The organism is Heterorhizobium halophytocola (assembly GCF_017873095.1).
Taxonomy (GTDB): Bacteria; Pseudomonadota; Alphaproteobacteria; order Rhizobiales; family Rhizobiaceae; genus Allorhizobium; species Allorhizobium halophytocola.
Window position 1 is genome coordinate 280,525 of the sequence record NZ_JAGGJU010000005.1, and the last position, 54,123, is coordinate 334,647.

The 54,123-nt window shown below is 63.4% G+C and carries 58 protein-coding genes and 1 tRNA gene (1 of these 59 only partly in view); 37 read left to right on the plus strand and 22 right to left on the minus strand.

All coding sequences use genetic code 11. The features are described from left to right. Positions 1 to 242 carry the 3' end of an ABCB family ABC transporter ATP-binding protein/permease gene (locus tag J2Z17_RS11130; RefSeq protein WP_209944888.1) on the plus strand. 1,645 nt of this gene lie to the left of the window's left edge, so the window shows 242 of its 1,887 coding nt (coding positions 1,646–1,887); its start codon lies off the left edge, out of view; it ends in the stop codon at positions 240 to 242. A 9-nt stretch (positions 243 to 251) separates the two neighbouring features. Here J2Z17_RS11130 and J2Z17_RS11135 read toward each other — a convergent pair whose 3' ends face one another. Further along, the gene (locus J2Z17_RS11135) at positions 252 to 1,541 is read right to left on the minus strand and encodes a sensor domain-containing diguanylate cyclase (protein ID WP_209944890.1); all 1,290 of its coding nucleotides are present in this window, start codon (positions 1,539 to 1,541) and stop codon (positions 252 to 254) included. Positions 1,542 to 1,800: 259 nt separating this feature from the next. On the opposite strand from J2Z17_RS11135, the gene J2Z17_RS11140 reads away from it, so the two are divergent. The 3 genes from J2Z17_RS11140 to J2Z17_RS11150 all read left to right on the plus strand — a co-directional run bounded on the left by J2Z17_RS11140 (position 1,801) and on the right by J2Z17_RS11150 (position 3,698). Then, positions 1,801 to 2,499, plus strand: coding sequence for a phosphatidylserine decarboxylase (locus tag J2Z17_RS11140; protein ID WP_209944892.1), 699 nt, complete (start codon positions 1,801 to 1,803; stop codon positions 2,497 to 2,499). Between the two features lie 24 nt (positions 2,500 to 2,523). Further along, positions 2,524 to 3,390, plus strand: a complete 867-nt coding sequence (gene pssA, locus J2Z17_RS11145; RefSeq protein WP_209944894.1) for a CDP-diacylglycerol--serine O-phosphatidyltransferase — start codon at positions 2,524 to 2,526, stop codon at positions 3,388 to 3,390. Positions 3,391 to 3,548: 158 nt separating this feature from the next. Continuing rightward, positions 3,549 to 3,698 (plus strand): hypothetical protein, encoded by a 150-nt coding sequence (locus J2Z17_RS11150; protein WP_209944896.1) that lies wholly within the window; start codon positions 3,549 to 3,551, stop codon positions 3,696 to 3,698. A 59-nt stretch (positions 3,699 to 3,757) separates the two neighbouring features. Here J2Z17_RS11150 and J2Z17_RS11155 read toward each other — a convergent pair whose 3' ends face one another. Beyond that, positions 3,758 to 4,567: an SOS response-associated peptidase gene (locus J2Z17_RS11155; protein WP_209944898.1), complete on the minus strand. Its 810-nt coding sequence runs from the start codon at positions 4,565 to 4,567 to the stop codon at positions 3,758 to 3,760. A gap of 140 nt (positions 4,568 to 4,707) precedes the next feature. Between J2Z17_RS11155 and J2Z17_RS11160 the strand changes: the two genes are divergently transcribed. The 8 genes from J2Z17_RS11160 (at position 4,708) to J2Z17_RS11195 (ending at position 10,058) form a co-directional block, all read left to right on the plus strand. Continuing rightward, entirely contained in the window at positions 4,708 to 5,148 is a 441-nt protein-coding gene (locus J2Z17_RS11160) for an NUDIX hydrolase (protein ID WP_209944901.1), read from the plus strand. Beyond that, positions 5,145 to 5,600, plus strand: a complete 456-nt coding sequence (locus J2Z17_RS11165; protein WP_209944904.1) for a TIGR02301 family protein — start codon at positions 5,145 to 5,147, stop codon at positions 5,598 to 5,600. Before J2Z17_RS11160 ends, J2Z17_RS11165 begins: the two co-directional genes overlap by 4 nt. A gap of 103 nt (positions 5,601 to 5,703) precedes the next feature. Continuing rightward, positions 5,704 to 5,961: a hypothetical protein gene (locus J2Z17_RS11170; protein WP_209944906.1), complete on the plus strand. Its 258-nt coding sequence runs from the start codon at positions 5,704 to 5,706 to the stop codon at positions 5,959 to 5,961. Between the two features lie 12 nt (positions 5,962 to 5,973). Continuing rightward, positions 5,974 to 6,717, plus strand: a complete 744-nt coding sequence (locus tag J2Z17_RS11175) for a hypothetical protein (protein WP_209944908.1) — start codon at positions 5,974 to 5,976, stop codon at positions 6,715 to 6,717. Positions 6,718 to 6,859: 142 nt separating this feature from the next. Further along, positions 6,860 to 7,696 carry a CAF17-like 4Fe-4S cluster assembly/insertion protein YgfZ gene (ygfZ, locus tag J2Z17_RS11180; RefSeq protein ID WP_209944910.1) on the plus strand — a complete coding sequence of 279 codons (837 nt, stop codon included), beginning with the start codon at positions 6,860 to 6,862 and terminating at the stop codon, positions 7,694 to 7,696. A 3-nt stretch (positions 7,697 to 7,699) separates the two neighbouring features. After that, positions 7,700 to 8,359 (plus strand): HD domain-containing protein, encoded by a 660-nt coding sequence (locus tag J2Z17_RS11185; RefSeq protein ID WP_209944912.1) that lies wholly within the window; start codon positions 7,700 to 7,702, stop codon positions 8,357 to 8,359. Continuing rightward, positions 8,356 to 8,898, plus strand: coding sequence for a tyrosine phosphatase family protein (locus J2Z17_RS11190; protein WP_209944914.1), 543 nt, complete (start codon positions 8,356 to 8,358; stop codon positions 8,896 to 8,898). The genes J2Z17_RS11185 and J2Z17_RS11190 overlap by 4 nt, the downstream gene beginning before the upstream one ends. A gap of 254 nt (positions 8,899 to 9,152) precedes the next feature. Next, on the plus strand, positions 9,153 to 10,058 hold the full coding sequence (locus J2Z17_RS11195) for a mechanosensitive ion channel family protein (protein WP_209944916.1): 906 nt from the start codon (positions 9,153 to 9,155) through the stop codon (positions 10,056 to 10,058). A gap of 368 nt (positions 10,059 to 10,426) precedes the next feature. Here the strand turns inward: J2Z17_RS11195 and J2Z17_RS11200 are convergent, their stop codons facing one another. Beyond that, positions 10,427 to 10,816, minus strand: a complete 390-nt coding sequence (locus J2Z17_RS11200; protein ID WP_209944919.1) for a hypothetical protein — start codon at positions 10,814 to 10,816, stop codon at positions 10,427 to 10,429. Between the two features lie 201 nt (positions 10,817 to 11,017). Here J2Z17_RS11200 and J2Z17_RS11205 point away from each other — a divergent pair, with 201 nt between their 5' ends. The 4 genes from J2Z17_RS11205 (at position 11,018) to J2Z17_RS11220 (ending at position 13,990) form a co-directional block, all read left to right on the plus strand. Then, positions 11,018 to 11,695: an HD domain-containing protein gene (locus tag J2Z17_RS11205; RefSeq protein ID WP_209944921.1), complete on the plus strand. Its 678-nt coding sequence runs from the start codon at positions 11,018 to 11,020 to the stop codon at positions 11,693 to 11,695. 8 nt (positions 11,696 to 11,703) lie between these two features. Continuing rightward, on the plus strand, positions 11,704 to 12,558 hold the full coding sequence (locus tag J2Z17_RS11210) for an MOSC domain-containing protein (RefSeq protein WP_209944923.1): 855 nt from the start codon (positions 11,704 to 11,706) through the stop codon (positions 12,556 to 12,558). Positions 12,559 to 12,924: 366 nt separating this feature from the next. Beyond that, positions 12,925 to 13,251: a hypothetical protein gene (locus J2Z17_RS11215; RefSeq protein WP_209944925.1), complete on the plus strand. Its 327-nt coding sequence runs from the start codon at positions 12,925 to 12,927 to the stop codon at positions 13,249 to 13,251. A 490-nt stretch (positions 13,252 to 13,741) separates the two neighbouring features. Then, positions 13,742 to 13,990, plus strand: a complete 249-nt coding sequence (locus J2Z17_RS11220) for a hypothetical protein (RefSeq protein WP_209945137.1) — start codon at positions 13,742 to 13,744, stop codon at positions 13,988 to 13,990. Here the strand turns inward: J2Z17_RS11220 and recO are convergent. Together recO and J2Z17_RS11230 are read right to left on the minus strand one after the other, a co-directional pair. Then, complete coding sequence (recO, locus tag J2Z17_RS11225; RefSeq protein WP_209944928.1) at positions 13,924 to 14,691, minus strand: DNA repair protein RecO; 768 nt, start codon at positions 14,689 to 14,691, stop codon at positions 13,924 to 13,926. The genes J2Z17_RS11220 and recO overlap by 67 nt on opposite strands. A gap of 46 nt (positions 14,692 to 14,737) precedes the next feature. Next, on the minus strand, positions 14,738 to 15,319 hold the full coding sequence (locus tag J2Z17_RS11230) for a TetR/AcrR family transcriptional regulator (RefSeq protein WP_209944931.1): 582 nt from the start codon (positions 15,317 to 15,319) through the stop codon (positions 14,738 to 14,740). A 223-nt stretch (positions 15,320 to 15,542) separates the two neighbouring features. Between J2Z17_RS11230 and J2Z17_RS11235 the strand changes: the two genes are divergently transcribed. Further along, entirely contained in the window at positions 15,543 to 16,121 is a 579-nt protein-coding gene (locus tag J2Z17_RS11235; protein WP_209944933.1) for a hydrolase, read from the plus strand. Further along, entirely contained in the window at positions 16,118 to 17,236 is a 1,119-nt protein-coding gene (locus tag J2Z17_RS11240; protein WP_209944935.1) for an AbrB family transcriptional regulator, read from the plus strand. Before J2Z17_RS11235 ends, J2Z17_RS11240 begins: the two co-directional genes overlap by 4 nt. Positions 17,237 to 17,289: 53 nt before the next feature. On the opposite strand, the gene era is transcribed toward J2Z17_RS11240, so the two are convergent. The 8 genes from era to rpoZ all read right to left on the minus strand — a co-directional run bounded on the left by era (position 17,290) and on the right by rpoZ (position 24,096). Then, entirely contained in the window at positions 17,290 to 18,243 is a 954-nt protein-coding gene (gene era / locus J2Z17_RS11245) for a GTPase Era (protein WP_209944937.1), read from the minus strand. 24 nt (positions 18,244 to 18,267) lie between these two features. Then, positions 18,268 to 18,993 (minus strand): ribonuclease III, encoded by a 726-nt coding sequence (gene rnc / locus J2Z17_RS11250; protein ID WP_209944940.1) that lies wholly within the window; start codon positions 18,991 to 18,993, stop codon positions 18,268 to 18,270. After that, complete coding sequence (lepB, locus tag J2Z17_RS11255; RefSeq protein WP_209944942.1) at positions 18,994 to 19,737, minus strand: signal peptidase I; 744 nt, start codon at positions 19,735 to 19,737, stop codon at positions 18,994 to 18,996. A gap of 86 nt (positions 19,738 to 19,823) precedes the next feature. Beyond that, the gene (acpS, locus tag J2Z17_RS11260; RefSeq protein ID WP_209944944.1) at positions 19,824 to 20,228 is read right to left on the minus strand and encodes a holo-ACP synthase; all 405 of its coding nucleotides are present in this window, start codon (positions 20,226 to 20,228) and stop codon (positions 19,824 to 19,826) included. 13 nt (positions 20,229 to 20,241) lie between these two features. Further along, positions 20,242 to 20,826 (minus strand): DUF2062 domain-containing protein, encoded by a 585-nt coding sequence (locus J2Z17_RS11265; protein ID WP_209944946.1) that lies wholly within the window; start codon positions 20,824 to 20,826, stop codon positions 20,242 to 20,244. 109 nt (positions 20,827 to 20,935) lie between these two features. Next, complete coding sequence (locus J2Z17_RS11270; protein ID WP_209944948.1) at positions 20,936 to 21,088, minus strand: DUF3563 family protein; 153 nt, start codon at positions 21,086 to 21,088, stop codon at positions 20,936 to 20,938. A gap of 281 nt (positions 21,089 to 21,369) precedes the next feature. Next, on the minus strand, positions 21,370 to 23,601 hold the full coding sequence (locus J2Z17_RS11275; protein ID WP_209944950.1) for a RelA/SpoT family protein: 2,232 nt from the start codon (positions 23,599 to 23,601) through the stop codon (positions 21,370 to 21,372). Between the two features lie 96 nt (positions 23,602 to 23,697). Further along, positions 23,698 to 24,096: a DNA-directed RNA polymerase subunit omega gene (gene rpoZ / locus J2Z17_RS11280; protein ID WP_209944952.1), complete on the minus strand. Its 399-nt coding sequence runs from the start codon at positions 24,094 to 24,096 to the stop codon at positions 23,698 to 23,700. Positions 24,097 to 24,393: 297 nt separating this feature from the next. On the opposite strand from rpoZ, the gene J2Z17_RS11285 reads away from it, so the two are divergent. The 4 genes from J2Z17_RS11285 to J2Z17_RS11300 all read left to right on the plus strand — a co-directional run bounded on the left by J2Z17_RS11285 (position 24,394) and on the right by J2Z17_RS11300 (position 27,429). After that, entirely contained in the window at positions 24,394 to 24,975 is a 582-nt protein-coding gene (locus J2Z17_RS11285; protein ID WP_209944954.1) for a LabA-like NYN domain-containing protein, read from the plus strand. 99 nt (positions 24,976 to 25,074) lie between these two features. After that, the gene (locus tag J2Z17_RS11290) at positions 25,075 to 26,160 is read left to right on the plus strand and encodes a bifunctional transcriptional activator/DNA repair enzyme AdaA (RefSeq protein WP_209944956.1); all 1,086 of its coding nucleotides are present in this window, start codon (positions 25,075 to 25,077) and stop codon (positions 26,158 to 26,160) included. Then, positions 26,157 to 26,927, plus strand: coding sequence for an isocitrate lyase/PEP mutase family protein (locus J2Z17_RS11295; protein WP_377300017.1), 771 nt, complete (start codon positions 26,157 to 26,159; stop codon positions 26,925 to 26,927). Before J2Z17_RS11290 ends, J2Z17_RS11295 begins: the two co-directional genes overlap by 4 nt. 247 nt (positions 26,928 to 27,174) lie before the next feature. Beyond that, positions 27,175 to 27,429, plus strand: coding sequence for a hypothetical protein (locus J2Z17_RS11300; protein WP_209944960.1), 255 nt, complete (start codon positions 27,175 to 27,177; stop codon positions 27,427 to 27,429). 84 nt (positions 27,430 to 27,513) lie between these two features. Here J2Z17_RS11300 and J2Z17_RS11305 read toward each other — a convergent pair whose 3' ends face one another. Beyond that, positions 27,514 to 27,780 (minus strand): hypothetical protein, encoded by a 267-nt coding sequence (locus tag J2Z17_RS11305; protein WP_209944962.1) that lies wholly within the window; start codon positions 27,778 to 27,780, stop codon positions 27,514 to 27,516. 95 nt (positions 27,781 to 27,875) lie between these two features. Between J2Z17_RS11305 and J2Z17_RS11310 the strand changes: the two genes are divergently transcribed. After that, positions 27,876 to 28,769 (plus strand): LysR family transcriptional regulator, encoded by an 894-nt coding sequence (locus J2Z17_RS11310; RefSeq protein WP_209944964.1) that lies wholly within the window; start codon positions 27,876 to 27,878, stop codon positions 28,767 to 28,769. Between the two features lie 130 nt (positions 28,770 to 28,899). On the opposite strand, the gene smpB is transcribed toward J2Z17_RS11310, so the two are convergent. Both smpB and dapA read right to left on the minus strand, forming a co-directional pair. Continuing rightward, positions 28,900 to 29,379, minus strand: coding sequence for an SsrA-binding protein SmpB (smpB, locus tag J2Z17_RS11315; RefSeq protein ID WP_209944965.1), 480 nt, complete (start codon positions 29,377 to 29,379; stop codon positions 28,900 to 28,902). A 137-nt stretch (positions 29,380 to 29,516) separates the two neighbouring features. After that, the gene (dapA, locus tag J2Z17_RS11320; RefSeq protein WP_209944967.1) at positions 29,517 to 30,401 is read right to left on the minus strand and encodes a 4-hydroxy-tetrahydrodipicolinate synthase; all 885 of its coding nucleotides are present in this window, start codon (positions 30,399 to 30,401) and stop codon (positions 29,517 to 29,519) included. A 218-nt stretch (positions 30,402 to 30,619) separates the two neighbouring features. On the opposite strand from dapA, the gene J2Z17_RS11325 reads away from it, so the two are divergent. Beyond that, the gene (locus J2Z17_RS11325; protein WP_377300037.1) at positions 30,620 to 32,752 is read left to right on the plus strand and encodes a lytic transglycosylase domain-containing protein; all 2,133 of its coding nucleotides are present in this window, start codon (positions 30,620 to 30,622) and stop codon (positions 32,750 to 32,752) included. Positions 32,753 to 32,966: 214 nt separating this feature from the next. After that, positions 32,967 to 33,851 (plus strand): alpha/beta fold hydrolase, encoded by an 885-nt coding sequence (locus tag J2Z17_RS11330; protein ID WP_209944969.1) that lies wholly within the window; start codon positions 32,967 to 32,969, stop codon positions 33,849 to 33,851. Positions 33,852 to 33,991: 140 nt separating this feature from the next. Here the strand turns inward: J2Z17_RS11330 and J2Z17_RS11335 are convergent, their stop codons facing one another. Next, positions 33,992 to 34,957 (minus strand): porin, encoded by a 966-nt coding sequence (locus J2Z17_RS11335; protein WP_209944971.1) that lies wholly within the window; start codon positions 34,955 to 34,957, stop codon positions 33,992 to 33,994. Between the two features lie 665 nt (positions 34,958 to 35,622). Here J2Z17_RS11335 and J2Z17_RS11340 point away from each other — a divergent pair. The 3 genes from J2Z17_RS11340 (at position 35,623) to J2Z17_RS11350 (ending at position 38,214) form a co-directional block, all read left to right on the plus strand. Further along, positions 35,623 to 35,712: transfer RNA gene (locus tag J2Z17_RS11340), tRNA-Ser, on the plus strand. 307 nt (positions 35,713 to 36,019) lie between these two features. Further along, the gene (locus J2Z17_RS11345) at positions 36,020 to 37,027 is read left to right on the plus strand and encodes a porin (RefSeq protein WP_209944973.1); all 1,008 of its coding nucleotides are present in this window, start codon (positions 36,020 to 36,022) and stop codon (positions 37,025 to 37,027) included. Between the two features lie 224 nt (positions 37,028 to 37,251). Further along, positions 37,252 to 38,214, plus strand: a complete 963-nt coding sequence (locus J2Z17_RS11350; RefSeq protein WP_245224021.1) for a tyrosine-type recombinase/integrase — start codon at positions 37,252 to 37,254, stop codon at positions 38,212 to 38,214. Positions 38,215 to 38,244: 30 nt separating this feature from the next. Here J2Z17_RS11350 and J2Z17_RS11355 read toward each other — a convergent pair whose 3' ends face one another. Then, a complete protein-coding gene (locus J2Z17_RS11355; protein WP_209944975.1) occupies positions 38,245 to 39,459 on the minus strand; it encodes an NAD(P)/FAD-dependent oxidoreductase in 1,215 nt (404 codons plus the stop codon). A 334-nt stretch (positions 39,460 to 39,793) separates the two neighbouring features. On the opposite strand from J2Z17_RS11355, the gene J2Z17_RS11360 reads away from it, so the two are divergent. Then, entirely contained in the window at positions 39,794 to 41,017 is a 1,224-nt protein-coding gene (locus J2Z17_RS11360) for an acyl-CoA dehydrogenase (protein ID WP_245224023.1), read from the plus strand. Positions 41,018 to 41,192: 175 nt separating this feature from the next. Here J2Z17_RS11360 and J2Z17_RS11365 read toward each other — a convergent pair whose 3' ends face one another. Both J2Z17_RS11365 and J2Z17_RS11370 read right to left on the minus strand, forming a co-directional pair. Beyond that, entirely contained in the window at positions 41,193 to 42,569 is a 1,377-nt protein-coding gene (locus J2Z17_RS11365) for an MATE family efflux transporter (protein ID WP_209944977.1), read from the minus strand. Between the two features lie 75 nt (positions 42,570 to 42,644). Beyond that, positions 42,645 to 43,085 carry a glyoxalase superfamily protein gene (locus J2Z17_RS11370; protein WP_209944979.1) on the minus strand — a complete coding sequence of 147 codons (441 nt, stop codon included), beginning with the start codon at positions 43,083 to 43,085 and terminating at the stop codon, positions 42,645 to 42,647. A gap of 327 nt (positions 43,086 to 43,412) precedes the next feature. On the opposite strand from J2Z17_RS11370, the gene J2Z17_RS11375 reads away from it, so the two are divergent. Then, complete coding sequence (locus tag J2Z17_RS11375) at positions 43,413 to 43,766, plus strand: PilZ domain-containing protein (RefSeq protein WP_209944981.1); 354 nt, start codon at positions 43,413 to 43,415, stop codon at positions 43,764 to 43,766. Between the two features lie 67 nt (positions 43,767 to 43,833). Here J2Z17_RS11375 and J2Z17_RS11380 read toward each other — a convergent pair whose 3' ends face one another. Next, positions 43,834 to 44,286: a host attachment family protein gene (locus J2Z17_RS11380; RefSeq protein ID WP_209944983.1), complete on the minus strand. Its 453-nt coding sequence runs from the start codon at positions 44,284 to 44,286 to the stop codon at positions 43,834 to 43,836. A 259-nt stretch (positions 44,287 to 44,545) separates the two neighbouring features. Here J2Z17_RS11380 and J2Z17_RS11385 point away from each other — a divergent pair, with 259 nt between their 5' ends. Continuing rightward, positions 44,546 to 45,655 carry a pyridoxal phosphate-dependent aminotransferase gene (locus tag J2Z17_RS11385; protein ID WP_209944985.1) on the plus strand — a complete coding sequence of 370 codons (1,110 nt, stop codon included), beginning with the start codon at positions 44,546 to 44,548 and terminating at the stop codon, positions 45,653 to 45,655. A gap of 165 nt (positions 45,656 to 45,820) precedes the next feature. Here the strand turns inward: J2Z17_RS11385 and J2Z17_RS11390 are convergent, their stop codons facing one another. Next, positions 45,821 to 46,087: a sel1 repeat family protein gene (locus J2Z17_RS11390; protein WP_209944987.1), complete on the minus strand. Its 267-nt coding sequence runs from the start codon at positions 46,085 to 46,087 to the stop codon at positions 45,821 to 45,823. A 519-nt stretch (positions 46,088 to 46,606) separates the two neighbouring features. On the opposite strand from J2Z17_RS11390, the gene J2Z17_RS11395 reads away from it, so the two are divergent. The 6 genes from J2Z17_RS11395 (at position 46,607) to J2Z17_RS11420 (ending at position 54,029) form a co-directional block, all read left to right on the plus strand. Further along, complete coding sequence (locus J2Z17_RS11395; protein WP_209944989.1) at positions 46,607 to 46,945, plus strand: DUF2147 domain-containing protein; 339 nt, start codon at positions 46,607 to 46,609, stop codon at positions 46,943 to 46,945. 139 nt (positions 46,946 to 47,084) lie between these two features. Next, positions 47,085 to 47,873, plus strand: coding sequence for an SDR family oxidoreductase (locus J2Z17_RS11400; RefSeq protein WP_209944991.1), 789 nt, complete (start codon positions 47,085 to 47,087; stop codon positions 47,871 to 47,873). A 174-nt stretch (positions 47,874 to 48,047) separates the two neighbouring features. Next, positions 48,048 to 49,388: an efflux RND transporter periplasmic adaptor subunit gene (locus J2Z17_RS11405; protein WP_209944993.1), complete on the plus strand. Its 1,341-nt coding sequence runs from the start codon at positions 48,048 to 48,050 to the stop codon at positions 49,386 to 49,388. Then, a complete protein-coding gene (locus J2Z17_RS11410; protein WP_209944995.1) occupies positions 49,385 to 52,513 on the plus strand; it encodes an efflux RND transporter permease subunit in 3,129 nt (1,042 codons plus the stop codon). The genes J2Z17_RS11405 and J2Z17_RS11410 overlap by 4 nt, the downstream gene beginning before the upstream one ends. Positions 52,514 to 52,621: 108 nt before the next feature. Continuing rightward, on the plus strand, positions 52,622 to 53,026 hold the full coding sequence (locus tag J2Z17_RS11415; RefSeq protein WP_209944997.1) for a hypothetical protein: 405 nt from the start codon (positions 52,622 to 52,624) through the stop codon (positions 53,024 to 53,026). A gap of 154 nt (positions 53,027 to 53,180) precedes the next feature. Further along, positions 53,181 to 54,029 carry a prolipoprotein diacylglyceryl transferase gene (locus J2Z17_RS11420; RefSeq protein WP_209944999.1) on the plus strand — a complete coding sequence of 283 codons (849 nt, stop codon included), beginning with the start codon at positions 53,181 to 53,183 and terminating at the stop codon, positions 54,027 to 54,029. The last annotated feature ends 94 nt before the right edge of the window (positions 54,030 to 54,123 follow it).

Below are 54,123 nucleotides of genomic sequence, written 5' to 3' on the forward strand. Positions count from 1 at the left end.
ACCGCACGACGCTGGTCATCGCCCACCGGCTGTCGACGGTGGTGACGGCCGACGAGATCATCGTGCTGAAGGCCGGCCAGATCGCCGAGCGGGGCACGCATCAGGATCTGCTTTCGCAGAACGGCCTCTATGCCTCGATGTGGAACCGTCAGCTCGAAGCGACGCAGGCGGAGGAAAATCTGCGCAAGGTCCGCGAGAGCGATGCCGAGGGCGTCGTGCTGCGCAAGGCGCCGGCCAACTGAGGACGATGATCAGGCGGCCTGGACCAACCGGTTCCGGCCGTCATGCTTGGCGCCGTAAAGTGCCCGGTCTGCCCGATTGAGACTGTCCGAAAGTTTTTCCAGTGTCGGGTCGACATCGGCGACCCCGATCGAGATCGTCACCGAGACGCTGGCGGCCGCCGCCGGAATGGCAAGTGACGCGATGCGGTGGCGCAGTGCTTCCAGCTTGCGCGACGCCGCATCCGCGGTCAGGCCCGGCAGCATGGCGTAGAACTCCTCCCCCCCTGCCCGGGCGATGATACCGTCGCCTTCCAGGAACTGTTCCATCTGGCGCGCGACCGCGCAGAGCACCTCGTCGCCGATCGCGTGGCCGTAGCGGTCGTTGATCGCCTTGAAGCGGTCGATGTCGATCACGGCGACGCTGAGCGGTCCGGCCCCGGCCCCGCCCGCCTCCGCGATCCGGGCATGGCAGGCGTCGAAAAACTTGCGCCGGTTGAAAAGATTGGTCAGCGGGTCGCGCTCGGCGGCCACCTTGAGGTCACTCTCCAGCGCCTTGCGTTCGGTGATGTCGAGCATCGCGCCCGCCAGTCCGCGCGGCCGGCCGCTATTGTCGGTGATCACCGCCTTGTGGAAGCTCACGTCGTGATGCGTGCCGTCGGCATAGCGCACCTTGGCCTCGTAGACCTGCACGCCGCCTTCGGCCATCAGCGCTTCGTCCGCCTCGCGGTAACGGTCGGCCAGTTCGCGCGGCGCGATCTCGTAGACCGACTTGCCGATGATATCGGCGCTGCTGCGGCCGATATAGTCCTCGAAGGCCTTGTTGCAGCCGACATAGATGCCCTGCTCGTTCTTGAAGAAGATGGGAGCCGGCAGATTGTCGATGCAGGCCTGCAGATAATCGCGTTCGATCTGATAGGTGTCGCGGAAGGAGCGTGTCCTGCGCCGCTCGGCAAGCATGCGGTGGCCGCGCGTCGTCACCATCTCCCACTCGCCGAGGCGATCCCGCTGCAGGACGTCGTCGAGACCATCGCGAATGGCCGCCGAACGCATCGCGACGGAAGCATCGCCTGCAAACAGTCCGACCAGATAGGTGTCCTTGCCGAGCGCATTTCGCAAAGTGCGGATCGTTGCGGCATCCTGCATCTGCTCGGCGGCAAACAGGCAGATGCCCGGCGCTTCGACCGGTAGCCGCGCCTGCGGCAGCGGCCCGATAATCCTGGAAATCTCCGCGGGCACGGGCGAACCATCGACCGAAAACCAGAAGGTCGGCGCCGGAGCACCGGATGAAGGCATGGTTTCCACAAGCCCTTGCTCTGTCATCCTCGATGACCTCCTTGAAATGCATCATGCATGAATGTCAGAGCTACTCATCATTGTTCTCCTAATAAAATCCTTTCATTAGCGGGCGCCGGTCTAAATTTGGCCGCGTGGTTAGCGAAAGGCTAACGCGAACCGATCCCCTAGATATCCGGGGACAGTTCCGGAACCGTAGAACGGCGCCCGGCGGCCATTGCTCCTGGGCTGCTTTCGCGGTACTCACGCTGTTCAAATTGTAACCATCACGGAGTGACACGGCCCGATGAGCCTGTTCGATACGATCCGCAACACCATCGTTCCCGTCCACAAGGAAGGCTATCCGTTCATTGCCGGCTTCTTCGTGGCTTCGCTGTTGCTCGGCTGGCTGGCGGAACCGCTGTTCTGGATCGGCCTCGTCCTGACCCTCTGGTGCGCCTATTTCTTCCGCGATCCCGAACGCTTCACCCCGCAGGACGATGATCTCGTCATCAGCCCCGCAGACGGCCGGGTCTCCTCGATCCAGATGGTGCGCCCGCCGGAAGAGCTGATGCTCGGCAACGAGCCGATGCTGCGCATCTCGGTGTTCATGAACGTGTTCAACTGCCATGTGAACCGCGCGCCGATGCGCGGCCGGATCGCCAATATCGTCTACCGCGAAGGCAGCTTCCTGAATGCCGAGCTCGACAAGGCAAGTCAGGAAAACGAACGCAACGGCCTGGTGATCGAGACAACCCACGGGATGATCGGCGTGGTGCAGATCGCGGGCCTCGTAGCGCGGCGCATCGTCTGCTGGAGCAATCCGAGCGACACGCTCGATGCCGGCGAACGCTTCGGCCTGATCCGCTTCGGCTCGCGGCTCGACGTGTTCCTGCCGGAAGGCACCGAACCGCGCGTCTCGCTCGGCCAGACGGCGATTGCCGGCGAAACCGTGCTTGCCGAATTCGGCTCCAGCAAGGGCCCCGTCATCAGCCGCCGCATCTGACGGCGAGCCGCAAGGGAGCGAGACATGCAGCCAGAAGACAAGGTCCAGCACCCCGACAGCCATGCGACGTCCTCGGACTATGACGAAGCACGCGGGCCGCGGCTGCGCGAAATCCCGCTGCGCCTGATGATCCCCAACCTGATCACCGTTCTGGCGATCTGCGCCGGGCTTACCGGCATCCGGCTTGCCTTCGAGGGCCGCTACGAACTGGCGGTCGGCATGGTGCTTGCCGCTGCCTTCCTCGACGGCATCGACGGACGGGTCGCACGGATGATGAAGGCCTCGTCGAAGTTCGGCGAGCAGATGGACAGTCTCGCCGACATCGTCAATTTCGGCGTCGCCCCCGCGCTGGTGCTCTATGTCTACCTGCTCGACCAGGCCCGGTCCTTCGGCTGGATCGCAGCCCTTGTCTATGCCATTGCCGCCGGGCTTCGCCTCGCCCGCTTCAACGTGATGGTCGAGCGCAAGGAAAAGAACAAATGGCCGTCGGAATATTTCGTCGGCGTGCCGGCGCCCGCCGGTGCCTTCCTCGTGCTGCTGCCGGTCTATCTCGGCTTTCTCGGCATCGAGCTTACGGCAGGGTTTGCCTATATCGGCGCCTGCTACACGATGATCATCGCCTTCCTGCTGATCAGCCGCCTGCCGGTCTGGTCCGGCAAGTCGGACATGCAGCGCGTGCGCCGGGCGCTCGTCATGCCGATCACGCTCGGCGTGGTGCTTTACGTCGCCCTATTGATGAGCTTCACCTGGGAAGTGCTCTCCGTCAGCGTGATCCTCTATCTTCTGACGCTGCCGCTCGGCACGCGGGCCTGGCACCGCCGCTACGGCACCCTGACCGTCGAGGACGAGCAGGTCGTCAACGACGACAGCGGCATGGATCGCGGCATCTGAGCGCAGGGGCGGCAGGTTTGCCACACCTCTCGAATTATGATTGCCTAATTTCTAATTTGAATTGCAAACCACATAAATTTGTAATGTGCTGGTGACTGAAGCCGTGCTGCTTCGCTGTCGGAATCTCCCGGCATGCAGAGAATCACAAGGACGTCGTCATGACTACGCAAGGTAAGGCACAGGTTGCCAGCGAGACCACTGCACGCGCAGCTGGCAAGCCCAATCTGGTCGCACTCTACCACCCTGTTGGCCTCAAGGCGGTCGCCGCCGCGGCCATGATGCTCAAGCGTAAACCGAAAGCGGCCTGACCGGATTTCCGACCCTGCGGGGGCTTTGATCCCATAGCGCCGGCACGGCGCTGTGGACCTCAGAACAGTGACATCTGCCGCGAGGACTGGTCATCGTCATCATCCGGGGAAGCGGACTTTTGCGCGCCGCCGGCGGCCGTCGGAACGGCGTCTGTTGAAAGCGGCGGGCCGACGGGTATCTGGATGTCGGGCGCCGTGTTCTTCACCTTGTTGACAAGGTCGGCAATCGGTATCGCCTCGAAATAGCCGTCCTCCACCGGCGCGAGCAGGTCGGCGACGGCGCGCGGCTCCTGCGTCTTGCAATCCAGCCAGCGGGTAAAGTCCTCCGGCCGGATCACCACCGGCATGCGGTCGTGAATCTGGCCGATGAAGCGGTTGGCGCCGGTCGTCAGGATTGCCGCCGTATCAACCTCCGATCCGTCGGCCGAAGCATAGGGCTGCATCAGCCCGGCAAACGCGACGAGATCGCCATTGCGCGGGCGGATCCAGTAGGCCTGCGATTTCTGTCCACTCTCCTTGCCCGGCCGATGCCATTCGTAAAAGCCGGATGCCGGAATGAGGATGCGATGATGGCGCATCGGACCGCGGAAGGACGGTTTCTCCTCCGCCGTCTCGGCACGGGCATTGATCAGCAGCGGAAAATCGCTCGGATCCTTGACCCAGCTCGGGATCAGACCCCAACGGGCCAGCAGCGCGCGGCGCGACGGCAGGTTGGTGCCGGGTTCTCCGCCACTCGACTTGCCCTTGACCACCAGGATCGGCTGGGTTGGCGCGATATTGTAGCGCGGCGGAAAATCATCGATATCCGCAAGCCCGAAATGATCCATCACATGCGCCGGCAGGGTGAGCACGGCAAAACGTCCGCACATTAACGATCTCCTCAATCACCGCCGGCAAGCCGCGGTTTCGGCTGCACCGGGCCGGCATTTCAGGTTATAGTGTGACTCGCCCGATACTCGTACCGCAAGTCTGTCTGCCGCATATCCTGATGTCTCATTCCTCGACGCCCATGGCCACCGTCCCGGTGCCGAAGCTTGCCGCCTCCGCCATCGTTGAATGGCAGGGTCGCTTCCTGCTGGTCAAGCGCCGCAATCCGCCGGCCGCAGACCTCTATGCCTTTCCCGGCGGGCGGGCGGAGCCCGACGAGGCCCTGGAGCAGACGGCGCTGCGCGAACTTCAGGAAGAAACCGGCCTGGTCGGCGAATCACCCAGGCTGTTTGCCGTCTACGACCTGCCGCCCGAATCGACCAAGGGACCGGGTGCTGCCCATTATCACCTGTCCGTGTTCACGATCGCCGTCGCCGATGTGGCGCCGCTGCAGGCAAGCGACGATGCCGTCGAGGCCGGCTGGTATGCGCCGCAGGCCATCTTCGACCTGCCGGTGCCCGATTCGGTGCGCGATTGCGTCCAGAGGCTGATCGAAGCCCGCCCGGCGGATACGCGCGCATGACATCGCTCTATGGAACAAGGCTCCTGCCCCGCGGGCTGACCGGCTGTCTGGTCGCTCTCGTCGCCGTCCTGGCGATCTCGACACCCTCGGCGTTTGCGCAGGACAAGGCGAAAAGCGAGCCGGAAACGCCGGCCGTGGTGGAAAAGCCGGCGCCCTATGACGACGACCTGGCCCGCCTGGCCGAAATTCTCGGCTCCCTGCACTATCTGCGCAATCTCTGCGACAGCGACGACGAACCGCAATGGCGGTCCAGCATGCAGACATTGCTGGACAGCGAAACGGCCAATGAGCCCGGCCGCAAGGCCCGCATGACAGCGGCTTTCAACCGCGGTTACCGGGCGTTTGCCGCCCTTCACGTCACCTGCACCGCAGCGGCACTGGATGCCGAAGCGCAATACCGTGCCGAAGGCGCAACACTTGCGCGAGAAATAACGGCACGTTACGGGAATTAGGAAATAATTAACCCGTTCGGTCGGCCCCCCGTGTCGTTTTGGGAAAAGGCTGCTAAAGTCGTTAAGAGGTGAGTAACGACCGAACGTTTGCGAGGAATTGAGTATGGAACCGCGCCGCAACGATATCGACGAAATGATTGTTCACGAGAAGATGCAGGTCGCGCTCGAATACCAGAATGAAGCCTGGGCTGACGGCATGGCCGATGGCATCGAACCGGAAATCATCGCCGACGCCGCTTTTGCGCTGGCCATGCGCGAGACGATCCGCATTCATGGCGAAGATGGTGCGGAGGCCGTCCTGGAGGCCCTGCGCGAACGTCTGCTGTCCGGCGAATTCTCCCCCACCCGCAAACTGCAATAAAAGATTTTCATCATGTCCCCGCATCGTTTCGCTGCGACGTTAAGCCCTCGCTATTCCCTGACGCGCGCGCTTGCCGCGACGCTTTTGTCCGCCAGTCTGCTCGCGCCAACGGTCGGGCCCGCCTTCGCGCTGTCCGACCTGACCTCGCAGCAAAGCGCCGATCCGGGCAGCGACGACCAGCCGATGAACGGCGGCGGCCTGGAAGACGAGCAGCCGCTGCTGCAGGATCCGAGTGAGCCGGGCGCAGTACAGGATACTGGCGGCGCCGCCGACACCGGCCCGGACGACAAGGCCGAATTCCCGACGGACATCACAAAGGCGCCCGAACCGGTGAAGCGGATGCGCGACCTGATCATGAAGGCCGCCGTCACCGGCGATGTCGAGAAGCTGCGCCCGCTTCTCAATCCCGGTCCCAACCAGACACAGCTTCTGCTCGGCGGCGACGACAGCGATCCGGTCGAGACGATCAAGGGCTTTTCCGGCGACGATGACGGGTTGGAAGTGCTGGCGATCCTGCTCGACATCCTCAATACAGGCTTTGCCCGGATCAATGCCGGCACGGCCGACGAGATGTATGTCTGGCCCTATTTCGCCGAGAAGAACATCAATGCGCTGACAGCGCCGGAAAAGGTCGACCTGTTGCGGATCGTTACTGCCGGCGACCTGACCGGCATGCAGGAAAGCGGCAATTACAACTTTTTCCGCGTCGGCATTTCGCCCGACGGCCAGTGGAAGTTCTTCACCGCCGGCGATTGATCGGCCGCTTTTGCAAGGCTTCCGGATCTTGCACCTGCCGTCCGCGATCCGGGCGGCAAAGGGCTCCGAGTCTTGCTGTCGTGGCTTCGAGCCCCTAAGTCTACGTCCATATCCACGATACCCATGAAGCGGAAGCGAGACCATGCCCGCAAGCCATCTTCCCGACCGCGCGCTGATCGCAATCTCCGGCGCCGACGCGCAGACATTCCTGCACAACCTGATCACCACCGATGTCGAGGCAATCGCACCGAAAGAGGCGGCACCGGGCGCCCTGTTGACGCCGCAGGGCAAGCTGTTCTTCGACTTCCTGATCTGGCGCCACGAAGACCACTTCCTGCTGGAAACAGACGAAAGCCAGGCGGATGGCCTCCTCAAGCGGCTGACGCTCTACAAGCTGCGCGCCAAGGTCGACATCAAGCGGCTGGACGACGAGGGGGTGACGGTCTTCTGGAATGACGACCTCCCCGCCGACGGCATTCGCGACCTGCGCTTCGCAGCGGCCGGCCTGGATCTCGTGCGCAAGCCCGGACGCCATGCGGGCGCCGATGGCGATGCCTATGACGGCTTGCGCATCGCGGCGGGGATCGTCGTGTCCGGCCGCGACTTTTCGCTGGAGGATGCCTTCCCGCATGACGTCATGCTGGATCTGACGCGAGGCGTTTCCTTCAAGAAGGGATGCTATGTGGGCCAGGAAGTGGTGTCGCGCATGCATCACCGCAAAAGCGCCCGCAAGCGGCCGGTCATCGTCACGGCGCAAGGAACGCTGCCGGCGACGGGCACGCCGCTGACGGCGGCCGGCAAGCCGATCGGCACGCTCGGCAGCGTGTCGGGCAATGCAGGCCTTGCCATTGTCCGGGTCGACCGCGCCGGCGAGGCGATGGCCGCGCAACTGCCGGTCCTTGCCGGTGACCTGCCGGTGACGCTGCGCCTTCCCGACTGGAGCGGGCTTGCCTTTCCAACGGCGTCCGAGGACGCCTGATCCATGGCCGACAGCAAGACCGCGACCGCCCGCGCCTGGCAACGCATGCTGTCGGGCCGGCGGCTCGACCTTCTCGATCCCTCGCCGCTCGACGTCGAGATCTCCGACATCGCCCACGGACTGGCACGCGTCGCCCGATGGAACGGCCAGACAAAGGGCGAAAATGCCTTCTCCGTCGCCCAGCACAGCCTGCTTGTCGAGGCGATCTTCACCGTGAGCAATCCGACCGCCTCGGCCGACGACCGGCAGATGGCGCTGCTGCACGACGCGCCGGAATTCGTCATCGGCGACATGATCTCACCGTTCAAGGCCGTGGTCGGCGGTGGCTACAAGACGATCGAGAAACGGCTGGAGGCGGCCATTCACCTACGATTCGGGCTCGCGCCGCATGCCGACCGCGACCTGAAGGCGAGGATCAAGAAAGCCGATACGATCTGCGCCTTTTTCGAGGCGACGGAACTGGCCGGCTTTACCGAGGCGGAGGCGCGCAAGCTCTTCGGCCAGCCGCGCGGCTTTGCCCGCGACACGCTGATGATCGCACCGCTTCCCGCGATGCAGGCACAGGCGCTCTTTGCCAACCGATTCGAGGAGATCGAGGCCGAGCGCCGCGGTGCAGCCGCAACCACGCGCGGGGCTGCACCCGATACGGGAACCCGCCGATGACCGCGATCGTCGTCTCACCGCTGTCGCGCATCGCCGAAATGGCCGTCCGTCACGGCGCCCGCGAAATGGTCAGCCTGCTTGCCGCCAACCAGCAGAATTTCCACCGTCCGGCGGTGATCCGCGCCGAACGCCATCTGAAGCTCGACCTCAACGACATCACCTTTGCCGGCACCGGCGACCTGGTCGCACCGTCGGAACGGCATGTCGCAGCCCTGATCGATTTTGCCAGAGGCTGGAACCGCGCGGCGCCGCTGGTCGTGCATTGCTGGATGGGGGTGTCGCGCTCGCCGGCGGCCGCCCTCATCGCCTCGCTGGCAACCGCGCCGCAGGAAGACGATGCGGCGCTCGCCCTGCGGCTCCGCGCCGTCGCCCCACATGCCACGCCCAATATCCGACTGGTCGAAATCGGCGATGCGCTGCTTGAGCGCGGGGGACGTCTGACGGCGGCGGTCAAGGCGATCGGTCGGGGCGCAGAGACCGATGGCAATGCCCCCTTCGTGCTGCCGCTTTACCGGCCCGATACGAGCGCAGCCAACTGAGCGGCCAGCTTCATCTGCCTCCGTCGGGCGGCGATATTTGCGCTATTCCTTGAAAACCCCGGAACAGTCGGGGTAAAACAGCGTTAGTGCCAAGACGACCGGCGGGCATCCGGCCGTGCTGCTTATCCGCGTCTGATGGTCGGAAACCAAAGACCAAGGTAATTCGCACCCTCAATCGGTGCCCCTGCAGCGCTTCCGACCTGCCCGCTACCGCCCCGCCCCGAACGGAAGCAACTGCAGGAAAAACCCCGCTTATGGAACAACAAGCCTCTCAATTCATCGTCGCCACGCGTGCTGCGCTCAGTCAGGCGAGCGCGCTCGTCGTGGAATATGCCTTCTCGGCGGTGGGGGCTGTGCTGTTGCTGGTCGCCGGCTGGATCATCGCCGGCCTGGTGCATCGCTGGGCCGAAGCAGGGCTGATGAAAGTGCGCGGCTTCGACCTGACGCTCGCGGCCTTCCTGTCCAATGTCGTGCGCTATGCGCTACTGATCCTGGTCTTCATCATGGTGCTCGGCCAGTTCGGCGTGCAGACGGCATCGGTGATTGCAGCGCTCGGCGCTGCCGGCCTGGCAATCGGTCTGGCGCTGCAGGGAACCCTGCAGAATATCGCTGCCGGCATCATGCTGCTGGTGCTGCGCCCCTTCCGCGTCGGCGAATATATCGACACCGGCAGCATTTCCGGCACGATCCGCGAGATCGGGCTGTTCGCCACCGAGATGAAGACACCCGACGGCATGTACCGTCTCGCGCCGAACTCGACGCTGTGGAACGTGCCGATCACCAATTACAGCCGCGAACCGACGCGCCGCTATGACCTGGTCGTCGGCATCGGCTACGAGGACGACATCACCCAAGCCGAGGAAATCATGATGGAGATCGCACGGGCGGAGAAGCGCGTGCTGGCCGATCCGGAGCCTGGCACCTTCGTCTCCGAACTCGGCGACAGCGCGGTGGCGATAACCCTGCGCTACTGGACGATGAGCCCGGATTTCTGGCCCGTCTCGCGGGAATTCACCAAGAAGGTCAAGATCGCCTTCGACGAGGCCGGCATCAGCATTCCGTTCCCGCAGGTCACCTATAGCGGCGAGCTGGCAGCCAAGCTGGAACCCAAGCGCCCGGTGCCGAAGGACGACGACAAGCCGACCCTGATCGACGCCTGACGGTCGGCATCCGATGGCCAGGGCGTGAGCTGGAGCATTTCCGGCAAAAGTAGAGCCGCGGTTTTCCGTCCGGAAATGCCTACGACAAGAAGCTGGAGGACGGCCGGTGAACGCGTGTTGACCGGACGTCCTCCAGCCGTCGAAGAAATCCTCTTCGCCACCTTGCAGATGGCGGAGAGGCAAGGGCTGCAGCCGCTCTTCATGAACGGCCACATGATGGCCCTTGTAAAGGAGGCCTGATGCCTCCTCAAAGCACGTCTCCCGAAGAGCGGACCTGATATTCGGGACGCAGACATGCCATTTGATACGAAAGGCCGGGGGCCGGATCCGCCCCCCCCCCGTGGCGCCGCCCCCTGCCCGCGCGCATGTCAGGCGGCGGCGGTGTCGTCGTCCTCGCCATCGCTGCCATAACTCACATACTCGGAAATGATCGCCGACAGCGGGCGGGCTACCTCGCCGAGCGCTGCGGAGACCTGATCCGCCCCTGCCTGCGACAGGGCGGCCGCGGCGGGCCAGCCGGAGGACGAAGGCATCAGGTCGCTGCCGGAAATGCCATCGAGAATGCCGGCGACAAACCGGGCCGATAGCTGCGAGGCAACCCCGGTTGCGGCATTCTCACTCGAGACCGTGGGGTCCTGGGTCCGCGTCGGGCCGTTTTCGACGGGGGTGGCCTCAGCGTCGATGATCCCGGCGCCATCGGCGTCAAGCATGCGCAGGGTCGAATAGGAACTGTCGAGCAATGTCGAAATGCTAGTCATGGCGCTCTCCATGAATGACAAATGATCAATCAGAAAAATGCATTTTCGCCGTGAGAGACTCACTCAATAATACGTAGACTACATGGCAAAAGCGGCCATGCGTCAAAGGTTAATTATTAATTACCATAATTCGTATGTTCGCAATCTCGGCGGTCAGCAGTGCGGCTTGCGCTTCGAGGGCAATCCTCTAGAAAAACAGGCATGAGCACACCGAATCCCCAGACGCCGATCAGCGACAGCTTCGCCCCCTATGCGGCCCTTGCCGCCGACCTCCTGCCGCACGCTGTCCCGCAGAACGCGCAGGGCCAGGATGGGTCGCATGACCTCAGCCACCTCATCCGGGTGTTTCGCAACGCCATGCAGATCCTTGCGGGTGAAGGCGGCGATGGCGAGGTTCTGGCCGCAGCCGTGATCCTGCACGACTGCATCTCGGTCGAAAAGAACCACCCGGACCGCGCCCGCGCCTCGCAGCTGGCCGCCGACAAGGCCAGCATCCTGTTGTCCGCCCGCGGGATGGACGGAAAGCGGGTGGCGTCGATCGCGCATGCCATCGCGGCCCACAGCTTTTCGGCCGGTATCCCGCCCGAGACGCTGGAAGCCAGGATATTGCAGGATGCCGACCGCCTCGATGCCATCGGCATGATCGGCGTGGCGCGCTGCTTCTACACCGCCGGCCGCATTGGGTCGGCGCTCTACGATCCGGCCGACCCGCAGGCACAGTCGCGCCCGCTCGACGACCGGCGCAATGCCATCGACCACTTTCCGGCCAAGCTGCTGACCTTGGCCGACGGCTTCACGACACCCACCGGCCAGGCGCTCGCCCGAAAACGGCACCAGCGCCTCGAGCGCTTCCTGGCCGAATTCATCGACGAGATTTGAGAGGGATCATGCAGGTCAGTTCACTCCATGTTTATCCGCTGAAAAGCGGCCGCGTCATCGACCTCGACCAGGCCATGGTCGAGCCTTCGGGCCTTGCCGGTGACCGGCGGATGATGCTCGTCGCACCCGATGGCCACTTCATGACCCAGCGCGAGCTGCCCGACATCGCGCGGATCACCGTTATTCCCGAGGCTGCGGGCGATCGACTGCTCTTCGATGACGGCCGTTCGACCACGGTTGCCGTTAACCCGTCGGCGCGGCTGAAGGTTTCGGTGTGGAAATCCACCGTCGAAGCCGCCACCGTCAACGCCGCGGTCGACGTGGCGCTGTCGGACTGGCTCGGGCGGCCGGTACGGCTCGTTGTCTTCGACGACACAGCGAGTCGGGTCGCCAGTCCGGAATGGGCCGGAACTGCGGACAGTCCCGTGACGTTCGCCGATGGGTTCCAGGTCCTCGTCACGACGACGGGGTCGCTTGCCGCGCTGAACGCCGATATGGACGCAAAGGCCGAAGGCTCGGTGCCGATGGCGCGCTTTCGCCCGAACATCGTCATCGACTGCGACACGCCCTGGGCCGAGGACGGCTGGGCCGCGATCGATATCGGCGGCATCCGCTTCGATCTGGTCAAACCCTGCGCCCGCTGCATCATGACCACGCAGGACCAGTCGAGCGGCGCGCGTGACGGCGCAAACCCGATGCCGGCCATGCAGCGCCTGCGGTTTTCCACCGACCGCCGCGTACCCGGCCCGATCTTCGGCTGGAACGCGGTGCCGCGTGCATCCGGCCTGATCGCGGTCGGTGCCGAAGCGCGGGTGCTCGCCGACAATCCGGCACGATGGCCGTTAAAGCAGCGTCCGGCATAGGGATCGTCCCCGCGTCCAGCGCCCGTCCGGGGATAGCAACCCTATATCAGCAGTCGCGCAACCATGGGAAGAAATTATAAGTATACTTACACGTAATCATAGGTTTTAATAATATACTGATCTCCCGCACTGAGTTATCACGGGTATTTTCTGGTGCCGTTAAGCTCTGCTTTACGAGAGGCCGCTAGACTTCTGCATACGGTGTACCGTCATGAAGGACGGCGTGCATTTTTTGTTCGGACCGTAGTTTCATAAAACGTTACTTCGAACTGTTTCATGACCTCACGCTTTACCCGGGTCCTCTCGCAAATTTCGCGAGCGGTCCCGGGCCTTCGAAAAGGCAAGGGGAACCCCAGGGACACTGACATGGCGCGCCGCCCCGACCGAAGGCCCAAGACCGTATATCGCCTGCCCGTGCATCGGCAGGATTACGGCGCGTGGCTGCAATCGGGCGACGACGACTATATCCGCGGCTTTCTCGGCGAAGGTCTCGATCCGCAGCTGGAAGCCCATATCGACCCTCATCTGACGGCAGAGGCCGCGCGTCTCGCCGCACTCAAGAGCCGTCAGGACCTCGCGGTGCAGATGCTTTCGATCTCCAACAGCCAGTCGCGGGCGATATTGTCTCTGTTCCGGCCGCTGGAGCCCGGCGCCCTGGCCTTCGATTATCCGCCGACCGAACGGCAGATCTGACGCACGCCGTCGACCGATGCTCTCCCCGCAGCAAGTGCAATGCGCCCTGGAAACGGGGCACGAACCACCCCGCGCGCCACTCCCACCTTTTCGAATGAGAATCCGGCGACCGTCATATTTCTGAAATAATGTGCCGCACCGCCCACAATATCACGCTGCACTGCAGAATAAGATTTTAGAAAATTTGGTCACCGCGCCGTTGACGCTGTCTTGCCCACTCCCTACCTTAATGCTGCCGGATTGAACCGGTACCGTTTACAAGTCAGCGCGGTTGAGCGCTATCGATCAGGGTCATCGCCGAATAGGGAGGCTAACCAGATGCGAGTTGTTGTCCTTCATCCCGCGTGTTCCCAAATTTTTTCCCCGCTCGACACGAGCAAACGAAATTGGTGCCGCATCTGTCGAATGTGACAGCTTAGAGCGCACCCGGTTTCAATCACATTCACGTTCAATGCCTGCGCTTCCCGAGCGTCGGCGGGGATAGAGATATATGGAAAAGCAAGTTGTCGAATATGCCGGCGTGCCCGTCGGCATCACTGTTCCCGAGGGGGACAGCCTGAAATTCATCGCGGTCAAGTTTCCGGTCATCGAGCTGGACGGGTCGGTGTTTCGCAATCTCGAAGAACTGCGCCGCGCCATCCACCGTCACCTGCAGTCGGGCAAGACGCTGGCTCACGGCTTTGAGATCGGCGCGCCGGTCTCGACAGAAGTTCCCGGCAAGGCCCTCAACGTCGCCTGAAGAAAGGCTTCGCGGGATGCGACAGGCTCGATCCCGCGCGGTTCATAGACGTGGCGGCCGAGGAAATATCCGGTCAACCGGAAGGCTCCGGCCAATGCCTCCGCATCGGCCGCGTGGCGACTTCCCCCCGCCAGGAAGGTCGGCAGGCTCAGCATCCGGTCGTGATAGGGCTGTCCCGCCACCCGGCTGACAGCCCGCCCGGATTTCGGCGACACATATACCAGATCCTCGCGCCCGCCGGTTGCCGCACATTGCGCCAGGTCCAGTCCGAAACCGAGATCGTCTAGAACTGCCAGTTCCAGTCGGATGAACAGTTCGCCCGCCGTCGCCGGCTCCTCCAGATGATCGAGAATGACGTCGAGCGCTTCGTAGAGATGCGGGTGCGGATCGCGCTCGGGCAAGAGCCGCAGCAGGCCGCCGATCGCCTGTACCCCGTGCACGCCGATGGCGCTTGCCATCAGTTCGCCGGCCCGCAGGCGCAGCGGCTCCAGCCGATACTCGCCCAAATGCTCGTCCAGCCGCGCCCGCCAGGTCAGTTCGAAGCGATTGCCCGGCTGCAGCACCGGCTGCATCGAGCGTGACCGCCCGCCGCGCACCATGCCCATATAGCGGCCATGCGTGCGCGTCATCATCTCCGCGATCACGCTGGTCTCGCCGTGGCGGCGCACGCCAAGCAGGATGGCTTCATCGGTCCATTGCATGAAGGCGTTCTATCCCAGCCCCGGCCCCGCGGCGAGCGAAAAAACCTCAGCGCGCCCCGGCGCCCGAAGCGCACGCGCCCGGGTCCATGCGCCCGATATAATCTGCCAGCATGGCGATCCAGTGCTCGGCAGCGCGGGGAATGTCGGGCTGATCTTCCTCCACCAGCATCTGCATGTGGCTTTTCATCATCTGCAGCACGACGATCGCGTGGACCTGCGCCGCATCGGTGGCGACGCCCGGCCGCCAGAGCCGCAGGATCGCGCCTATTCTCGCCCTCAGGAGATGACGAAGGCGGGCGGGCCGCACCGACGGTTCCTGCCAGCTGGCATCCAGCAGACCGACCACCAGCAGCCGCTCCTGGCGCAGATCGACGAAGATGCCGATAAATGCCCGGGCAAGCTGCGCGGCCGAGAGACTTGCCGCCCGCGCCTCGACCGCATCCAGCGCCTCCACGACGTGCTCGCCATAACGCTCGACCAGCGCGTCGACCAGCGACTGCTTGCTCGGGAAGAACTGGTAGAGCGAGCCGATCGGAGCGCCGGCCCGGGCAGCAATCTCCGTCATCGTCGCGGCCCCATATCCGCGCTCGCGAAAGACCGCCGTCGCACCGTCCAGAAGCTGCGCCACGCGGGCATGACCGCGCTTGCGCGTCGGGGTTTTCGCCCTGGCGTTCCGGCCGGCGGCGGACTTCGGCGCAACGGGCTTTTCACCCGGATCCGGCCTCGTTCCAGAGGCGTGTGACGTTGACTTCGTGCGGGGCATGGCTCATATAGATTTGCGAGGATACCCTCATATAAACACCCCGCTCCTCTCCGTCCATAGCCACGTTCCGCAAAGCTCGATGAAAGCCATGATCAGACTCGACCCAAAGACTACCGCCCTCGTCCTCATCGATCTTCAGAACGGCATTGCAGGCAGCATGTCCCTTGCGCCGCAGTCCGGCGAGACCCTGATTGAAACCTCCAAGCAGCTTGCCACCCGGTTCCGCAGCGCCGGTGCCCCGGTCGTGCTGGTCAATGTCGGCTGGACCGCGGATGGCGGCGATCGGCTGACCCAGCCGGTGGATGCCGAAATGCCGCGTCCGGCCGGCGGTCTGCCGGCTGACTGGGCCGAGCTCGTGCCAGGCCTTGCAAAGGACGGAGACCTCCGGATCACCAAGCGCCAATGGAGCGCATTCTACGGCACCGAACTCGACCTGCAGCTGCGCCGGCGCGGCGTCCGGACCATCGTGCTGGGGGGTGTCGCCACCAATTTCGGCGTTGAATCGACCGCGCGCCTCGGATGGGAGCATGGCTATTCGCTGGTCCTGCCGAAGGATCTCAGCGCGGCGCCCAGCGCCGAACTGCATGAATTCGCCTTCAACGCCGTGTTCCCGCGCATCGGCCGGGTAACCACGGTGGCAGAACTGATCTTCGAGCCCGTGCGATGAGCGAGCCGGTTGCGGCAACGACGGCCGCGTCCGAGACAAAGGGCGGCCTGCTGACCCATCTGCCTGTCGCCCTCCGCTGGGCCATACTCGTCATCGTTTCCGGCGCGGCCGGCACGGTCTTCGAACTTATGCATCTGCCGGCCGGCCTGTTGCTCGGCCCGATGATCGCCGCCATTCTTGTGGCGACCAACGGCGCGCGGCTGTCCCTGCCGCGCAAGCCCTATATCGCCGCCCAGGCGCTGATCGGCACGATGATCGCCCAGAGCCTGGACGGCGCCATTCTCAAGCGCGTGGCGGAGGAATGGTATGTGTTCGGCCCGATGGTCGTGTCGATCGTCGCCGTCAGCGCCACGCTCGGCTATGTTCTGGCGCGGCGCCAGGTGCTGCCCGGCACCACCGCCGTCTGGGGCACCTCTGCCGGGGCGGCTTCCGCCATGGTGCTGATGGCGGAAGCCTATGGCGCGGATGCGAGGCTCGTCGCCTTCATGCAATATCTGCGCGTCGTCTGCGTGGCCAGCGCCGCAGCGCTGATGGCAGCCTTCGTCTTCAACGTGCCGGATAGCGGCCAGACCGCCAGCTTCGATCTGTTCCCGCCGGTCGACTGGATCGCGCTTCTGGTAACCCTGGTGGCGACCGCGGTCCTTGCCTATGCCGGCAACAGGCTGAGAATTCCCGCCGCCACCATGCTGACACCGATGATCGGCATGGCGCTCCTGCACTCGCTCGGCATCCTGCCGATCGAACTGCCGCCATGGCTGCTGGCGCTGGCCTATGCGATGATCGGCTGGCGGATAGGCCTTGCCTTTACCCGCAGGCTATTGCGCCACGCGGCCCGCGCCCTGCCGCAGGTTCTGCTGTCGATCGGCGTGCTGATCGGCTTTGGCGGCCTGCTGGCCTTCCTGCTCTGGGCCCTGGTCGGCGTCGATCCGCTGACGGCCTATCTGGCGACCAGCCCCGGCGGCCTTGATTCCATCGCCATCATCGCATCCTCCACCCATGTGGACGTGCCCTTCGTGCTGGCGCTGCAGACCTGTCGTTTCCTGCTGATCCTCGCGGTCGGCCCGACCCTGTCGCGCTTCGTCGCCAAGCGCTTCGGCACTGCGCCTGCTGCCTGACGACCTTGACCACAGCAAAACGGCGGGATCTCCGATCCCGCCGTCTGCCCGTGTCATCCCTTCGGAAATTCCAGTCCCATTTCCCGGAAGCGTTCGGGATCGTTGCCCCAGTTTTCCCGCACCTTGACGAACAGGAAGAGGTGCACCGGCTGCTCCAGGATTTCGGATAGCTCCTTGCGCGACGCGGTCGAGATCGCCTTGATCGCATCGCCCTTGGCACCGAGCACGATCTTCTTCTGGCTGTCGCGCTCGACATAGATCACCTGCTCGATGCGCACCGAGCCGTCCTTGCGCTCTTCCCACTTCTCCGTCTCGACATGCGAGGCATAGGGCAGTTCCTGGTGCAGACGCAGGAACAGCTTTTCGCGGGTGATTTCGGCCGCCAGCTGGCGCATCGGCAGATCGGAGATCTGGTCCTCCGGATAGTACCAGGGCCCCTCCGGCAGGCGTTTCGACAGATAGTCGAGCACGTCCTTGCAGCCGGCGCCGGTCGCGGCGGAAATCATGAAGGTGCGCTCGAATTCCACGGCATCGTTGGCCTGGGCGGCAAGCTTCAGCAGGTCCTCGCGCTTGACCCGGTCGATCTTGTTGAGCACCAGGATCTTCGGCTGGTGCACATCCTTCAGCGCCTCGAGGATCGCCTCACCGTCGCCGCGCAACCCGCGCTCGGCGTCGATCAGCAGCATGATGATATCGGCATCCTTGGCGCCGCCCCAGGCCGAGGTGACCATGGCGCGGTCGAGCTTGCGCCGCGGCTTGAAGATGCCGGGCGTGTCCATGAAGACGATCTGGGCATTGTCGTGAATGGCGATGCCGCGCATCACAGCGCGCGTCGTCTGCACCTTGTGGCTGACGATCGACACCTTGGCGCCGACGAAGCGGTTGACCAGCGTCGACTTGCCGGCATTGGTCGGCCCGATCAGCGCGACGAAGCCGGAATGGGTGTTCTGTGGCACGCCGTCGCCGCCCTGCGGCTTGTCGCCCGTGTCAATTTCTGTATCGGTCATCGCTCTTTTTCTTCTTTTTCTCGATCAGTCGGTCTCGCCGGCATCGGCGTCGGCGGCCCAGACGCCCTCGCGCTCCAGAAGGCCCTGGGCGGCAACCTGTTCGGCTGCCCGCTTGGAGCGGTCTACGCCTTTTGCCGGCGCAAGTCCCGGAATATCGACGCGCACGGTGAAACGCGGATCATGATCCGGTCCGCTGCGTTCTTCAATGGTATAGCTGGGGGTCGCGGCAAACTGGGCATGGGCCCATTCCTGCAGCTCGGTCTTGGCGTCACGGCGCCCGGCACCGGTGCTCGTTGCTCTCGCCGACCAGCGGCTGAGCACGAAGGCCCGCGCCGCCTCCATGCCGCCATCCAGATAGATCGCCGCAATCAGGCTCTCGACGACATCGGCACGCACGTTCAGCATCGCCTTGCCGGTCAGCTTCTTCACGTCGGCGCCGGTGCGGATATAGCGATGCAGTTCCATCTCGTCGGCGATCGCCGCGCAGGTCTCGGCGCTCACCAGCTGGTTCAGCCGGACCGAAAGCTCGCCCTCGGATGCCTCGCGAAAGGTGCCGAACAGCAGTTCGGCGATGCACAGGCCCAGCACCCGGTCGCCGAGGAATTCGAGCCGCTCATAATCGCGGCCCTTGGCGGGTCGCGCGCTCGAATGGGTCAGCGCGCGCTCGAGCCGGCTCTTGTCGGTAAAGCTGTGGCCCAGGAGCGCCTCGACCCGCGCCCTTTCGTCCGCCGAGAAACCCGACTTCGCCATTCAGTCTACGCTCTTGAAGATGCGATCCCAGCGCATGTTGGACGGCCATTTCCAGATCTCGCGGAACGAGGTGTCGTTGCCGAGCGAGAAGAAGATCAGCGAGGCGCGGCCGACCAGATTTTCGGCCGGCACGAAGCCGACGTCGAAACGGCTGTCGAGCGAGTTGTCGCGGTTGTCGCCCATCATGAAATAATGATCCGGCGGCACGATGAATTCGCGCGTGTTGTCGCCGCGCGAATCCGTGGACTGATCAAGCGTGTCGTAATTCCTGCCCGAGGGCAGCTGTTCGCGGAACACCGGCACGTCGGCGCCCGGATCGAGGTGATAGTCGGAGGTGAACGTGCCGTCGGGCTCGCGCGGGACCGGCTTGCCGTTCAGATAGAGTACGTCGTTGATCACCTGGATACGGTCGCCCGGCAGGCCGATCAGCCGCTTGATGTAATCGACTTCGGGGTTGGGCGGGAAGCGGAAGACCACCACGTCACCGCGCTTGGGCTCGGAGGCGAAGATCCGGCCGGAGAACAGGTTCGGCGAAAACGGCAGCGAATATTTGGAGAAGCCGTAGGCGAACTTGTTGACGAAGATGTAGTCGCCGACCAGCAGAGTCGGCATCATCGAGCCCGAGGGGATGGTGAAAGGCTGGAACAGCACCGTCCTGATCACAGTCGCCAAAAGCAGCGCCTGGATGACCACCTTGATGTTTTCCCAAAGCGCGCTCTGCTTTTTTTCAGCTCTTTCGGTCACGCGTACACGTCCTCTTGCTCAGAAATTTCGCCCTTCCTAGTCCTTTCGCCGTCAGCGGGCAACGGCCCGCCAGCGAAATTTGCGCCTCACGCCTTGATCGGCAGGGCCTCGATGATGACGAAGGCCTGGGCATAGGGATGTTCGTCGGTGATCGTCAGGTGGACGACGGCCTCGTGTCCCGCCGGCAGCAGGCGCTGCAGCTGCTCGGCCGCTCCGCCGGTCAGCGCCATGGTCGGCTTGCCGCCCTTTGCATTGACCACGCCCATGTCCTTCCACAGAACGCCGTCGGCAAAGCCGGTGCCGAGCGCCTTGGAGCAGGCTTCCTTGGCCGCGAAGCGCTTGGCGTAGGAGGCCGCCTTGTGCTTGCGACGCTCGCAGGTGTCGCGCTCGATGGCGGTGAAGCAACGGTCGATGAACCGGTCGCCGAAGCGGTCGATCGATCTTTCGATGCGGGTGATGTCGGTCAGGTCGCTGCCGATGCCGATGATCATGCGCCGGCCTGCCTCACACGCTGGCCGGGCCGGTGATCGCGGCCTTTAGCCGCGCCCGGCTGCGGGCTGCAAGCTTGACGCGGCGGCGGGCCTGATAGCCGCGCACGACGAAATAGAGGACGATATAGACCGTCGCGCCGGTGATCAGCGCAGGCGGAATGGCGCCGATGACCATCGGCTTCAGGACCGGGTTCCAGATCTGCGAGAGATCGGCATGCTCGAACAGCTGCCGCAGATTGATATGGCGGCCGGCATGCGGCGGCTCGCCCAGCATGCGCTTGCCGATCTGCCACGTGGCCGTCCAGATGAAGGGGAATGTCAGGGGATTGCCAAACGCCGTGCCGAGCGCTGCGGCAACCATGTTGCCGGCAAGCACGAAGGCGATCGCGAAGGACAGGATGAAATGAAACCCCATGAAAGGGGTCCAGGAGGCCATCACGCCGGCGGCGACGCCGGCAGCAATGGAATGCGGCGAGGCCGTCAGCCGCAGAATGCGCATCCGGAAGTACTGGAATGGACGGATGAAGCCCTTGCGCGGCCAGACAAGGCCTGAGAGCTTTTCCTTCCAACCGGCAGGCTTACGGCGACGAAACAACATGCTTCACATGTAGTGGATGTGCTCTCGGCCTGACAAGGGTATTTAAGCGTGTCCGACGCCGGCCAGGCGTTTTTTGGCCGACGTGCATGCCGTGTGGTTTTCGGAGACCTCAGAGGCCGCCGCGGAACAGACCCCGGTCGACCTGACGTTGGCGGTATTCCAGATCGAAGCGGTCACGGGCGCCGTTCAGATATGCCATTTCGCGCTCTGCGAGCGACGGGATGCGAAGGCTGCGAGCGATTTTGCGGAACGAACCAAACATGGTTTTCTCTCCTTTTTCCAAAGATTTGCAGCTAAGTTCTGCTGCCTTGCTTGTTGAAGAGAATATATGTGTGCACCGCACAAAGTACCAGCGCTGGATACCGACCCCAGCCATGCGCAAAACGCATAGCAAGCGCTTTCTGCGCCCTCTTTTGCCCAAAATTGACGCATCTGCCTGCCGCCGGAACGGGCTGAGGGTGCTTGCGCGGGCAATCCAGAGACGTGAAGGGCAAACCCGGCCGCGACGGCCGGTGCCTTATCCTTGGTAAAAACCGGTTGGTGTCAGTCGTAGCTGCGGCTGACGGTGGAGATGCAGTCGAGTTCCTTCAGCTGCGCCAGGAGCTGGTTCAGCTGGCGCAGGTCCCAGACCTCCACATCAACGGCCATTTCGGTGAAGTCCGTTGCGATGCGCACCATGCCGAGCACACGGATATTGACGTCGAGCGCCGCAATCACCTGCGCCACATCGGCCAGCGCCCCCGGCTCGTTCAGCGCATTGATCATGATGCGCGCGACGAATCTCGACTTGTTGGCCTCGTCGAGGTCCCAGCGGACATCGACCCAGCGTTCCGGCTCGTCATAATATTTCTGCAGGATGGCGGCCTGGATCGGATAGATGGTCAGCGCGTGCCCGGCCTCGCTCTCGTCCATGATGCCGACAATGCGATCGCCGGGCACGGCACCGGCCGGTGCGAAGCGGACCTCGACATTGGCCGACAGACCGCGCAGGGGAAGCGTGTCGGCAGGCGCCGAGGCATTGACCTTCGCCTCCCCGTCCCCGCCCTGCCCCGGCAGCTTGAACATCATGCCGACAGCGCTCGGCATGTTGAACCAGCCCTCGTCATTGGCAGGCTTTACCGTGACGCGTTCGTCCTGATAGTCGGGATAGACGGCCCGCAGCACGTCGAGCGACGACATCTCGCCGCGGCCGACCTGGGCGATCGCGTCTTCCACATCGCGCTGGCCGAGCCGATGCAGCACGGGCTTCAGCACCTCACGGGTGAACACCTTGCCGGCGCGCTCGAAGGTGCGCTCCAGGATGCGGTGGCCGAGACCGGCATATTGCTTGCGGATCGCCATGCGGGTCGCGCGTCGGATGGCGGCCCGCGCCTTGCCGGTGACGACGATCTCCTCCCAGGCTGCCGGTGGCACCTGCACGCCGGAGCGGATGATCTCCACCTCGTCGCCATTCGACAGACGGGTGACGAGCGGCATGATCGAGCCGTTGATCTTGGCGCCGACGCAGGTGTCGCCGATATTGGTGTGCACCGCATAGGCAAAATCGATAGGCGTCGCGCCCCGCGGCAGCGCGATCAGCTTGCCCTTCGGCGTGAAGCAGAAGACCTGATCCTGGAACAGTTCGAGCTTGGTGTGCTCGAGGAATTCCTCGGCATTGTCGCCGTCGGCCAGCGCCTCGATCGTGTGGCGCAGCCAGGAATAGGCATTGCTTTCCGGCGACAGCAGATCGCCGTCGTTTTCGCCGTCCTTGTAGAGCGCATGGGCGGCAATGCCCTGCTCGGCGATCTCGTGCATGCGCAGGGTGCGGATCTGCAGTTCGATACGCTGGCGCGACGGGCCGACAATGGTGGTGTGGATCGAGCGGTAATCATTCTGCTTGGGCGTCGAGATATAGTCCTTGAACCGGCCCGGCACCACGCGCCAGCGGGTATGGACGATCCCGAGCGCGCGGTAGCAGTCGGCGGTGTCGTCGACGATGATGCGGAAGCCATAGACATCCGAGAGCTGCTCGAAGGAGAGCGATTTCGACTGCATCTTGCGGAACACCGAATAGGGCTTCTTCTGCCGCCCCTTCACCTTGGCGTTCTTCAGGCCGCTGCGCACCAGCAGATCGCGCAATTCGTCCTCGATCTTGGTGATCAGCCCCTCGTTGCGCAGCGACAACCCTTCCAGCTTGCGCGTCACTGTTTCGTAGGCTTCCGGATTGGTGTAGCGGAAGGACAGGTCCTCCAGCTCGTCGCGCATGTCCTGCATGCCCATGCGGCCGGCGAGCGGCGCATAGATTTCCATCGTCTCTTCGGAAATGCGCGCGCGCTTGTCGTCGCGCATGTGCTCCAGCGTGCGCATATTGTGCAGGCGATCGGCGAGCTTGACCAGCAGCACGCGGACATCGTCCGAGATCGCCAGCAGCAGCTTGCGCAGGTTTTCCGCCTGCTTGGCCTTTTTCGACACAAGATCCAGCTTCTTCAGCTTGGTCAGTCCCTCGACCAGCCGGCCGATATCCTCGCCGAACAGTTCGTCGATCTCCTGGCGGGTGGCCGAGGTGTCTTCGATGGTGTCGTGGAGCAGGGCGACCGCGATCGTCGATTCATCGAGATGCATGTCGGTGAGGATGGCGGCGACTTCGAGCGGATGGGAAATATAGGGGTCGCCGCTGGCGCGCTTCTGCTGGCCATGTTTCTGCATGGCATAGACATAGGCTTTGTTCAGGAGGGCTTCGTTTGCGTCGGCCTTATATTTCTGAACCCGTTCCACGAGTTCGTATTGCCGCATCATCCACTGCAACTCCTAAAACGAAATGCGCGCCAACCGGTCGGATTGGCGCACACGATATCATGATTGCGACGAGACTAGGCCGCAAAATCTTGACAATCAGTAATCGTCGCTCTTCTCGGGCGGTACAAGACCCTCGATGCCGGCAAGCAGTTCTTCTTCCGACATCTGGTCGAAGTTGACGGTTTCCGGGGCGTCGTCCTCGACGTCGTCGCGGATCACCGGAGCGCCGCCGGCCGTGCTTGCGGCCTCCTGTTCCGGCTCGTCCACTTCGACATGCTTCTGCAGCGAATGGATGAGGTCTTCCTTCAGGTCGCCGGGCGACAGGGTCTCGTCGGCGATTTCGCGCAGGGCAACGACAGGGTTCTTGTCATTGTCGCGATCGATCGTGATCTGCGAACCCTGGGAGATCTGCCGGGCGCGGTGACTTGCCAGCAGAACGAGTTCAAACCGGTTGTCGACCTTGTCGATGCAATCTTCAACTGTGACGCGGGCCATGGCCTGTCCTTTGTAATTCATTTCTCAAGGGATTGCCGTGCGGATACATTTAAAGTGGCCGGAATTCAAGTTTTTCCTCGCCGCCGCCGCATTTAGAGCCCGATAAGCTGATTTTTACTAATTAAAGTCACGGCAGCACAACCTATGCGTGCTTGGAATATCGCGAATCGTGGCATACACACATTCGTATATGAAGAAGTCATAATTTATTGACATGGGGGACTTCATTTTATGCAGTGCGCCAAATCCACTTCATGCCCGCCTGCGTAATCTGGTTTGCGTTAGAGGATTTTTTGAATGTTTGACCCTAGGGAAAAAATAGCCCTTTTCATCGACGGCGCCAATCTTTACGCCGCGTCCAAGAACCTTGGTTTCGACATAGACTACCGGAAACTTTTGAAATCTTTTCAGAAGCGCGGGTATATGTTGCGTGCTTATTATTACACGGCACTGATTGAAGACCAGGAATATTCGTCGATCCGTCCGCTGATCGACTGGCTCGATTACAACGGCTACAAGGTCGTCACCAAGCCAGCCAAGGAATTCACGGATTCCATGGGCCGCCGCAAGGTGAAGGGCAATATGGACATCGAGCTTGCCATCGATGCGATGGAACAGGCCGAAACGGTCGATCATCTTGTGATCTTTTCCGGCGACGGCGATTTCACCACGCTGGTCGAGGCGCTGCAGCGCAAGGGCCGCAAGGTTTCCGTCGTCTCGACCATGGCGACCCAGCCGCCGATGATCGCCGACGATCTGCGCCGACAGGCAGACCACTTCCTCGACCTGATCAGCCTGAAGGCAGAGATCGGCCGAGACCCGAGCGAGCGGGCGGTGCGTCATGTGCCGGAGCCGCAGTCGGCCGACGCCGAGGAATAAGGCGGCCTGCGCGCCACCTTCTGCCGGCTGGTGCGGAGAAAATGAAATCCGTGCCCGTTTTTCGGCGGCGAAATTTTGGGGTTGTGCCAAACTTGGCCGATGTTGACCGAACACCTCACTGACGACGACTACTACCACGCCCTCGTCGAGCGCGATGCAGCGCTCGACGGCCTTGCCTTCGTGTGTGTCACCTCCACGGGCATCTTCTGCCGCTTCACCTGTCCTGCCCGCAAACCGAAGCGGGAGAACTGCCGGTTTCACACGACGATCGCCGAATGCATGGAGGCCGGTTTCCGGCCCTGCAAGCGCTGCCGACCGCTGTTGCGTCCCGGCGAAGGCGATCCCGTGATCGCCCCGCTATTGGAGGCGCTGGAGGCCGATCCGGCGCGCCGCTTCCGTCAATCCGACATCGCCGCCATGGGTTTCGATCCTTCCACCGTTCGACGCGCCTTCAAGCGACGCTTCGGCATGAGCTTCCTGGAGATGGCACGGCAAAGACGCATGGGTGCGGCCGTCCAGCGCCTGGCGGGCGGCGGCCCGGTGATCGAAGCGCAGATCGATGCCGGCTTCGAGTCCGGCAGCGGATTTCGAAGTGCCGTCACCCAGCTGTTCGGCGCGCCGCCCCGGCACTGGAAAGACATGCCCCTGCTCAAGGCGAGCTTCCTCGACACGCCCATCGGCCCGATGGTGGCGATCTGCTGCGATCACGCGCTGCATCTGCTGGAATTTGCCGATCGCCCTGCCCTGCCGGCCGAAATCCGTGCCCTACGGCGTGACAACAAGACCGGCATCGTCACCGGTCGGACGGCGGTGACCGACCGGATCGAAGCGGAGCTCACAGGCTATTTCGCCGGGAAGCCGGCCGCATTCACCGTGCCGCTCAGCCGCCACGGCACCCCGTTCGAACGACAGGTCTGGCAGGCTCTGCGGGCAATTCCGCCAGGCGAAACCCGCGCCTATCTGATGCTTGCGACAGCGCTCGACCGTCCGACGGCATTCCGGGCGGTCGCACGGGCAAACGGCGCAAACCGCCTGGCGATCGTCATCCCCTGTCACCGGGTGATCGGCTCGGATGGCGGGCTTACCGGCTATGGTGGCGGGCTCTGGCGCAAGCGGTGGCTTCTCGAACACGAACGCCGGATGACCGCCGGAATTCCCGCATCGACAGCAGAGGCATGCCCATGACGATCGAAACGGCCAGGACCTTCGCCGCCTTGCATGTCAAAGGCGATCCCGTCATTCTCTACAATGTCTGGGATGCCGGGTCGGCGCGCGCTGTCGAGGCAGCCGGCGCCACGGCGCTTGCCACCGGAAGCTGGTCGCTCGCCGCCGCCCATGGCTACCGGGACGGAGAGGCCATGCCCTTTGCCCTGGTCGAAACGATCGTCGATCGCATCACGGCCAGCACCGGGCTGCCTTTATCGGTCGATTTCGAGAGCGGCTATGCAGAGGCGGCGTCGGACGTCGCAGACAATTTGCGCCGGCTGATCCGCATCGGCGTGGTCGGCGTCAATTTCGAAGACGGATCCGGTGCCGACCAGAGCCTGCATCCGGTCGAGCGGCAGGCCGCCTGCATCGCCGCGATGCGCGATGTCGCGGTGGCCGAGGGCATACCGGTCTTCATCAATGCCCGCACCGACCATTTTCTGATCGAGAGCGATGCCACCCGGCATCCGGCGCTTGTCGACGCCGTGATTGCCCGCGGCCTTGCCTATGACAGCGCCGGCGCGGACGGGTTCTTCGTCCCGGGACTGACCGACGAGGCGCTGATCGGGCAGATTTGTGCCGCCGTGCCATTGCCGGTCAATGTCATGATAACAGGGAAATCTCCGCCCTTGCTCCGGTTCGCCGAGCTCGGAGTTGCCCGGGTGAGCCACGGTCCCGGGCCCTATCGGAAGGCAATGAGCGGACTGACCGAAGCGGCACGGGCCGCGTTTGCCGAGCGCGCGTAATCCGATTGCCTTAACCGGCATCCCGTCCCCTCGCCCATTTCGGCAGAATCAATTTCCCTTATTGATGCCATTTAGAACATTCGTTGGACGGACAGGTGTCGTTTTGACATGACATTCCCACAACCCTGCGTCGCATTATTTTCGGTGCGGGCCCATCCCCATCGCGCAACCTCCAACGCCACCGCCTGACACGCGACGCTTCGCGTTTCGGCAAAATGTTCGTGCCTTCTGTTGAAAGGATCACACCATGTGCACGACCGACCAGCCTATCGCCCACGCTCCCGTCATGACGCCGCAGACCTTCGTCTCGCGCCTCACCCGCTGGATCGCCCGGACAGGCCTGGCGGTGCTGCGCAGACGATCGGACCGCAGGCACAATCCCTTTTCCGATCTCGACGACTACATGCGCCGCGATATCGGTCAGGCCGGATACTATGATCCGGCAGAGCAGCTCAACCGGGACAGGATGATCGCGATGGCAATGCTGTATTCCCGGCACTGACGACCGGCTCTGGCCGCCGCTGCATCAGCCGGCGGCCAGCACATCCAGCGACGGCTCTCTGTTCATGTCGCTCCTGTCTTCTTGTCATCGCGCGCCGGTGTCGGCGTGCTCCGGCGCGCAGATGCGGCCGGCAGATGTTCCGGTCGCAGCATCGGCGGGCTCGGCGCGCACGGCGCGCTGCCGGTTTGCCCGGTTGATCACCCGATCGAGACGGTTAAGGCCCCGGACCACCCAATCCAGCCCCTGCCATTCGGCGCGCTCCAGAGGATCGGCCAGAGGGTCGGCCGACTGAGGCCGCCCCCCTGCCCGCACGCGCGTCGATGCCTCGAAGATCAAAAGCCAGTTGAGCATCACGGCGGTTTTCTCCACAATCGGTTGCCAAGACCGTCAGTTAAGCGCCGGCCGACGGCGCGTGTAGACGCGCGGATGAACGGAGCATTTCAGCGATGAAAGACGAGAACTGGGATGACCTCAGGCTGTTCCTCGAGGTCGCCACCGCCGGCGGACTTGTCGGCGCCGCCGAGCGCAGCGGCGTCAGTGCGCCGACCATCGGCCGGCGCATGCTGGCGCTCGAGCGGGCAACCGGACACGTGCTTTTCGAGCGCAACACCAGGGGCTATGGTCTGGCGCCCGACGGGGAGGTGCTGCTGCGGCATGTGCGCGAAATGGATGCGCAGGCCGCCCTGATCCGCCGCTGGAACGAGAACGGCTATTCGCTGCCGATCGTCTCGGTCGCCGGCGATGGCTGGATCTCGCAGTTTCTCGCCCGCGAACTCGGATCCCTGTGGACGCCCGCAGATCCCTTCCGCCTTTGCCTCAAGGCGAGCGAAAGGGATGTCGATCTGACTTTCCGCGAGGCGGAGATCGCGCTGACCGACCGGCGCCCTTCGGCCGGCAATGTTGCCGCGCGGCAGTCGGTCGGGATCGCCTTTGCCGTCTATGCGACGCCGCAGGTCGCGGGCGAGCCCGGGGAACGGTGGATCTCGATCGGCCGCGAACAGGCTTCCCGGGCCTCGGATCGCTTCATTTCGCAGCAGGCCGACAAATGGATCAGCATCTGGACCACGACGACCGCCTCGCTGCTGGAGCTTGCCCGTTCTGGCGGGGGCCGCGTCATTCTGCCCTGCTTCGTCGGCGACCGCGAGCCGGCACTTGTCCGCATCGGCGACCCGATCGGCGATCTTGCAGTCCATTTGTGGATCACCATGCATGACGACGATCGCCACCGGCCGGAGGTTCGAAAGATGATCGACAGGCTTGCGGCGCTGCTGGATCGCCATGCCGCACTGTTTTCGGGGTCCTTGGCCAAAGCGCCGGCGGTCGAGCTGGCCGCGGAATAGCAGCCGATAGCGCGTGACCATGCAACCGGGGCGGAAGGTTGTGGACCCCTTCCGCGCCGCTGGACGTCCAAAAAAAGGCCCGCCGATCCGGCGAGCCCTGTTTCGAACGTTCGACGAGAAAGGCGGCGGCTCAGCCGCCGGTCTTGAGCAGGCGCTGCTTCTGCCGGTTCCAGTCGCGTTCCTTCGAGGTCTCGCGCTTGTCGTGCAGCTTCTTGCCCTTGGCGAGCGCCAGTTCGAGCTTGGCCCTGCCCTTTTCGTTGAAATAAATCTTCAGCGGCACCAGCGTCATGCCTTCGCGGTTGATCCCGACGCGGAGGCGACCGATCTCGCGCTTGTTCAGCAGCAGCTTGCGATTGCGCCGCGGCGCGTGGTTGAAGCGGTTGGCCTGCAGATATTCGGGCAGGTAGGAATTGATCAGCCAGATCTCGTTGCCCTCGTCCGAGGCATAGGATTCGGCGATATTGGCCTTGCCTTCGCGCAGCGACTTGACCTCGGTGCCGGTCAGAGCCAGCCCGGCCTCGTAGGTATCGATGATTTCGTAGTTGAAGCGCGCCTTGCGGTTTTCCGCGACGATCTTGTTTACGGTGCGCTGGCTGCCACGCGGTGCCATATCCTGCCTACTTCCACTTTTGTCCGTCGGTGTTCTTCTGAAAGGCCGGCGGCGGACATCCGCCGACTGGTGTCATCCCCATGTAATATAGGCAGCAGCCGAAATAAAGACGCCGGGGTGAAACCCGGCCCTTCCCGTCAGTTCAGCAGACCCGCATGGATCAGCGCTGCGTCGATCGCCGCTTCGGTTGCCGGCTCCAGCGACGACATCAGCGGCAGGCGCACATCGCGGCCGATGCGGCCGAGCTTGTAGAGACCGTATTTCGCACCGGACACGCCGGGCTCCATGAAGATCGCCTTGTGCAGCGGCATCAGCCGGTCCTGATAGTCGAGCGCCCGCTTGAAATCGCCGGCCTGCATGGCCGCCTGGAACTCCGAACAGAGCCGCGGCGCGACATTGGCCGTCACCGAGATGCAGCCGACGCCGCCCTGGGCATAAAAGCCAAGCGCTGTCGCATCCTCGCCGGAGAGCTGGATGAAATCGGCGCCGCAGGTCATCCGCTGTTCCGAGACGCGCTCGATCTTGCCGGTCGCATCCTTCACGCCGACAATGTTCTTATGCGCCTTCACCAGCGCCGCCATGGTTTCCGGCGACATGTCGATCACCGAACGCGGCGGGATGTTGTAGATGATGATCGGCAGCGAGGTTGCCTCGGCGATCGCGGTGAAATGGGCGATCAGCCCCTTCTGCGTCGGCTTGTTGTAATAGGGTGTGACGACCAGCAGCGCATCGGCGCCCGCCTTTTCCGCGTATTGGGCAAGCTCGATCGCTTCAATCGTGTTGTTGGAGCCGGCACCGGCAATCACCGGCACGCGCTTGTCTGCCACTTCGACGCAGAGTTCCACCACCCGTTTGTGCTCGTCATGGGACAAAGTCGGCGATTCCCCCGTCGTGCCGACCGGCACCAGGCCTGTCGAGCCTTCTGAAATCTGCCATTCCACATGCGCGGCAAAGGCTGACTCGTCGATGGCGCCGTTTGCGGTCATGGGCGTGACGAGAGCGGGAATGGATCCCTGGAACATGCAATAAACTCCTGACGGCCCTTCACTCTTAGGCCGTAATCCTCGACTATGAACGCCGGCACATTACTTTCAAGCCCCCTGGCGGGCAAGCAGGGCTTGGAAGGATTGTGACAGAAAGAGCGGGAAAGAGAATTCCAATTTTGTGGGCAAGGGTTAAGACTTTTTCAACCGTGACGGCAGCCAATACGTTCCAGGAAAACCTCTTTGCGGGCAACGGCATGCGCAGGCTTGCAGCCACCTTGGCGCTCTTCGGCTTTGTGCTTTCGACACTTGGCGCAGTCCAGGCTGACGCCGGTGATGCGGTGCCCGTGCCGATGAAGCGGCCGCGCGCCGCAGACGCGCTGGAACAGCCGATGCCGCCGGCCGCCATCGGGGCATTGCCGATGCCGGCCCCCCTGCCGATGGTCAAGCCCGACGTGGTCGCCAGCCCAGAGATCACCGGCACCATCCCCAAGGCCAGCCGACTGCTCACCTCCAGCAGCAACCTCAAATCCGGTCTCGATGCGATCTCCAACAAGGATGCGGGCGAGGCGATCGCCATTCGCGATGCCATGCCGCAATCGCTGGACCGGCACCTGCTGACCTGGTCGATCGCCAGATCCGGGCTGTCGGGTGTCCCGTCCTCCGAGATTGCCAGAGCCCAGCACGAACTGGCCGGCTGGCCGGGGCTTTCCGCCTTCCGGGCCAATTCCGAGCGGGCGCTTTACCGCGAGGATCCGCCGGCATCGCAGGTTCTGTCAGCCTTCGGCACCTCGCCGCCCGAGACAGTGGAAGGCGCAATGGCGCTTGCCAAGGCGAAGATCGCCACCGGCGACAGCAAGGCCGCAGCCGCCGTCATCACCGCATTCTGGCGTCACAAGGCACTCGATACGGCGACCGAAGACAAGGTTCTTGCAGCTTTCGGCAGCCTGCTGACCCCGGCCGACCACAAGGCGCGGATGGATTACCTGATGTATCGGGGGCGGATCTCGCAGGCAAAACGCTTTGCGAGCCTGGGCGAGGCCTATTCGCTCTACCAGGCCTGGGCTGCCGTTTCCAATCGCGCCTCCAACGCCGATGTACTGATCGCCAAGGTGGACGATAGCTGGGACACGGATCCGGCCCTGCTCTTCGTGCGGATCGTCAACCTGCGCCACAAGGACAAGTTTTCCGAGGCGGAGGCCTTGTTGAAGACGATGCCGCGCGACCCGGCGAGGCTGATCAACACCGGCGAATGGTGGAACGAGGAGCGGATCGTCGCGCGTGGCCTTGCCGATCTCGGCAAATACCGGGATGCCTACCGGATCGTGTCCCACTCGGTCGCCCGCGAGCCGACCGATGTGGTCGACGCCGAATTTCATGCCGGCTGGTTCGCGCTGCGCGGCCTGAACGACCCGAAGACGGCGGAAGTCCATTTTCGCAGGCTCCTTGCCGCCGCGCGCGGACCGATCTCGGTTTCGAGGGCCTGGTACTGGCTCGGGCGGTCAGCCGAGGCGGAAAAAGACAGTGAAGCGGCCCATGCCGATTTCCTGAAGGCCGCCAATCTGCCGGCCACATTCTACGGACAGCTTGCCGCCGCCCGGCTGAAGCGCAACCTGCTCGACATCCGCTATCCCTCGCCGACCGCATCGGATCGCCAGCGGTTTGCCGCGCGCGAGGCGGTGCAGGCGATCCAACGCTTCGAGGATGCCGGCTATGGCTGGCGTGCCAACGCACTTTATCTGGCGCTCGCCGACGACCTGAAAAGCCCGGGCGAACTGGCGCTTCTGACCGCCAAAGCCGAGCAGGCCGGCGACCACCATCTGTCGCTGCAGGTCGGCAAGATCGCCTATGGCCGCGGCATCGACGTGCCGGCACTGGCCTTTCCGGTCGGGGTCATTCCGGACGGCGCCGATATCGGCGGTTCCGGCAAGGCGCTTGCCTATGCGATCGCGCGCCAGGAAAGCGCGTTCAATCCGACTGCCGTATCGGGCGCCAATGCCCGAGGCCTGCTGCAGATCCTGCCCGGCACCGCCAAGGGCGTCGCCGCCCGCCATGGTCTGGCCTATTCGAAGGATCGGCTGACGGAAGATGCCGGCTATAACGCCACACTCGGAGCGCATTATCTCGGCGAACAGATCGCCAGTTTCGACGGCTCCTATATCCTGACCTTCATCGCCTATAATGCCGGCCCGCGGCGCGTGACTGAATGGGTGGCCCGCTATGGCGACCCGCGCGGCCTGCCGATCGATGACGTGGTCGACTGGATCGAGCGCATCCCCTTCCCCGAGACCCGCAATTATGTCCAGCGGATCATGGAGAACTACCAGGTCTACAAGGCGCGGCTGGGGCAGACGGCAAGGATCGAAGAGGATCTGCGCTTCGGGCGTTGACGCCATGCCCGCCCGGGATATCCTTGTCACTCGCCGCTGCAGCTGGTCGCGCGCTTATGCGCGGCCCGCATTGTCGGGCGATATGTCGCGCGCCGCCGTCAACCGTCCGATTACGGCGCTTGCCCCTCGCCCTCCTCGTCTTCGCGCTCTAGATTGATCCGGCAGTGGCTGCACTGCGCGTGCAGCGTTACAAGCAAGCCCGGAGGATGTGCGAATGGCGGACGAGATCTATCGCGACCACTGGTTCAAGACCGAGGACGGACTGAAGATCCATGCCCGTCTTTATGGCGACGACGGCGCTGCGCAGACAATTATCTGCCTGCCCGGCCTGACGCGCAATGGCCGGGATTTCGACAAACTGGCGCGGCGCCTGATTGCGGGTGAGACACGCAATGTCCGGGTCATCACGATCGATTCGCGCGGGCGCGGCCTCTCCGATCAGGATACCGACGAGAGCCGCTATACGCTGCCGGTGGAAACCGGAGATGTGCTGTCTGTCTGCGCCGAGCTCGGCATCGGGAAGGCCATTTTCATCGGCACGTCACGCGGCGGCCTGGTGCTGCATCTGATCGCGGCCCTGCAGCCGGATCTGCTCGGCGCCGTCATTCTTAACGATATCGGCCCGGTGATCGATATCGAGGGTCTGCGCCATATCCAGGACTATCTGACCCGCGAGCGGCTGCCGCCGAAAACCTGGTCGGACGCCATGGCCTCGCAGAAAGCGGATCACGCAGCAGCCTTTCCGGCGCTTGCCGATGACGACTGGCTGGAACTGAGCACAGCGCTCTACCGCGAGATCGACGGAGACATCCGGCCGGACTATGATCCGGTGATCGCCGAACAGATGGCAGCCGTCGACCTGAGCAAGCCCGGCCGCGATCTCTGGCCGGAATTCGACGGCTTCGGCAGCATTCCGATGATGGTCATCCGCGGCGAAAATTCCACTTTGCTGTCAGAGGCAACCGTCAAGGCAATGGCCGAGCGACATCCCGGCCTCGAATGCGTGACGGCATCAGGTCAGGGCCATCCGCCGCTGCTGCATCTCGAAGAGATCGCCGCCCCGATCGAGCGGTTTCTGCAAGGCGTGAAGCATCGCTGACACGCATCGCTTTCGAGAAAACAGCAAAAATACGGAGCGACACCGGCCCGTCGCGCGAGGCTGCCGCGAGCAGGACAGCGCAAAACAAAGAAGCCCGGCCACAAGGGGCCGGGCTTCTCTAAACCGATCTTTCGATCAGATTAGAACGAGCGAGTCAGGCGAACGAAGCCTTCCCAAGTGTCGTCGCCACCGTCCATGTCATAGTACTGGACGTCAGCCGAAGCCTTGAGGCCGGTTGCAATCTGGTACTCTACGAGCAGGTCAGCAGCCCAGACGTCGTTCGAGGTGAAGTTGTAGTCACCGTAGTAGTTGACGCCGGGGGTGATGGTCAGCTTCTCGGTTGCCTTGAAGGCATAAGCCGCACCAACAGTCCACTCGGCAGTGTCGCCGGTGCCGGTCGTGTAGGCATTTTCACCCGACGAATATGCACCGTCGAGGTACAGGGTGCCCGGACCAACGGCAGCCGACAGAACAGCAGCAACGCCGCCTTCGGAAGCATCGATGTCGTAGAAGCCGTACAGAACAGCCGAAACCGGGCCCATTGCGCCGGAAATCATGCCTTCGATACCGGCAGTGCCGCCGAAGCTGGTGTTGGACAGATCGTCAACACCGAGGCCGACCGAGAAAGCATCAGCAGCATAGGTGTAGCTGATGGTGTCGAACTTCGTATTGTCGAAGAAGAAGTCCGATTCACCCGGCAGGCCGAAGTCGTCGAGCCAAGTCAGAGCGTAACCGACCTTGAAGCCGCCGGCAGTGATGTAACCCTGGTCGAGAGTGGCACCCTCATAGTCGTAGCCCTGGATACGGATGTAGGAGCCGATGACGCCGACTTCCGAGTCGTTCTTGGCTTCAACGACCAGACGGGCGCGAACGTCCGAATTCCAATCCTGATCTTCACCGAAATAACCGGTCGCACGAACTTCGCCCGAGATCTTCAGGCAGGTTTCGGTGCCGGGGATGTAGAAGTAACCGGTGCCGAAAGCGTCGCAAACGCGAACGTAGTCCATCGGCTCAGGCTCGACAGCGACGATGGCGTCGGCAGCCTGTGCGCCGGAAACTGCTGCGAGAGCTGCAGCGGAGCCGAGAAGAAGGCTCTTGATGTTCATTGTTGACCTCCAGTCAAGTTTCATAAGGGTCTGGGTTCTTTGGCTGAAGGACAGCGTTCCCTGCCCCATCCCCGTCGGTTATTCAGAAGACGGACGATCCACCGCCTCGCTTCCGATGTTGAAAATACAAAACCGCACCGGTCATGCAATCGGCAAACATCCGAATGCCGGAAAATACGACACCCTTACCAGCCCCCTGTTGCCCAAACGCCACAAGTTGGACCGTGAGGCGGTATATTTGTTTACACTTCATTAAGAAAATCCTTTGGTTTCAGGGATTAAGACCGACTGCAGCGCCGGTGCTGCCGCGTCGCGCAGGCCGGGAATCACTGGAATTGGAGCGATCCCGGCCGAATCCCCGCATCCGGGTGGACCAATACGGGCAGTGGTCTGTTCGGTGCCTGACGCCTTCCGTCGGCGCCCGGTACCGCTCTGGCTTCCGGGAATCACCAGGTCCCCGATTCCCAAGATCTAGATTCGATGGAGATGCGTGGCCGCGGCCTGGGCGGGGCCTCCCGCGCCGGCAGCGGCGCAGCCTTCTGGAGGTGAACGCCCGCGCATACATGCGCGGGCGCGTGCGCAGACATGCATGGCAGCGGTAAAATGCGGATCGGCTGCGGAAAAGCCTTGCAATCGCCAATTCAAGCACATAATCAGGCGGCACCGGAGAGGTGGCCGAGTGGTCGAAGGCGCTCCCCTGCTAAGGGAGTATACCAGAGATGGTATCGAGGGTTCGAATCCCTTCCTCTCCTCCATCCTTCCAAATTCCCAATCTGGCACATTTTCCCGAAGCCCAGCGGTTGATAGCGCTCCGGCAGATGGTCGTTCGTCGTGCTCCCGGTTCTCCGATTCGGATCATGCATCCGCTACTCAAGGCGGCATCATTGACGGATCGTCTCTCATAACGCGAACGTCCGCCAGGTGCCGCCTTCGCGCTCTGGTGGCAAAAATCGGCATTTTCGACCACTCCTTCTCATAGCCTGAAAATCCAAGCGATTGATATTTCGTTGTTTCCCTCGTTTTCGACCTGCAACCAGCCAGGCAATTGACTGGAGGTCAACAATGAACATCAAGAGCCTTCTTCTCGGCTCCGCTGCAGCTCTCGCAGCAGTTTCCGGCGCACAGGCTGCCGACGCCATCGTTGCTGTCGAGCCTGAGCCGATGGACTACGTTCGCGTTTGCGACGCTTTCGGCACCGGTTACTTCTACATCCCCGGCACCGAAACCTGCCTCAAGATCGGCGGCGAAGTTCGTGCGACCGTTCGTTTCGGCGACAAGTACAACGATAGCGACCACGATTGGAACACCGACATCCGCGCTCGCGTCACCGTCGATGCCAAGAACGACTCGGAAGTCGGTACCATTGGTTCCTACATCCGTCTGCAGGCCAACACCGGTAACTTCTCCGACAGCAACACTTTCTCTGCTGACCAGGCCTACATCACGGTTGGCGGCTTCAAGGTCGGTAAGGTCCTGAACTGGATCGACGACTTCGCTCTTCCGGGCGAATCGGACTACTTCTTCACCACCACCAACTTCAACAGCGCAAGCTACACCTATGCTGCTGACGCCTTCTCGGTTGGCGTTTCGGTTGACGACCTCAGCGACTACAACGCTGACTACGACAGCGAAGTCGGCGTCACCGCCATGGCTTCTGGCGCATTCGGTCCGGTTGCTGCCGTCGTTTACGGCTTCTACGACTTCAACGCAGAAGAAGGCGGCGTCGCCGGCGTTCTCTCCGCTGACGTTGGCCCGGGCACCTTCTACTTCGACGCTGCTTATTCGTCGGGTGAAAACGCCTACACCGATCCTAACGAAGGCTACACGGCTGAGTGGACTGTCGGCGCGGCTTACGCCTTCAAGGCAACCGACAAGCTGACCATCACCCCGAACGCCAACTACTACGGCGACTTCATGTTCGGCGATGGCGACGCATGGTCTGCTGACCTGCTCGTCGAATACCAGCTGGCCGCCGGTCTCAAGGTTTCGTCCGACCTCGAATACCTCAATGCAGACGATCTGGACGACGATCAGTGGTCTGGCTTCGTTCGCCTGACCCGTTCGTTCTAATCTTCGGATTGCACACGAAAGCCCGGCTTCGGCCGGGCTTTCACATATAATTGAAGGCCGGAAAAACGGCCATGGGAACAGAGAGCTAGCAGTCAGCAGCCTCTGAGCGGATAAGTGTGCGCTCAGATAATTGTTGCGCTCTACTTTTATTCTGCCATATAACTGTTTGCTCCTACACTCGTTAACGCGGTGACCGTTCGGTCGGCTGCAGAGGGGAAAGAGGGTTGAGCAACACACTTGCCAGTGCCGCCGCGACATTCGAGAGCGAAGTCGAACTGCCGGCCTACAGCTTGAACTATCAATACAGCCAGTCCCCCCGCGTGACGGTTGTGAAGGACACCTCGTTGCAGGCGATGTTCGGCAAATATGCCGATATCCTGTGGGGCGACGGCAGTCACAAATACAATGTGACCAATTTCATCGCCGAACTGCACGATCTCCTGCAGCCGCGCGAATTTTCCGGCTTCAGCCAGGACATGCTCGATTTCCTGATCGGTGCGCTGCGCAAGCGCGGCAACAGCAATGCGACGATCAATCGCAAGCTTGCAGCGCTACGCAAACTGCTGCGCAAGGCGCACAAGATGGGCGATGTCCATACCCTGCCGGAATTCACCCGCCAGAAGGAAAAGGCCGGCCGCATCCGCTTCCTCGACAAGGACGAGGAATACGATCTCTTCACCACCATCCGCGCCGTGTCGGAAGACTATTACCGGCTCTGCATCTTTCTCATCGACACCGGCGCGCGTTTGAGCGAAGGCCTTGGTCTGCGATGGAACGACGTGCAGGAGCCGCGCGCCACCTTCTGGGTGACCAAATCCGGCCGCAGCCGCTCGGTGCCGCTGACCGCGCGCGCCTGGCGCGCCATCGAGGGCGGCGACAGGCGCAAATCCGGCCCCTTCGCCACCATCAACCAGCAGCGTTTTCGCCGCGCCTGGCACCAGTGCAAGGACGAGATCGGCCTTGGCCATGACGACGATGTCGTGCCGCATGTGCTGCGCCACACCTGCGCATCACGCCTCGTCCAGGGCGGCGTCGACATTCGCCGCGTCCAGATGTGGCTCGGTCACCAGACCTTGTCGATGACGATGCGCTATGCGCATCTCGCCTCGCACGATCTCGAAATGTGCATTCCGATCCTCGAACGCATGGCCGGCGCCTCGCCGTCAGCGTCCGCCTCGGTAAACTGACGCGCGGCCGCCTGCCCGGCAGAGCTTCTGCTAGAGCAGGCTTTTCAGGTCGATCGCCGGATCGGCGATCTGCGCGGCTGGTACGCTCCGTCCCTGCTCCAGCAGCTTCTTGGCCGTCACATAGGCCTTGGCGTCATTGATCCCGTCGACAGCGATCAAAACCCCGTCCTTATAGTACCAGATCGACAGCGCACCCTCGCGGCTGCCCTTCCTGACGACCGTCTGGTCATAGCCGAGATTGAAGCCGGCAATCTGCAATTTCACATCATACTGGTCCGACCAGAACCAGGGCCTCGGATTGTAGGCCTGCGTTGCGCCGGCGATCACGGCTGCCACAGCCTCTGCCTGGTCGACGGCGTTCTGTACCGATTCGAGCCGCACGCGCCCGTCGCGCCAGGGCAGCAACGCGCAGTCACCGGCTGCGAAAATGTCGGGATCGGAGCTGCGCCCGTGCTCGTCGACGACCACGCCGTTCATCGTCTCGAGGCCGGCCGCCGTCGCCAGCTCGTCGCCGGGGACCGCGCCTATTCCGACAATGACCATGTCACAGGCAACGATCTCGCCGCTTGCCAGCTCGGCATCGGTGACATGACCGTTGACGCCGAGCAGGCGGGTAAGGCCGGTCTTTTCCCGAATGACGACACCGTGGCTCTCGTGGATGGCGCGCATGGCGTCGGCCGTCTCCTTCGATGCGACGCGCTGCAGGATCCGCTCGGCCATCTCGATCACGGTGACCTCCAGGCCGAGCTTGCGGGCGACAGCTGCCGCCTCCAGGCCGATATAGCCGCCACCGACCACCAGCAGGCGTCGCCCCGGCAGCATTCCGGCTGCCAGACGGTCGGCATCGGCCTTGTCGCGCACGGTAAAGACGCCGTCCAGATTCCCGCCCATGTCCTCCGGCAGCTTGCGCGGGCTGGATCCGGTGGCAATCACCAGCTTGTCGTAATCGATGCTCAGCCCGTTGTCGCAGCGCACCGCCTTTTCCGCCCGGTCGATCGCCTCCACTTTCGTCGACAGCATGACCTCAATATTGTTCTCGCCATACCATTCCGCCGGACGAAACTGCAGCCGGTCGAAGCTCATTTCGCCGAGCAAATATTTCTTCGACAGCGGCGGGCGCTGATAGGGATAATCCGCCTCGGCGCCGATAAGGGTGATGGGGCGCATGTCGTTCAACGCGCGCAATTTCGCCGCCACCGCAAAACCCGCCTGCCCGGCACCGATGATCACCAGCCTGTCCGTCACGCTGCACTCCCTGTCGTGTCCTGCACTTTATATATAGGTGTTGCGGTAGCCGCATAGATAGGTGTTGCGGTAGCCGCCTTGCGGCACATCGTCAAGGCGAGCGTCAGCGCGTGCCGGTCACGGTGCCGTCACGTCTGCGACATGTCCTGATCAGCACCCGGGAACTCAGACCGTGCATGCGCCCTCAATCATTCCAAACTGGAATGATCTCAGTCCGATCCATATCGTCCCCGACGATCGGAAACATCCACGAATTAGGGCTTTTTTCGCCCCCTCACCTGTTGTAGCAATGGTGCAAGAGACGAATACCATTCCAGCAAGGACGCAAGAGAGCATGAGCGAGCATCACCCGGCAACCCCTGAGCAGGCCCGCGCCAAGATGGCGGGCTTCGTCTGGGACGATCCCTTCCTCCTCGAAGACCAGCTGACCGAAGAAGAGCGCATGATCCGCGATACGGCGCGCGCCTATTGCCAGGACAAGCTGATGGGTCGGGTGACGGAAGCCAATCGCCACGAGATCTTCCACCGCGAGATCATGAACGAGATGGGCGAGCTTGGCCTGCTCGGCCCGACCATTCCGGAGGAATTCGGTGGCGTCGGCGCCAATTACCTCTCCTACGGTCTGGTGGCGCGCGAGGTCGAGCGGGTCGATTCGGGCTATCGCTCGGCGATGTCGGTGCAGTCCTCATTGGTCATGCACCCTATCTTCGCCTTCGGTACCGACGAGCAGCGGGCAAAATATCTGCCGAAGCTCGCCTCCGGCGAATGGGTCGGCTGCTTCGGCCTCACCGAACCCGACCATGGCTCCGATCCCGGTTCGATGATCACGAGGGCAAAGAAGGTCGATGGCGGCTATTCGATCTCGGGTGCCAAGAACTGGATCACCAATTCGCCGATCGCCGATGTCGCGGTCGTCTGGGCGAAGTCGGATGCCCATGACGGCAAGATCAAGGGATTTGTTCTCGAGCGCGGGATGAAGGGCTTCGAAACGCCGAAGATCGAGGGCAAGTTCTCGCTCAGGGCATCTGCCACCGGCATGATCCAGTTGCAGGATGTATTCGTGCCGGAGGAAAACCTTCTGCCCAATGTTTCCGGCCTTGCCGGTCCGTTCGGCTGCCTCAACCGGGCGCGCTACGGCATTGCCTGGGGTGCCATGGGGGCGGCGGAATTCTGCTGGCATGCGGCACGGCAATACACGCTCGACCGCAAGCAGTTCGGCAAGCCGCTCGCCGCCAACCAGCTGATCCAGAAGAAGCTCGCCGACATGGAGACCGAGATTGCGCTCGGCCTGCAAGGTTGCCTGCGTCTCGGCCGCCTGTTCGACGAACACAAGGCACCGGCCGAACTGATCTCGCTGATGAAACGCAACAATTGCGGCAAGGCGCTCGATATCGCCCGCGTCTCGCGCGACATGCATGGCGGCAACGGCGTGTCCGACGAATACGGCGTCATCCGCCACGTGATGAACCTGGAAGCCGTCAACACCTATGAAGGCACGCACGACATCCACGCGCTGATCCTCGGCCGCGCCCAGACCGGCCTGCAGGCCTTCCAGTAGGGATCGCCGAGCGCCCGACCATGAAGGGCCCGCGCCACCGCGCGGGCTTTACACTTCTGCTCCTTGAAGACGGCCGACGACAAGCGCGGCGTTGGGGGCCGCCGAAGGCCACCGCGCCGGTTCAATTGCAACACTGGCAAGCCACCGCGGTTCGGTACCGCGGCGGCTGGGCATCTCAGGTCGGCAGTAGGCCGTAGCGTCTGCCGCGCCGGAGGCCGTCGGCGATGACCAGGCCCGCGACCGCGACCATGACGCACTCGGCCACGATCGGCGCCTTCCAGATCCCGGTCTCGCCGATGAGGTGCGGCAGGGCGAAAGTCAGCGGCACCACCAGACCATAGGGCCGGAGAAGCCCGAACAGCGCGGCGCGGCCCGCCTCTCCCGCCGCCTGGAAATAGGCGCCGATCATCATCACCGGTCCGAACAGGGCATAGGCCCCGAGCATCCAGGGAATGACGCGCGCAAACTCCAGCGCAACCAACCTGTCCCCGGTGAAGACACCCGCCACCGCCTCACGGGCAAGCACGAGGGCCAGTTCGAACGCAAGGCAGTAGGCAAAGGCGCAGGTGGCAGCGATGGCAAGGCTTGCAATGGCCCGGTCGAAGCGCCCGGCACCGATATTGTTGCCGCAGACCGTCTGGAGTGCCAGGCTGAGCCCCATCAGCGGCAGATAGCCGAGCGACAGCAGCCGGGTGACGATGCCATAGGCGGCAATGGTCTCCATCGGATGCGCCGTCTGCCAGCGGGCAATGCTCCAGAGGATCGTGGCGGAGGTGAGCGATATACCGACGAGGCCAAGGCTCATCGGGGCGCCGAGCGCCAGGATGCGTTTGACGTCTTGCCATTCACCGCGCCGCGGCAGGTTCGCCGCAAGGCCCGTCGCCCCGCCTCTGCCGCCCGCCGCCATCGCCGCCGCAAGGCAGAGTCCCTGGGCAAGCGCCGATCCCCCCGCCGAGCCGGCGGCGCCGAGACCAAGACCGCCGATCAGGATGCCGTTCAGCACGATGTTCAGCAGCGAGGCCGAAAGGGTGACGCGGGTCATCAGGCCGATCCGCCCGCGGCAGCGCAGGCTGTCGATCTCGATGGCGAGAAGCATGGCAACCGGCAGCGTCGCGACCGCGATCCCCATATAGGTGAGTGCGACTGCGGCCACCGCGCCGTCGCCGGATGCCGACTGGACCACAAGGCCGCGTCCAATAGTCCAGTAGATGGCGTTGACCACAAGCGCGATGGCGAGGCCGAGCTGCCTGGCCGATGCGATCACGGTAGCCGCCCCCTCACGCTCGCCGGCGCCCAGGCGACGGGCGAGAATGCTGGCCATGCCGCCGGCTACCAGCGACTGCAGCGCGATCATCGCCATCAGCGCCGGAAACAGCAATGTCACCGCAGACAGAGCATGCGCTCCGACATACGTGCCGAGAAACCAAGCGTCGACGACGACATAAAGCCCGTTGGCGAGCATCACGAGAACGATCGGCAGAGCCGTGCGAAGGAATAGTCGCGGCAAGGAGCCGGACAGAAAGGGATTGGCTGGAACAAGAGAAGTGCGCATGGGAAAACCTCGCGGTCGCAGGCACCCGGACGGCAGCGCCGCTCCGGGTTCGACCTTTGACGGAATGAATGTCTCTCAGAGATCGAGAACGATATGCGGCTCACCGTTGGAGGTGTGCCTTGGCGACACGCCGCGGCTATCCACCGTGCCGTTCACGCGCTGGCGAAAGGCCGAGAAGCTGTCGAAGGTGACGACATCGACGGGCTCGTCGAAATGCAGCGTGATTGCGTAGAAATCACTGTCGGACAGTTTCTTCAGCGACAGCACGGTCGCGCGGAACCGCTGCCCGAGATAGCTGCCGGTCACCACCGCGCCGACGGTGGTGGGCGCTGCCGGGCGATTGTCGGCGCGCGATCCCAGCGCCGCGATCGTGTTCCAGTCCCGCGCGCCGTGGCTTTTGGCCACCAGTTCGAGCGCCCGGCCGTGGCTGACCGGCGTGCCGGCCGCCGTCATCGCGTCGCGCAGGCGGCGCGCCTGGGCTTTCAAGTCATCAATGGATAGATGTGCCAATGTCATGGCGTGCCTCAACCCCTTATCGGCATGCGACAGATCGAGAGGGGAACCCGCATTGCCCATTCGCGCATGCGCAAGGAATGGGTTTTCATGACATCTGGAGGACTTCACCACGGGTTTCCCCTGCGGGTGGCCGGCGCCTCGACCGTGGCTCTATATGCGAGCTTGCCGCTGGCCTGTCAAGCAAGGCGTGTGGCGCGCCGGCGCTGCTCGTTACAGGCTGTGACCAGCCGTCGCAGACCGATCGCCTTCTAACGATGCGGTTCACATCCGATTAGCGAAGTTGCGCTATTCTGGGATCCGGCCCAATTGCGCCAGGGAGGGCGCGCCATGCCCCTAGAGCGCACACGAAGCATCCGGGACACCATACCCGCGGACCAGGTCTTCGAGAAATTCCGGATCGACCGACCGGGCCGCATCATCTTCGTCGAGCATCACCTCAGCACGAAGAAGACGCTGCGCTGCGTGATCCGCACGATCTCGCGCTCGGGTGCCGAACTGGACCTGAGCCCGCATGTCACGCTGCCCAACCATTTCTTCCTGGAGATCCTCGGTATCCGGGACGAAATCGGCTGCACGGTGATCCGCCGGGAGGCCGAACGCGCCACGATCGCCTTCAACATGCTGATCGATTCGGAATACATGCACCACGTCATCCGGCTGTCCTTCGAGTTCAGCCATTAAACACCGATACCGGACACAGAAAAGACCGCGACGGTGCGCGGCCCTTCTGCGTCGATCATCGAACGGCTCAGTGGAGAGCCTTCAGATGCTTTTCGATGTCGGGAACGGTCAACTTGACCAGATCCTTGGCCACATCGGCGGTCATAGCGTCCAACGTCGTCTGCTTCAGCGCGCTGCGCAGCGTGCCCAACGCCTTCGGCGGCGCCACCAGAATGAACTGCTCGATATCACGGGCATAGACCTTGTCGTCCAGCATCGAGGCGACCCTCTTCAGAAAATCGTCCTCGGCCTGCTGGTGGAAATCGGTCTCCTCCATGGCACTGCGGCCGGAGCCATGCGACTGGTGCGTACGGCCCGGTTTATCGGCGGAAAGATCGCGGTCTGCCTCGGCGGGCTGGTCGACGTGCTCGACGATCTGCAGGTTCATCAGTTCCTTGTCGCCTTCATTGCGCATGATCAGCGCCTTGGTGCCGTCGGCGACGATGACCCAGGATTTCCAGCTTACATCGTATTTGCCCATGGTATGTCTCCTTTGATGTTTTGATGTTTCCATCACAGACAAAACGCCCGACGCGGATAAACGATCCTTGGGATTTCACCGGCGGCAATCATGCTAGAAACAAGGCGCGGCGGCCCCATTGACGCCACGTCCGCCGCCGCCCGCAAAGGCCCGCCGGAGCGGCTTGCGCCATCGCGACCCCGCCTGCGCCACGCTTGCGCGACGCCGATTAAACCTTATGTTGGGCCTCCCATTTCAAAGCAGTTCCGGACCGAATTCCATGTCGACCTTTTCCCGTTTCACGCCGCTCGTCAGCAGCCTTCCCGCCACCGTGCCGTTTGTCGGTCCAGAGGCGATCGAGCGCGGCCGCGGCCTGCCGGTCAAGGCGCGGATCGGCGCCAATGAAAGCGGCTTCGGGCCGGCGCCTTCAGTGCTTGCCGCCATCCGCGATCACGCGGCAGAGGTGTGGAAATATGCCGATCCGGAAAATTTCGAGCTGAAACAGGCCCTGTCGGCCCATCTTGGCGTCACCCCTGCCAATCTTGCCGTCGGCGAAGGCGTCGACGACCTGCTCGGCCTTATCGTGCGCATGGTGATCGAACCCGGCCAGACCGTCGTCACCTCATTCGGCGGATACCCGACCTTCAACTTCCATGTCAGCGGCTTCGGAGGGCGGCTGGTGACGGTTCCCTATGCCGGAGATCGGGAAGATATCCACGGACTGCTCGATGCGGCAAAGCGGGAAAAGGCGCCGCTGGTCTATCTGGCCAATCCGGACAATCCGATGGGCAGCCTGTGGAACGCCGACGAAATCGTCGCCTTTGCCCGGGCATTGCCGGAGAACACGTTGCTGGTGCTGGACGAGGCCTATGCCGAAACGGCACCTGCCGGCGCCATCCCGCCGGCAGACGCACTGCTCGATCTGCCGAACGTCATACGCACCCGCACCTTCTCGAAGGCCTATGGCCTGGCCGGCGCCCGCGTCGGCTATGCGATCAGCGCTCCCGGCACCGCTGTCGCCTTCGACAAGATCCGCAACCATTTCGGCATGCCGCGCCTGTCGATCGTGGCAGCGCTTGCCGCCCTCGAGGACCAGGCCTATCTCGCCGACGTCCTGAAGAAGATCGTCGCCTCGCGCGACAGGATCGCGGCCATCGCAACGGCAAACGGGCTCGCGCCCCTGCCCTCGGCGACCAATTTCGTCGCCATCGACTGCGGTCGCGACGGCGCCCATGCGCGCGCGATCGTCGATGGCCTGATGGCGCATGGCGTCTTCATCCGCATGCCGGGCGTCGCGCCGCTCAACCGCTGCATCCGCATCTCCACCGGGACCGAGCGGGACATGGCACTGCTCGAAAAGGCCCTGCCACAGGTACTGAAAACACTCTGAAATCCTGGCGTATCAATGCCAAAGGACCGCTCCGGCCTTGTGTCTGCCGGTAGCGGTCCCTTCTGTTTGCGGTCGACGCGCCCCTTTTCGGGGTCCCGTCCGCAGCTGCCCCCTTGCGGGTTCTTTATGGATTGCGACCGGCAAGACGGCCGGGCGCATGGGCACTCAATGCATGGTCATCCATTCGCGGGCGGCGCGCAGCGCTTCGGCGAGTTCGGCCTTGCTCATCGTCTGGGCGACATCGGCCCTGAGCTCGGCAGCCCGGTCGCAGCCCTTGATCGCGGCGATGTTGAGCCATTTGTGGGCGCTGATCAGATCCACCGGGCAACCACGGCCCGTTGCATGCATCAGTCCCATGTCGCAGTAGAGTTCGGCCTTGGTTTCGCCACCCATGGAGGCATTTTCAAAGCTGTGCATTTCAAAGCGTGCCATCGGTTTTGTCCCTGTTTTGCCTGTCTTGTCGTTGTCCCTGTTTGCCCTTTCGGGCGCCTCGGATCCGGTGTGCCATCTCTTGCGTGGCCATCGTTTCGAACCCTTGGCTGCGGCAGGTTTTCCCTGCTCGTTTGATGACTTCACTATGCCATCCGGGGTTCAACAGGCGCTTAAAATCCATGATTAATATGCTGAAAACAAAATACAAATTGTTCGTAAACTTGGGATTTTGTTAAACATCGCAAGCCCTGAACGTTAAGGGTTTTGCGGCGATGTTGACGCTTCGGTAACCCTGCCGCGTCAACCGATCGGTAACCACGAAAACCATGGACCGCGCAAACGCCGATATTTTCCCGAGGGCCCGGCGCCCCCAAAATGCCCTGCAAACCGGCCGTCGGAGCTATTTACCTTTACGTGCGGGTAAGATATTTTTCAAAGCAGCCGTCACGTCATGGGCGTGCGGCCTGCGGTCACGGCGCGAGGAGTTTTGAGCCGGCCGTTATCAGGGAGGAGAACACCATGCGCAGAATGATAATTGCCGCCGCGGCCTTCGCAGCCATTGCCGGCAGCACCCAGGCCGCCGAGCCGATCGTCGGCAAATGGAAGACCGCGGCCGGTTCGACCGCAGAGATCGCCTCTTGTGGCGGAAGCTATTGCGTGACGCTGAAGACCGGCAAGCATGCCGGAAAGATGATCGGCAAGATGTCCGGCAGCGGACAGAGCTATTCCGGTGAAATCACCGATCCGGAAAACGACAAGACCTATTCCGGATCGGCCAGCGTCTCCGGCGCCTCGCTGAAGATGAAGGGCTGCGTCATGAAGGTGCTGTGCAAGAGCCAGACCTGGTCGCGTCTCTGAGGACAGGCCTCGACAGGCGCTGCGGACCGAACCGGGGCCGCAGCGTCTCATCCCGCCGGCATCCCCCTTCCCTCCGTCCGGCGCGGTTGATACGGTCCGCCGCGAAACGACACATCACTTGCTTGCGGAAGGAAATATCATGGATCTCGGTCTCACCGGAAAGCGCGCTCTCGTGCTCGCCTCGTCGCGCGGCCTCGGTGCCGGCATTGCAAAGGCGCTCGCCGATGAAGGCGCGCACGTGCTCATCTGCGGCCGCAGCGTCGACAAGCTGAAGGCCAATGCGGATGCGATCAATGCCGCGGGCAAGGGCAAGGCCGACTATGTCGAGGCAGACCTCGCCGACGCCCATTTCGTCGATGCCATGCTGCATGCGATCCACGACAAGCTCGGCGGCATCGATATCCTGGTCAACAATACCGGCGGCCCGACCCCCGGCACGGCGGAAGAGATGGATGCGGAAAAGCTCTTCAATTTCTTCCAGTCGATGGTGGTGCGCGTCATCACGCTGACGACGGCGGTTCTGCCGCTGATGAAGACCCAAGGGTTTGGCCGCATCCTGACGGTTGCCTCCTCCGGCGTCATCGAGCCTATCCCCAACCTCGCCCTCTCCAATACGCTGCGCGGCGCGCTGGTCGGCTGGAACAAGACCCTGTCGAGCGAAGTCGCATCCTATGGCGTCACGGCAAACCTGATCCTGCCCGGCCGCATTCATACCGACCGGATCGAGGAACTCGACGCCGCCAATGCCAAGCGCCAGGGCAAATCCGTCGAGGATGTGCGCACCGCCTCGCTGAAGACCATTCCCGCCGGCCGTCTGGGCAAGGTCGAGGAGTTCGCCGCCACCGCAGCCTTCCTCTGCTCGGAGCCGGCCAGCTACATCACCGGCACCATGCTGCGGGTCGATGGCGGCGGCGCCAAGTCTCTCTGACCCCATCGACGTCAGACATGCATGCGGGGGGCCTTCGGGCCCCTTTGCCGTTTAGATTACCAAGATTTAAGGCAATCTCACCGGCAGTTGAACGGTTCGGGGCCAGGCCCCCCTTTCTGCGATGCGCCAAACGCGTCACATTCCAGCGGTTCCCCACAATCGCTGGATCCCTTGATGAAAGCCTTCTGGACTTCCGCCTCCATTGTCGCTGTCGTGGCCGCCGCTGCCTGGTATTACCGGGCGGACCTGCACGACATCCCCTATGTCGGGCAGTACCTCGCCACAACCGCGACGGCCGGGGCCAGTGGAAGCGCAGCGTCGGGGCAGACGGCGGATGGCGGTTCCGGCGGCCAGAGCGACACGTCCGGCTCCGCCTCCAGCAGGGCGCATGACGGCGGCTCGGCCAGGTCCGGCAGCGGTCATGGGGGACGCAATGGCGCACCGACGCCGGTCAACACGATCGCCGCAGCCATCGCCCTGCTGCCGATGGACGTGCCGGCCACCGGTTGGGCCGAGGCCGATGAAAGCACGACGATCGCCGCCCAGCAGCAGGGCCTTGTCGTCAGCATCGCCGCCACGGACGGCCAGCTGGTCAAGACCGGCGACCTGATCGCCAGGCTCGACGATCGCACCGCCAGCGCCGCGGTCGCCAAGGACAAGGCCAATATCGCCAGCGATCAGGCGAGCCTCGCGGAGGCCCAGGCCGCCCTTTCCCGCGCGCAGACGCTGGTCAAGCAGAGTGTCCAGTCACAACAGACGCTCGACCAGGCCAAGGCTGCAGCCGACAGCGCGACCGCCGATCTCGCGGCCGCCAGGGCGACGCTTGCCGCCGACCAGGTGGCACTCGACAATACAGAGATCCGCGCCCCCTTCGACGGGCGCCTTGGCGACATCGCGGTCAGCGTCGGCGCCTATCTCGGCGCCGGCGGCGAGATCGTCAGCATCGCCAAATACGATCCGATCTCGGTCAAGTTCCGTCTGTCGGAGCGCTATCTGCCGCAGTTGCGCAAGGCCGAGAAGGCCGGTGTGCCGGTCGATGCCCTGTCGGATACAGCCGACGGAGAACCCGACACCGGCACGCTGCGCTTCGTCGACAACACCGTCGATACCGCCTCCGGCACGATCCTCGCCAAGGCAAGCTTCAGGAATGACGACGGTCGCCTCTGGCCAGGCCAGAGTGTCAACGTCACCGTGCATTTTGCCGCCGACGCAAGGACCATCGTCGTGCCGACGGTCGCCGTGCGCGCCGGACCGGACGGCAACTTCATCTACACCGTGGACGACCAGCAGAAGATCCATGTCGCCCCGGTAGAGGTCGCCCGTTCGAACGGCGACAGGACCGCGATCACCTCCGGCATTTCGGCCGGCGACCACATCATCATCGAGGGACAGGTGCAGCTATCCGCCGGCCAGACGGTCGTCGAGCATTTCGACGACGGCAGCGGCAAGCCGGGCCAGGACGGCATGAAGGCCAAGGCGTCTGCCGGTTCCACCAAGGAGACCGGCAAATCATGATCCCCGCCTTCTGCATCAACCGCCCGGTCGCCACCACGCTGATCGCCATCGGCGTTGTCCTTGCCGGCCTTGCCGGATACCGCCTGCTGCCGGTCGCAGCCCTGCCCCAGGTCGACTTTCCGACCATCAGTGTCTCTGCCTCGCTCTCCGGCGCCTCCCCCGATACCATGGCGACGTCGGTCTCCACGCCGCTGATCAAGCAGTTCGAAACGATCCCGGGCATCAGCGAGATCAGCGCCACCAACTCGCTCGGCAGTTCCCAGATCGTCCTGCAATTCGATCTCGACCGCGACATCGATGCCGCAGCCGCCGACGTGCAGGCGGCGATCTCGCATACCACCCGGCAACTGCCGAGCAACATGACCGCGGCGCCGAGCTACCGGAAGTCGAACCCGGCCGACGCGCCGGTGCTGCTGCTTGCCGTCTCCAGCGATGAACTGACCCGCAGCAAGGTGGACGAAGTCGCCGAGGACATCATCTCGCCGACCCTTTCCACCTTGAACGGCGTCGCCGAAGTCTCGGTCTACGGCGCCCAGACCTATGCGGTGCGCGTCGAGGTCGATCCGCACAAGCTGCAGTCGCGCGGCATCGGTGTCGATACGCTGACCAGCGCGATCTCGACCGCCAACGACCAGACGCCCGTCGGCACGCTGGAAAATGCCAGCCAGCGCCTGACGATCAATGCCAATACGCAGCGCACCAATGCCGACGAATTCCGCCAGCTGATCGTCAAGACGACCGACGGCGCGCCGATCCGTCTTGGCGACGTGGCCAAGGTGGAAGACAGCGTCGCCACCCTGGACGGCGGCAGCTGGTATGACGGCAAGAAGGCGATCATCCTGGCCGTCCAGCGCCAGCCGGGTGCCAATACGGTCGACGTGGTCGACAAGATCCGCGCCAAGCTGCCGGAACTCCAGCAGCAATTGCCGCCCTCGGTGCATGTCAACGTGATGAACGATGCCTCTACGCCGATCCGCGAGTCGATCACCGACGTCAAGTTCTCGCTGATGCTGACCATCGCGCTGGTGGTGATGGTGATCTATCTCTTTACCGGCCGGCTGATGGCGACCGTGATCCCCGGCCTTGCCGTGCCGCTGTCGCTGATCTCGACCTTCGGCGCGATGTATGTGCTCGGCTACAGCATCGACAACATCTCGCTGCTCGGGCTGACGCTCGCCGTCGGCCTGGTGGTGGACGATGCGATCGTCATGCTGGAAAACATCCTGCGGCTGGTCGAAGAGGGCATGCCGGTGCGACAGGCGGCGCTGAAGGGTGCGGCCGAGGTCAGCTACACGATCATCTCGATGTCGGTGTCGCTGGTCGCCGTCTTCCTGCCGATCCTGCTGATGGGCGGCGTCGTCGGGCGCCTGTTCAACGAATTCGGCATGGTCGTCACGCTCGCCATCCTGTCATCGGCCCTGGTGTCGCTGACCGTCACGCCGATGCTCGGTTCGCGGCTGAGCGCGCACGCCAATCCGCCGCCCTTCTTCGTGCGCTGGTTCGACGCCGGCTTTGCGCGGGTGCTCGGTGGCTACGACCGCTCGGTCCGCTGGTGCCTCGCCCACCGCGTCCCCGTGCTGCTCGTCTTCCTCGGCTCGATCGGCGCCTCCTGCTATCTGTTCTATACCCTGCCGACCAGCTTCTTCCCGCAGGAAGACATCGGTCGGCTGATGGTCTCGACGCGGGCCCGCGAGGACATTTCCTACGATGCCATGCAGAAACTGCAATCCGAGGCGGCCGATATCGTGTCGAAAAACCCGGCCGTGCTGCATGTCAGCTCGATCGTCCAGAGTTCCGGCCGCCGGCCGCTCAACAACGGCACGATGTTCGTCGAACTGAAGCCGAAGGCCGAGCGTCCGGCGCTCGACCAGACCCTCGGCCAGCTTCGCCGCAGCCTCTCCAAGGTCGTTGGCATGAAGACATTCATCACGCCGCAGCAGAACCTGCGCTTCGGCGGCCGCTCGACGGCCAGCCAGTACCAGCTGGTGGTCCAGGCGCTCAGCGCCGACAAGACCTCGATCTGGGCCGACAGGCTGGAGGCGGCGATGAAGAAGGACAACCACTTCACCGACGTCACCTCCGACGCGCAGAATTCGGCGCTCGCCGCCGACATCACGGTCGACCAGGACAAGGCGGCCGCCTTCGGCATCACCAACGAGCAATTGCGCAAGACGCTGGAAATGGCGTTCGGCGGCTATACGGCGGGCGAGATACAGTCGACCGGCGACAGCTATGACGTGATCGTCGAGTTCGACCACGCGACGCAATGGACCGGCGACATGCTGAACGACATCATGGTCATGTCGTCCGGCGGCACACTGGTGCCGCTCTCCAACTTCGCCCGCATCGAGCGCAAGACGGCGCCGGTGACGATCAACCAGACCGGCCAGCTGGTGTCGACCACGGTCTCCTTCAACCTGCCGGACGGCGTCGCACTCGGCGACGCCACGGCGCAGATCGACCAGATCAAGTCGAACCTGCAGATGCCGGTCGACGTCTTCACCTCCTATGGCGGCTCGGCCCAGATCTTCCAGCAGAGCCAGGGCAATACCGGTCTGCTGATCCTGGCCGCCGTGCTGACCATCTATGTGGTGCTGGGGGTTCTCTACGAGAGCTTCATCCATCCGCTGACGATCCTGTCGGGCCTGCCCGCCGCCTCGCTCGGCGCCCTCTTGGCGCTGAAGGTGATGGGCTTCGACCTCTCGGTCATCGCCCTGATCGGGCTGCTGATGCTGATCGGCATCGTCAAGAAGAACGCGATCATGATGATCGACGTGGCGGTGGAGCTGATCCGTGGCGAGGGACAGGACCCGCGCGCGGCGATCCACGAAGCCTGCGTGCGCCGTTTCAGGCCGATCATGATGACGACGCTCTGCGCCATGCTCGGCGCCCTGCCGATCGCACTCGGCACCGGCGCCAGCTCCGAGCTGCGCCAGCCGCTCGGGGTCGCGGTCGTCGGCGGCCTGATCGTCTCGCAATTGCTGACCCTGTTCATCACGCCGGTGATCTTCGTCGAGATGGATCGTTTCGAGACATTCCTCACCCGCCTGACGTCGCGCCGCGGCAAGGCCGAGCCGGCAAACACCGACCGGCCGTCGGACCGGCCGGCGCTGGCGGCAGAATGAGGTAACCATTCTGGCAAATTTAGTTGCGCCCGGCGCCCGCATGAAAGGATTTGCAAGCTTCGCCTACCTACCATCGCCAGTTGAACAAAGAGATGATGCTGCGTCTTGATGGACACGCTGTCTGCCAACATGACCTCGCTGACCACCCGGCGTCGGCTCTGGTGGTCCTCGGTGCGCCTCGCCGATGCCTCAGTCTTTACCCCCGCCCCGACACATATCCGGCCTGCGGAAAAGCCGGCCCAGGAGCCGGTCACGATGGACTCGTGCGTCTGCGACAAGCCGATCCTCTACGCAGCACAGGCCAATCCGTTGCTCTTTGCCGCACGCAACACCACCGCTGGAAATGCCGCAGGCACCGGCTCCCCGATCTCGGATGCGGCCGGCCGAATCATGGAGATCCTGATCAACGCCATGCCGGTCGCAACGCGCGCCGTCGTCGACCATCCGCTGCTCGACCCCGACACGCCGGCCGAGCGCCCGCAAATGACGCGCTTCTACTGCGCCCTGAACTGACCGCCTCCCGTTCCGAACGCGCGTTCTTCAAAGCCCCTTAAATCGTTAGGGTTTTCTGCATATTCGAAATTAATTGCGACGCCTGATTATACGCACTCTACATTTCTACTTGCTAATCAATAAAGCCAGCAAGAAGAAAAGCAGAGAGTCCGTTATGTCCCTTATCAGCGACGTCTTCGCCCCCGGATCCGGTGGCTCCCAGTCCAATACGTCCTCCGGCAGTTCCGGCACTTCGAATACCTCCGGCACCTCGGGCAGCAGCAGTTCCGGCAGCGGCCAGCCCAGCGGCACCGACAACCAGACGCCGAGTGCGGGCAGCGGCTCCACAACCGAACCGGATTCGACGGCGCAGACGGATGCCGGCACCGCCAATGACGGCACGACGGCAGACGACGGCACCTATTCGCAATATCCCGAGACGGAGGATACCGCAGGCGGTGGCGAGACGGCGCAACCCGACGAGACCGGATCGGCACCATCCCCGGATCCGGAGCCGACCGAACCTGAGACCAGCGAGGCTGCGCAGCCCGGTGGCGACGGCGCGGCCGCACAACAGCCGGCAGCAGACAGCCCGCGATCCGATGGTGGTGCCGAAAGCGAGCCCGAGGCCGCATCCTCCGGGGGGCCCGCCTCCGGTTCGGCCGAGCCTGGCTCCAGCCAGCCGGCCTCCCCCCCTTCGAACGGCAATGATGCATCGAGCGCCGCCAATCCTGCGGCAAATGCCGCGACCGGCGCGGCGTCCGGCACGCCTGCCAAGTCCGCGACGCCCGCCGCCCGAGCGCCCGCCTATGCCGCTCCGTCCTCGTCATCCCCCGGCGTTGCCACCGGCCGCGACCTGGTCCGCGACCGTGCCATAGAGCTCGCCCAGTCGCGCATCCTTGCCCATCTGCTCGATACGACGCAGACAGAAGAGGAGCTCAATCCCTACGCCCCGCTTTTCAAGACCGCGGATAGCGACATCACTTTGCCGAGCAAGGCCTCGGCGCTCTATATCAAGGTCTGAACGACACCTCGCAGCACCGATATCGGCCCGGAAGCGCGCCCGCTTCCGGGCCGATCGTCGTTGATCGGCGCGCCGTCATTCGGTGATGCGGCGC

Coding starts and splice junctions, on each gene's coding strand:
- J2Z17_RS11290 (WP_209944956.1), top strand. CDS start 25,075: ATGTTGACCGAACACCTCACTGACGACGACTACTACCACGCCCTCGTC.
- J2Z17_RS11360 (WP_245224023.1), top strand. CDS start 39,794: ATGAGCGAGCATCACCCGGCAACCCCTGAGCAGGCCCGCGCCAAGATG.
- dapA (WP_209944967.1), bottom strand. CDS start 30,401: ATGTTCCAGGGATCCATTCCCGCTCTCGTCACGCCCATGACCGCAAAC.
- J2Z17_RS11285 (WP_209944954.1), top strand. CDS start 24,394: ATGTTTGACCCTAGGGAAAAAATAGCCCTTTTCATCGACGGCGCCAAT.
- J2Z17_RS11210 (WP_209944923.1), top strand. CDS start 11,704: ATGCAGGTCAGTTCACTCCATGTTTATCCGCTGAAAAGCGGCCGCGTC.
- J2Z17_RS11295 (WP_377300017.1), top strand. CDS start 26,157: ATGACGATCGAAACGGCCAGGACCTTCGCCGCCTTGCATGTCAAAGGC.
- J2Z17_RS11190 (WP_209944914.1), top strand. CDS start 8,356: ATGACCGCGATCGTCGTCTCACCGCTGTCGCGCATCGCCGAAATGGCC.
- J2Z17_RS11405 (WP_209944993.1), top strand. CDS start 48,048: ATGAAAGCCTTCTGGACTTCCGCCTCCATTGTCGCTGTCGTGGCCGCC.
- rpoZ (WP_209944952.1), bottom strand. CDS start 24,096: ATGGCCCGCGTCACAGTTGAAGATTGCATCGACAAGGTCGACAACCGG.
- J2Z17_RS11395 (WP_209944989.1), top strand. CDS start 46,607: ATGCGCAGAATGATAATTGCCGCCGCGGCCTTCGCAGCCATTGCCGGC.
- J2Z17_RS11375 (WP_209944981.1), top strand. CDS start 43,413: ATGCCCCTAGAGCGCACACGAAGCATCCGGGACACCATACCCGCGGAC.
- acpS (WP_209944944.1), bottom strand. CDS start 20,228: ATGATCATCGGCATCGGCAGCGACCTGACCGACATCACCCGCATCGAA.
- J2Z17_RS11325 (WP_377300037.1), top strand. CDS start 30,620: ATGCGCAGGCTTGCAGCCACCTTGGCGCTCTTCGGCTTTGTGCTTTCG.
- J2Z17_RS11240 (WP_209944935.1), top strand. CDS start 16,118: ATGAGCGAGCCGGTTGCGGCAACGACGGCCGCGTCCGAGACAAAGGGC.
- ygfZ (WP_209944910.1), top strand. CDS start 6,860: ATGCCCGCAAGCCATCTTCCCGACCGCGCGCTGATCGCAATCTCCGGC.
- J2Z17_RS11160 (WP_209944901.1), top strand. CDS start 4,708: ATGGCCACCGTCCCGGTGCCGAAGCTTGCCGCCTCCGCCATCGTTGAA.
- J2Z17_RS11335 (WP_209944971.1), bottom strand. CDS start 34,957: ATGAACATCAAGAGCCTTCTTCTCGGCTCCGCTGCAGCTCTCGCAGCA.
- J2Z17_RS11235 (WP_209944933.1), top strand. CDS start 15,543: ATGATCAGACTCGACCCAAAGACTACCGCCCTCGTCCTCATCGATCTT.
- J2Z17_RS11175 (WP_209944908.1), top strand. CDS start 5,974: ATGTCCCCGCATCGTTTCGCTGCGACGTTAAGCCCTCGCTATTCCCTG.
- J2Z17_RS11310 (WP_209944964.1), top strand. CDS start 27,876: ATGAAAGACGAGAACTGGGATGACCTCAGGCTGTTCCTCGAGGTCGCC.
- J2Z17_RS11135 (WP_209944890.1), bottom strand. CDS start 1,541: ATGACAGAGCAAGGGCTTGTGGAAACCATGCCTTCATCCGGTGCTCCG.
- J2Z17_RS11185 (WP_209944912.1), top strand. CDS start 7,700: ATGGCCGACAGCAAGACCGCGACCGCCCGCGCCTGGCAACGCATGCTG.
- pssA (WP_209944894.1), top strand. CDS start 2,524: ATGCAGCCAGAAGACAAGGTCCAGCACCCCGACAGCCATGCGACGTCC.
- J2Z17_RS11370 (WP_209944979.1), bottom strand. CDS start 43,085: ATGACATTGGCACATCTATCCATTGATGACTTGAAAGCCCAGGCGCGC.
- J2Z17_RS11220 (WP_209945137.1), top strand. CDS start 13,742: ATGGAAAAGCAAGTTGTCGAATATGCCGGCGTGCCCGTCGGCATCACT.
- J2Z17_RS11300 (WP_209944960.1), top strand. CDS start 27,175: ATGTGCACGACCGACCAGCCTATCGCCCACGCTCCCGTCATGACGCCG.
- J2Z17_RS11275 (WP_209944950.1), bottom strand. CDS start 23,601: ATGATGCGGCAATACGAACTCGTGGAACGGGTTCAGAAATATAAGGCC.
- J2Z17_RS11345 (WP_209944973.1), top strand. CDS start 36,020: ATGAACATCAAGAGCCTTCTTCTCGGCTCCGCTGCAGCTCTCGCAGCA.
- J2Z17_RS11155 (WP_209944898.1), bottom strand. CDS start 4,567: ATGTGCGGACGTTTTGCCGTGCTCACCCTGCCGGCGCATGTGATGGAT.
- J2Z17_RS11270 (WP_209944948.1), bottom strand. CDS start 21,088: ATGTTTGGTTCGTTCCGCAAAATCGCTCGCAGCCTTCGCATCCCGTCG.
- J2Z17_RS11420 (WP_209944999.1), top strand. CDS start 53,181: ATGTCCCTTATCAGCGACGTCTTCGCCCCCGGATCCGGTGGCTCCCAG.
- J2Z17_RS11170 (WP_209944906.1), top strand. CDS start 5,704: ATGGAACCGCGCCGCAACGATATCGACGAAATGATTGTTCACGAGAAG.
- J2Z17_RS11365 (WP_209944977.1), bottom strand. CDS start 42,569: ATGCGCACTTCTCTTGTTCCAGCCAATCCCTTTCTGTCCGGCTCCTTG.
- J2Z17_RS11330 (WP_209944969.1), top strand. CDS start 32,967: ATGGCGGACGAGATCTATCGCGACCACTGGTTCAAGACCGAGGACGGA.
- J2Z17_RS11140 (WP_209944892.1), top strand. CDS start 1,801: ATGAGCCTGTTCGATACGATCCGCAACACCATCGTTCCCGTCCACAAG.
- J2Z17_RS11380 (WP_209944983.1), bottom strand. CDS start 44,286: ATGGGCAAATACGATGTAAGCTGGAAATCCTGGGTCATCGTCGCCGAC.
- era (WP_209944937.1), bottom strand. CDS start 18,243: ATGACCGATACAGAAATTGACACGGGCGACAAGCCGCAGGGCGGCGAC.
- J2Z17_RS11195 (WP_209944916.1), top strand. CDS start 9,153: ATGGAACAACAAGCCTCTCAATTCATCGTCGCCACGCGTGCTGCGCTC.
- J2Z17_RS11165 (WP_209944904.1), top strand. CDS start 5,145: ATGACATCGCTCTATGGAACAAGGCTCCTGCCCCGCGGGCTGACCGGC.
- J2Z17_RS11205 (WP_209944921.1), top strand. CDS start 11,018: ATGAGCACACCGAATCCCCAGACGCCGATCAGCGACAGCTTCGCCCCC.
- rnc (WP_209944940.1), bottom strand. CDS start 18,993: ATGGCGAAGTCGGGTTTCTCGGCGGACGAAAGGGCGCGGGTCGAGGCG.
- J2Z17_RS11400 (WP_209944991.1), top strand. CDS start 47,085: ATGGATCTCGGTCTCACCGGAAAGCGCGCTCTCGTGCTCGCCTCGTCG.
- J2Z17_RS11305 (WP_209944962.1), bottom strand. CDS start 27,780: ATGCTCAACTGGCTTTTGATCTTCGAGGCATCGACGCGCGTGCGGGCA.
- J2Z17_RS11390 (WP_209944987.1), bottom strand. CDS start 46,087: ATGGCACGCTTTGAAATGCACAGCTTTGAAAATGCCTCCATGGGTGGC.
- J2Z17_RS11265 (WP_209944946.1), bottom strand. CDS start 20,826: ATGTTGTTTCGTCGCCGTAAGCCTGCCGGTTGGAAGGAAAAGCTCTCA.
- J2Z17_RS11410 (WP_209944995.1), top strand. CDS start 49,385: ATGATCCCCGCCTTCTGCATCAACCGCCCGGTCGCCACCACGCTGATC.
- J2Z17_RS11200 (WP_209944919.1), bottom strand. CDS start 10,816: ATGACTAGCATTTCGACATTGCTCGACAGTTCCTATTCGACCCTGCGC.
- J2Z17_RS11215 (WP_209944925.1), top strand. CDS start 12,925: ATGGCGCGCCGCCCCGACCGAAGGCCCAAGACCGTATATCGCCTGCCC.
- recO (WP_209944928.1), bottom strand. CDS start 14,691: ATGCAATGGACCGATGAAGCCATCCTGCTTGGCGTGCGCCGCCACGGC.
- J2Z17_RS11150 (WP_209944896.1), top strand. CDS start 3,549: ATGACTACGCAAGGTAAGGCACAGGTTGCCAGCGAGACCACTGCACGC.
- J2Z17_RS11385 (WP_209944985.1), top strand. CDS start 44,546: ATGTCGACCTTTTCCCGTTTCACGCCGCTCGTCAGCAGCCTTCCCGCC.
- J2Z17_RS11415 (WP_209944997.1), top strand. CDS start 52,622: ATGGACACGCTGTCTGCCAACATGACCTCGCTGACCACCCGGCGTCGG.
- smpB (WP_209944965.1), bottom strand. CDS start 29,379: ATGGCACCGCGTGGCAGCCAGCGCACCGTAAACAAGATCGTCGCGGAA.